This is a genomic window from Pleomorphomonas diazotrophica, assembly GCF_002844595.1.
In the GTDB taxonomy this organism is placed as follows: Bacteria; Pseudomonadota; Alphaproteobacteria; order Rhizobiales; family Pleomorphomonadaceae; genus Pleomorphomonas; species Pleomorphomonas diazotrophica.
Genome location: NZ_PJNW01000005.1, coordinates 113663 through 171333 on the forward strand (window position 1 = coordinate 113663; position 57671 = coordinate 171333).

The 57671-nt window shown below is 66.2% G+C and carries 43 protein-coding genes (2 of these 43 running past the window's edge); 21 read left to right on the forward strand and 22 right to left on the reverse strand.

Going from position 1 to position 57671, the window contains the following annotated elements:
* Both CXZ10_RS08740 and CXZ10_RS08745 read right to left on the reverse strand, forming a co-directional pair.
* Positions 1 to 662, reverse strand: the 5' portion of a protein-coding gene (locus CXZ10_RS08740) for a DUF4432 family protein (RefSeq protein ID WP_101288766.1). Its footprint begins 457 nt before the window's first position; 662 of the gene's 1119 nt are visible here — the first part of the coding sequence; the start codon lies at positions 660 to 662; the stop codon falls past the left edge of the window.
* A 124-nt stretch (positions 663 to 786) separates the two neighbouring features.
* On the reverse strand, positions 787 to 2274 hold the full coding sequence (locus CXZ10_RS08745; RefSeq protein WP_101288767.1) for a helicase HerA domain-containing protein: 1488 nt from the start codon (positions 2272 to 2274) through the stop codon (positions 787 to 789).
* A 147-nt stretch (positions 2275 to 2421) separates the two neighbouring features.
* Here CXZ10_RS08745 and mog point away from each other — a divergent pair, with 147 nt between their 5' ends.
* Both mog and CXZ10_RS08755 read left to right on the forward strand, forming a co-directional pair.
* Positions 2422 to 2943 (forward strand): molybdopterin adenylyltransferase, encoded by a 522-nt coding sequence (mog, locus tag CXZ10_RS08750; protein ID WP_101288768.1) that lies wholly within the window; start codon positions 2422 to 2424, stop codon positions 2941 to 2943.
* 287 nt (positions 2944 to 3230) lie between these two features.
* Positions 3231 to 3440 (forward strand): cold-shock protein, encoded by a 210-nt coding sequence (locus CXZ10_RS08755; RefSeq protein WP_026781928.1) that lies wholly within the window; start codon positions 3231 to 3233, stop codon positions 3438 to 3440.
* 78 nt (positions 3441 to 3518) lie between these two features.
* Here the strand turns inward: CXZ10_RS08755 and CXZ10_RS08760 are convergent, their stop codons facing one another.
* The 4 genes from CXZ10_RS08760 to CXZ10_RS08775 all read right to left on the reverse strand — a co-directional run bounded on the left by CXZ10_RS08760 (position 3519) and on the right by CXZ10_RS08775 (position 8411).
* Positions 3519 to 4016: a cytochrome b gene (locus tag CXZ10_RS08760; protein ID WP_101288769.1), complete on the reverse strand. Its 498-nt coding sequence runs from the start codon at positions 4014 to 4016 to the stop codon at positions 3519 to 3521.
* Positions 4017 to 4136: 120 nt separating this feature from the next.
* A complete protein-coding gene (locus CXZ10_RS08765; protein ID WP_101288770.1) occupies positions 4137 to 6434 on the reverse strand; it encodes a Tex family protein in 2298 nt (765 codons plus the stop codon).
* A gap of 108 nt (positions 6435 to 6542) precedes the next feature.
* The gene (locus CXZ10_RS08770; protein ID WP_101288771.1) at positions 6543 to 6824 is read right to left on the reverse strand and encodes a DUF2934 domain-containing protein; all 282 of its coding nucleotides are present in this window, start codon (positions 6822 to 6824) and stop codon (positions 6543 to 6545) included.
* A gap of 273 nt (positions 6825 to 7097) precedes the next feature.
* Positions 7098 to 8411 carry an amidohydrolase gene (locus tag CXZ10_RS08775; RefSeq protein ID WP_101288772.1) on the reverse strand — a complete coding sequence of 438 codons (1314 nt, stop codon included), beginning with the start codon at positions 8409 to 8411 and terminating at the stop codon, positions 7098 to 7100.
* Positions 8412 to 8522: 111 nt separating this feature from the next.
* Here CXZ10_RS08775 and CXZ10_RS08780 point away from each other — a divergent pair, with 111 nt between their 5' ends.
* The 5 genes from CXZ10_RS08780 to CXZ10_RS08800 all read left to right on the forward strand — a co-directional run bounded on the left by CXZ10_RS08780 (position 8523) and on the right by CXZ10_RS08800 (position 14821).
* Positions 8523 to 8906 (forward strand): cupin domain-containing protein, encoded by a 384-nt coding sequence (locus tag CXZ10_RS08780; RefSeq protein WP_101288773.1) that lies wholly within the window; start codon positions 8523 to 8525, stop codon positions 8904 to 8906.
* A 219-nt stretch (positions 8907 to 9125) separates the two neighbouring features.
* Positions 9126 to 10487: a globin-coupled sensor protein gene (locus tag CXZ10_RS08785; RefSeq protein WP_101288774.1), complete on the forward strand. Its 1362-nt coding sequence runs from the start codon at positions 9126 to 9128 to the stop codon at positions 10485 to 10487.
* A gap of 120 nt (positions 10488 to 10607) precedes the next feature.
* Positions 10608 to 12464 (forward strand): dihydroxy-acid dehydratase, encoded by a 1857-nt coding sequence (gene ilvD, locus CXZ10_RS08790; protein WP_101288775.1) that lies wholly within the window; start codon positions 10608 to 10610, stop codon positions 12462 to 12464.
* A 445-nt stretch (positions 12465 to 12909) separates the two neighbouring features.
* Positions 12910 to 13695, forward strand: coding sequence for a ThuA domain-containing protein (locus tag CXZ10_RS08795; RefSeq protein ID WP_101288776.1), 786 nt, complete (start codon positions 12910 to 12912; stop codon positions 13693 to 13695).
* A 73-nt stretch (positions 13696 to 13768) separates the two neighbouring features.
* Positions 13769 to 14821, forward strand: coding sequence for a Gfo/Idh/MocA family protein (locus CXZ10_RS08800; RefSeq protein WP_101288777.1), 1053 nt, complete (start codon positions 13769 to 13771; stop codon positions 14819 to 14821).
* Positions 14822 to 15035: 214 nt separating this feature from the next.
* On the opposite strand, the gene pta is transcribed toward CXZ10_RS08800, so the two are convergent.
* The 3 genes from pta to CXZ10_RS08815 all read right to left on the reverse strand — a co-directional run bounded on the left by pta (position 15036) and on the right by CXZ10_RS08815 (position 20104).
* A complete protein-coding gene (gene pta / locus CXZ10_RS08805) occupies positions 15036 to 17150 on the reverse strand; it encodes a phosphate acetyltransferase (RefSeq protein WP_101288778.1) in 2115 nt (704 codons plus the stop codon).
* Positions 17151 to 17169: 19 nt separating this feature from the next.
* Positions 17170 to 18381, reverse strand: a complete 1212-nt coding sequence (locus CXZ10_RS08810; RefSeq protein ID WP_101288779.1) for an acetate/propionate family kinase — start codon at positions 18379 to 18381, stop codon at positions 17170 to 17172.
* 346 nt (positions 18382 to 18727) lie between these two features.
* Positions 18728 to 20104, reverse strand: a complete 1377-nt coding sequence (locus CXZ10_RS08815; protein WP_101288780.1) for a leucyl aminopeptidase family protein — start codon at positions 20102 to 20104, stop codon at positions 18728 to 18730.
* A 166-nt stretch (positions 20105 to 20270) separates the two neighbouring features.
* On the opposite strand from CXZ10_RS08815, the gene CXZ10_RS08820 reads away from it, so the two are divergent.
* Together CXZ10_RS08820 and CXZ10_RS08825 are read left to right on the forward strand one after the other, a co-directional pair.
* The gene (locus CXZ10_RS08820) at positions 20271 to 21050 is read left to right on the forward strand and encodes a tetratricopeptide repeat protein (protein ID WP_101288781.1); all 780 of its coding nucleotides are present in this window, start codon (positions 20271 to 20273) and stop codon (positions 21048 to 21050) included.
* A 5-nt stretch (positions 21051 to 21055) separates the two neighbouring features.
* Positions 21056 to 21571, forward strand: coding sequence for a cupin domain-containing protein (locus CXZ10_RS08825; protein ID WP_101288990.1), 516 nt, complete (start codon positions 21056 to 21058; stop codon positions 21569 to 21571).
* A gap of 26 nt (positions 21572 to 21597) precedes the next feature.
* Here the strand turns inward: CXZ10_RS08825 and CXZ10_RS08830 are convergent, their stop codons facing one another.
* The 5 genes from CXZ10_RS08830 to CXZ10_RS08850 all read right to left on the reverse strand — a co-directional run bounded on the left by CXZ10_RS08830 (position 21598) and on the right by CXZ10_RS08850 (position 27224).
* The gene (locus CXZ10_RS08830; protein ID WP_101288782.1) at positions 21598 to 22890 is read right to left on the reverse strand and encodes an amidohydrolase family protein; all 1293 of its coding nucleotides are present in this window, start codon (positions 22888 to 22890) and stop codon (positions 21598 to 21600) included.
* 35 nt (positions 22891 to 22925) lie between these two features.
* Positions 22926 to 23843, reverse strand: coding sequence for a LysR family transcriptional regulator (locus CXZ10_RS08835; RefSeq protein ID WP_101288783.1), 918 nt, complete (start codon positions 23841 to 23843; stop codon positions 22926 to 22928).
* Positions 23844 to 23998: 155 nt separating this feature from the next.
* The gene (locus tag CXZ10_RS08840) at positions 23999 to 24478 is read right to left on the reverse strand and encodes a heme-degrading domain-containing protein (protein WP_101288784.1); all 480 of its coding nucleotides are present in this window, start codon (positions 24476 to 24478) and stop codon (positions 23999 to 24001) included.
* Complete coding sequence (locus tag CXZ10_RS08845; RefSeq protein WP_101288785.1) at positions 24475 to 25923, reverse strand: lipopolysaccharide biosynthesis protein; 1449 nt, start codon at positions 25921 to 25923, stop codon at positions 24475 to 24477. The genes CXZ10_RS08840 and CXZ10_RS08845 overlap by 4 nt, the downstream gene beginning before the upstream one ends.
* Positions 25917 to 27224 carry a VpsF family polysaccharide biosynthesis protein gene (locus tag CXZ10_RS08850; protein ID WP_143741505.1) on the reverse strand — a complete coding sequence of 436 codons (1308 nt, stop codon included), beginning with the start codon at positions 27222 to 27224 and terminating at the stop codon, positions 25917 to 25919. Before CXZ10_RS08850 ends, CXZ10_RS08845 begins: the two co-directional genes overlap by 7 nt.
* Positions 27225 to 27449: 225 nt before the next feature.
* Between CXZ10_RS08850 and CXZ10_RS08855 the strand changes: the two genes are divergently transcribed.
* The 3 genes from CXZ10_RS08855 to CXZ10_RS08865 all read left to right on the forward strand — a co-directional run bounded on the left by CXZ10_RS08855 (position 27450) and on the right by CXZ10_RS08865 (position 32046).
* Positions 27450 to 29666, forward strand: a complete 2217-nt coding sequence (locus CXZ10_RS08855; protein ID WP_180335923.1) for a GumC family protein — start codon at positions 27450 to 27452, stop codon at positions 29664 to 29666.
* 261 nt (positions 29667 to 29927) lie between these two features.
* Entirely contained in the window at positions 29928 to 30794 is an 867-nt protein-coding gene (locus CXZ10_RS08860; RefSeq protein ID WP_244617185.1) for a WecB/TagA/CpsF family glycosyltransferase, read from the forward strand.
* 7 nt (positions 30795 to 30801) lie between these two features.
* Positions 30802 to 32046 (forward strand): glycosyltransferase, encoded by a 1245-nt coding sequence (locus CXZ10_RS08865; protein ID WP_101288788.1) that lies wholly within the window; start codon positions 30802 to 30804, stop codon positions 32044 to 32046.
* Here CXZ10_RS08865 and CXZ10_RS08870 read toward each other — a convergent pair.
* Complete coding sequence (locus CXZ10_RS08870; RefSeq protein ID WP_101288789.1) at positions 32004 to 33065, reverse strand: glycosyltransferase; 1062 nt, start codon at positions 33063 to 33065, stop codon at positions 32004 to 32006. The genes CXZ10_RS08865 and CXZ10_RS08870 overlap by 43 nt on opposite strands.
* A gap of 169 nt (positions 33066 to 33234) precedes the next feature.
* Between CXZ10_RS08870 and CXZ10_RS08875 the strand changes: the two genes are divergently transcribed.
* From CXZ10_RS08875 to hrpB, 3 genes are all read left to right on the forward strand, one after another.
* Positions 33235 to 34140, forward strand: a complete 906-nt coding sequence (locus CXZ10_RS08875) for a DMT family transporter (RefSeq protein WP_244617184.1) — start codon at positions 33235 to 33237, stop codon at positions 34138 to 34140.
* Between the two features lie 69 nt (positions 34141 to 34209).
* Entirely contained in the window at positions 34210 to 35406 is a 1197-nt protein-coding gene (locus CXZ10_RS08880) for a lytic murein transglycosylase (RefSeq protein WP_101288790.1), read from the forward strand.
* Entirely contained in the window at positions 35403 to 37883 is a 2481-nt protein-coding gene (hrpB, locus tag CXZ10_RS08885; RefSeq protein ID WP_244617183.1) for an ATP-dependent helicase HrpB, read from the forward strand. Before CXZ10_RS08880 ends, hrpB begins: the two co-directional genes overlap by 4 nt.
* Here hrpB and CXZ10_RS08890 read toward each other — a convergent pair whose 3' ends face one another.
* From CXZ10_RS08890 to CXZ10_RS08920, 7 genes are all read right to left on the reverse strand, one after another.
* On the reverse strand, positions 37884 to 38267 hold the full coding sequence (locus CXZ10_RS08890) for a hypothetical protein (RefSeq protein WP_101288791.1): 384 nt from the start codon (positions 38265 to 38267) through the stop codon (positions 37884 to 37886).
* A gap of 105 nt (positions 38268 to 38372) precedes the next feature.
* Positions 38373 to 39416, reverse strand: a complete 1044-nt coding sequence (locus CXZ10_RS08895; RefSeq protein WP_101288792.1) for a sulfate/molybdate ABC transporter ATP-binding protein — start codon at positions 39414 to 39416, stop codon at positions 38373 to 38375.
* 10 nt (positions 39417 to 39426) lie between these two features.
* The gene (cysW, locus tag CXZ10_RS08900; protein ID WP_101288994.1) at positions 39427 to 40347 is read right to left on the reverse strand and encodes a sulfate ABC transporter permease subunit CysW; all 921 of its coding nucleotides are present in this window, start codon (positions 40345 to 40347) and stop codon (positions 39427 to 39429) included.
* Entirely contained in the window at positions 40340 to 41182 is an 843-nt protein-coding gene (gene cysT, locus CXZ10_RS08905; RefSeq protein ID WP_101288793.1) for a sulfate ABC transporter permease subunit CysT, read from the reverse strand. The genes cysW and cysT overlap by 8 nt, the downstream gene beginning before the upstream one ends.
* 161 nt (positions 41183 to 41343) lie before the next feature.
* On the reverse strand, positions 41344 to 42363 hold the full coding sequence (locus CXZ10_RS08910; RefSeq protein WP_101288794.1) for a sulfate ABC transporter substrate-binding protein: 1020 nt from the start codon (positions 42361 to 42363) through the stop codon (positions 41344 to 41346).
* Positions 42364 to 42614: 251 nt separating this feature from the next.
* Positions 42615 to 44066 carry a CHAT domain-containing protein gene (locus CXZ10_RS08915; RefSeq protein ID WP_101288795.1) on the reverse strand — a complete coding sequence of 484 codons (1452 nt, stop codon included), beginning with the start codon at positions 44064 to 44066 and terminating at the stop codon, positions 42615 to 42617.
* Positions 44063 to 47932, reverse strand: a complete 3870-nt coding sequence (locus CXZ10_RS08920; protein ID WP_101288796.1) for a tetratricopeptide repeat protein — start codon at positions 47930 to 47932, stop codon at positions 44063 to 44065. The genes CXZ10_RS08915 and CXZ10_RS08920 overlap by 4 nt, the downstream gene beginning before the upstream one ends.
* Before the next feature lie 185 nt (positions 47933 to 48117).
* On the opposite strand from CXZ10_RS08920, the gene CXZ10_RS08925 reads away from it, so the two are divergent.
* The 6 genes from CXZ10_RS08925 to trpS form a co-directional block, all read left to right on the forward strand.
* On the forward strand, positions 48118 to 48948 hold the full coding sequence (locus CXZ10_RS08925) for an LOG family protein (RefSeq protein WP_101288797.1): 831 nt from the start codon (positions 48118 to 48120) through the stop codon (positions 48946 to 48948).
* 61 nt (positions 48949 to 49009) lie between these two features.
* Positions 49010 to 51739 carry a DNA mismatch repair protein MutS gene (gene mutS / locus CXZ10_RS08930; protein WP_101288798.1) on the forward strand — a complete coding sequence of 910 codons (2730 nt, stop codon included), beginning with the start codon at positions 49010 to 49012 and terminating at the stop codon, positions 51737 to 51739.
* A gap of 93 nt (positions 51740 to 51832) precedes the next feature.
* The gene (locus tag CXZ10_RS08935) at positions 51833 to 54604 is read left to right on the forward strand and encodes a [protein-PII] uridylyltransferase (protein ID WP_101288799.1); all 2772 of its coding nucleotides are present in this window, start codon (positions 51833 to 51835) and stop codon (positions 54602 to 54604) included.
* A gap of 15 nt (positions 54605 to 54619) precedes the next feature.
* On the forward strand, positions 54620 to 56188 hold the full coding sequence (gene murJ, locus CXZ10_RS08940) for a murein biosynthesis integral membrane protein MurJ (RefSeq protein WP_101288800.1): 1569 nt from the start codon (positions 54620 to 54622) through the stop codon (positions 56186 to 56188).
* Between the two features lie 89 nt (positions 56189 to 56277).
* Positions 56278 to 57369, forward strand: coding sequence for an acyltransferase family protein (locus tag CXZ10_RS08945; RefSeq protein WP_101288801.1), 1092 nt, complete (start codon positions 56278 to 56280; stop codon positions 57367 to 57369).
* Positions 57370 to 57523: 154 nt separating this feature from the next.
* A protein-coding gene (gene trpS / locus CXZ10_RS08950) for a tryptophan--tRNA ligase (RefSeq protein WP_101288802.1) crosses the window boundary here: on the forward strand, positions 57524 to 57671 show its 5' end (the start). It continues 905 nt past the right edge of the window; only the first 148 of its 1053 coding nucleotides appear in the window; the start codon lies at positions 57524 to 57526; its stop codon lies beyond the right edge, outside the window.

A 57671-nucleotide genomic window follows, 5' to 3' on the forward strand; every position in this document is an offset into this window, starting at 1 on the left:
CGGACGCGCAGGCTCTCGGCCGTCTCGTGCAAGGTGCCGAGCAGACGGCCGCCCTCGCGAGCGCGCCAGTTGAGATGCCCCAGGTAATGGACCGTGAGCGGCGACGATTTCAGGTTGGTGACGGTGATGCCGATGGAGATCCGCGGCCTGCCCTCGTAGAGCTTCAGGGTCGGCACCGCCTCGTAATTGGTGGCGAAGGCAACCGTGTGATTGTACCGGCCGGTGACGGCGATGTAACGGCCGCTCGCATCCTCCCCGAGCAGGATGGCGGCATCGCGATAGGGAGCGTTCGGCAGTTCACCATGCTGCTCGCGGCGTTCCATGGGGCCTGGGGCGCCGATTGCCGTGACGCCGGCATGCTGGAAGTAACCGCCATAGGTCTCGAAGAACTTCTGCGTCGGACGCGGCATGTCGAACATCGACTTCATGCCGACATCGCGGCCACCGAGGCGGGCCGACCACACATGCTGGCCCTGGAACGGCAGAACCACCACCTCATCGGCCCCGTTCGACAGCCTGACGGCGTCGACACCGGAGGCAAAGCGAAAGGCTGCCGCCTTGAGCTGCCCAGCCCGGAAGATCACCCGCTCGGCCTCGGAAAACGCTACGCCGCGAAGATCGACGGCCGCCGTCGCTCCTTCGCCCAACCTCGACAACACCATGCCATCCTCCCACAAACGGCGGCCGGGCTCCTCCCGAGTCGATGGCCGCCGGAGCGCCAGTCTGTCGCGTTTCCCGCGCCACTCCAAGGGGCGAGGACACCGCAATAAAGCGTACTGGCCGGACTTATTCGGCAGCCGCCGCGGCCGTCGCCGAGCCCGGTGCCGTCTGCCAGCCGAGGTCGGGAAGCTGGATCAGCCGCTGGCCGCGCAGGTCGGAGGCGCAGACGAGGAAGCCCCGCTCTTCCATATAGGCGAGCAGCCGCCGTGCGCGGGACGGCGAGCGCGTGCCATAGGCACGGGCGATCTCGGCGTCGGAGGGGCATGGCGCCTTCAGGAGCGCCGCCTTGGCGACCAGCAGGAACACGCCGCGCATGTCTTCCGGCAGCGACGCCGAAATCAGCGTGGCCTGCTGCCAGGCGTCCTCGTCGACCGTCTCGGTTTCGACGCCGGCGCGTGCCAGCGACAGGCGCTGGCGGAAGGACTGGAGGTCGAGACTGTCGCCGGTCACCCGCTTGATGCGGCAGCGGACCAGGAAGTCCTGATAGAGCATCGAGACCGGCTGGAAGGCGGCGTCCGGCTCAGCCATCATCTCCACGAGGATTTCCTCGATCGCCTCGTCGCGGGCAAGACGGCCGAGCAGGTCGGCCTGCGGCGGGTTGTCCTCCGGTGCCGGCGCCAAGGCAGCGCGCGAACGCGACAGCTCGGACAGAATGTCGGCGGTGGACACCGGCGCGGCAGCAACGCGCGGCGCTTCCTCGCCAGCTGTCGGGCGGAAGATCAGCTCGCGGGCTGCCTCGCCGCCCTGCTCGGGCAGCGGCGTCAGCTTGGGACCGCCACCGCGCCCGGTCGTTTCCACCGGCCCGATCCGGACCGGCTCCGGCCGGCGGCCGATGGCCGGGCCGAGCGACACGAACTCGCCGCGCTGAAGGTTGCGGAACATCTCGGCCTGCCGCCGCTCCATGCCGAGAAGGTCGGCGGCGCGGGCCATGTCGATGTCGAGGAAGGTGCGGCCCATCAGGAAGTTGGACGCCTCGGCGGCGACATTCTTGGCGAGCTTGGCAAGGCGCTGGGTGGCGATGACGCCGGCAAGGCCACGCTTGCGGCCACGGCACATCAGGTTGGTCATGGCGCCGAGCGAGGCGCGGCGCGCTTCGCCGTCGGCCTCGCCGGAGGCAGCCGGCGCGAACAGCTGCGCCTCGTCGACCACCACCAGCATCGGGTACCAATGGTCGCGCTCGGCATCGAACAGGCCGTTCAGGAAGGCGGCGGCGGCGCGGACCTGGCCGTCGACGTCGAGCCCCTCGAGGTTGAGCACGACCGAAACGCGGTGCTTGCGGACGCGGGCGGCGATCAGTGCCAGGTCACGCTCGGAACAGTTGGCGTCCACCACGACGTGACCGAAACGATCGGCCAGCGTCACGAAGTCGCCTTCCGGATCGATGACCGCCTGCTGCACCCATTCGGCGCTCTGTTCCAAGAGGCGGCGCAGCAGATGCGACTTGCCGGAGCCTGAGTTGCCCTGGACCAGCAGACGGGTGGCCAGCAACTCCTCAAGGTCGAAGGCGGCGCGCGTGCCGTTCGCCCTGTTGCCGATGTCCACGCTGAAGGTCATCCTGAGGTCTTCGTCCCACGCCACCGATAAACGCAGCGCGCATTCGCGCACCTGTTTCTCTGTCGACCGATTCGGCCGCCTTGGCCAAGGGCGAAGCAAGGTGCTAACGCTGTGTTCTCCCGTGATTCACAGGCTGGAGCTTCGCCAATGGTCCGCATCGCCCTTCTCACCGTCTCCGATCGCGCCGCGCGCGGTGAGTATGAAGACCTCTCGGGGCCGGCGATCGCCGCCTGGCTCGGCCGGGCCGTCACCTCGCCGTATGAAGTGCTAACGCTGATCGTTCCCGACGGCGTGGACAGCGTTGGCGGCGAGTTGGTTCGGCTGTGCGACGAGGAGCGGGTCGACCTCATCCTCACCACCGGTGGCACAGGTCCAAGCCCACGCGATCTCACGACGGAAGCGATGAAGGTGGTGATGGAGAAGGAGTTGCCGGGCTTCGGCGAGCTGATGCGCCGCATAAGCCTCGAAAAGGTGCCGACCGCCATCCTGTCGCGCCAGACGGCCGGCACGCGCGGCTCGACGCTCATCGTCAATCTGCCCGGAAAGCCGTCGTCGATCGCCGTGTGTCTCGACGCGGTATTTCCGGCCATTCCCTATTGCCTCGACCTGATCGGGGCCGGGCGTATCGAAACCGATCCGGCCGTCTGCCAGGCATTCCGGCCGGCCTAGTGAATCCATGGCTTTGGCGATGCCTCCGAGAACTAATGGTTGGATGGCTACGGGAAAATGCGAAGGCCGCCTTTCGGTCGCCCAGCACACAGCCACAGGTTGCTTGCAAGCAGGATGCCTCTCGTAGTATGAGAGATCATCGATTTTGGCCAGACCATCGGCCCTGAACGCCTGGGGTCCATCCCCCGCGACGTGACGACCTTTCCAAACTCGGTAACCACCTGTCACGCGCTCCGTGCGGGCGCGCGGCTTTCTATCAAGCGACTTTCTGAGGAAAGGATCTCATCATGGCTCTAGGTACCGTCAAGTGGTTCAACGCCACCAAGGGCTACGGCTTCATCGCTCCGGACGCCGGTGGCCCGGACGTTTTCGTTCACATCTCCGCTGTTGAGCGCTCGGGTCTCGGCTCGCTCAACGACGGCCAGAAGGTGAACTTCGAAGTCGTGCAGGACCGCCGCTCCGGCAAGTCCTCGGCTGACAACCTGTCGGCCGCCTGATCTCACGATCATCCGGCTCAATGACAAAGCCCCGCGGGAGTCACTTCCCGCGGGGTTTTCATTTGGCAAAACCGGCCGTCAGTGGGTGCCCGGCACCATCATCCGGCGCAAGGTGGCATCCTTCAGGACGAAGTGATGGTAGAGCGCTGCCGCCGCATGGATCAGGATCAGCAGAATGAAGATGGGCTTGCCGGCCTCGTGGACTTCGCCGAACGTGCGCATGTCGACATACTGAGCGAGAAGCCCGGTGATCGGGGTGACGATCAGCATCAGGTAGAAGAGGTAATGCAGCGCCTCGCCGGCCTTCACCTGCAGAGCCGGTCCCGGAACGGACGCCGGAACGCCAAGCCTGAAGCGCAGGCCGAGGCGAAAGAGCGTCAGCGCCAACACGGCAACTCCGACGCCGACGTGCAGATAATAGCCTGTCACGAGGGGAGCGACGTCCTGGCCGGAGCGCAAGACCTCGTTGTAATGCCCCATGTCTTCCCCGAAAATCAGCTGGAAGAACACGAGAAGCACGATCAGCCAGTGGAGCGAGAGCTGAAGAGCGGTGTAGCCAGTGGACTGCTTGGCCATGGCGGGCCTCCCACGACGATTAACGGCGGGGAGCTTACACCAAATCCAACGACCCCCAATCGACAAGATGATGGCCGACCACTGTAAAGTGTAACGATCTGTCTCGGCACGAAGCGCCGGTCACCGCCGCTTCATGGCGGCGGCCAGTGCGGCGGCCATGGCATTGTTGCCGGCCGGCGGCGGAGGAGGTCCGCGCCGGTCCGAACGACCGCCGCCCGGCCCCTTTGGAGCGCCGTCGTCGTCCTTGCGCATGGAAAGGGCGATGCGCTTGCGTTTCACATCCACCTCGACAACCCGAACCTTCACCACGTCGCCGGCCTTCACCACGTCGCGCGGATCCTTGACGAAGCGATCTGCCAGTTGGCTGACGTGAACGAGACCGTCCTGGTGGACGCCGATGTCGACGAAGGCACCGAAGGCGGCAACGTTGGTCACCGTTCCCTCGAGAACCATGCCGGGCTTGAGATCGCCGATGTCCTCGACCCCCTCGGCGAAACTCGCCGTGCGGAACTCGGGGCGCGGATCGCGGCCGGGCTTTTCCAGCTCGGCGAGGATGTCGCGCACCGTCGGCAGGCCGAAGCGCTCGTCGACGAACTTCTGCGGGTCGAGTGTCTTCAGCGCGGCGCTGTCGCCCATCAGCTGGCGAATGTCGCGACCACAGGCCGCGACGATGCGGCGGGCGACGCCATAGGCCTCTGGATGCACCGAGGAGGCGTCGAGCGGTTCTTCGCCGTCGCGGATGCGCAGGAAGCCGGCTGCCTGCTCGAAAGTCTTGGCGCCGAGCCGCGGCACCTCCATCAGGGCCCTGCGGCTGCGGAACGCGCCCGACGCGTCGCGGTGGGCGACGATCGCTTCGGCGAGCGACGGGCCGAGACCGGAGATGCGTGCAAGAAGGGGCGCCGAGGCGGTGTTGAGATCGACGCCGACGGCGTTCACTGCATCCTCGACGACGGCGTCGAGCGCCTTGGCGAGATGCCCCTGGTCGACGTCATGCTGATACTGCCCGACGCCGATGGACTTAGGCTCGATCTTGACCAGCTCCGCCAGCGGGTCCTGAAGACGACGGGCAATGGACACGGCGCCGCGCAGTGACACGTCGAGGCCAGGAAACTCGCGAGCAGCCAGCTCGGAGGCCGAGTAGACCGAGGCACCGGCTTCGCTGACCACCACCTTGGTGGGCTTCGGCGCCGGCAGATCCGATATCAGCGCCGCGGCGAGGCGGTCGGTCTCGCGGCTCGCGGTGCCATTGCCGATGGCGATCAGCTCCACCTTGTGCTTGCGGATGAGCGCCGACAGCGTGGCGAGCGCGCCCGCCACGTCGTTTCTCGGCTGGAAGGGGTAGACGGTCGCCGTGTCCAGAAGCTTGCCGGTGGCGTCGACCACCGCCACCTTGACGCCGGTGCGGATGCCGGGGTCGAGCCCCATGGTGGTGCGGGCACCGGCCGGCGCGGCGAGCAGCAGGTCCTTGAGATTGTCGGCGAAGACGCGGATCGCCTCGGCCTCTGCCTTTTCTCTGAGGGTACCCATCAGGTCGAGGGACAGGGAGAGCTGAAGCTTCACCCGCCAGGTCCAACGGCAGACGTCGAACAGGAAGCCCTCGGCCGGCAGTTTCGCGGGAACGTTGATCGAGAAGGCCTCGGCCACCATGCGCTCCACCGGCTTGACCGGCGCCGGGTCGTCGGCGTCGATCTCCAGTTCCAGGGCGAGCACCTCCTCGTTGCGGCCGCGAAGCATGGCGAGCGCCCGGTGGCTCGGCACCGCCGCCCAACGCTCGCGGTGATCGAAATAGTCGGCGAACTTCTCGCCCGCCGCTTCCTTGCCGGCAATCACCGCCGAACGCAGAACGGCGCGGTCGCGCAGATAGCCACGCAGGCGGCCGACCAACTCCGGTGTCTCCGCGAAGCGCTCGGCGAGGATGTCGCGGGCGCCGTCGAGCGCCGCCTTGATATCGGGCACTGCCTCCGTGACATAGGCAGCGGCGGCCGCCGCCGGTTCCAGTGTCCGGTTGGTGAAGAGAGCGTCGGCCAGCGGTTCGAGCCCCTTCTCCTTGGCAATCTCGCCCTTGGTGCGGCGCTTCGGCTTGAAGGGCGCGTAGAGATCCTCGATCTCGGCCTTGGTGACGGCAGAGGCAATCTTTCCCGCAAGATCGGGCGTCAGCTTGCCCTGGCTGTCGATGGCCGCGAGCACCGCGGCGCGGCGGGTCTCCAGTTCACGGCGATAGGCAAGACGTTCCTCCAGCTTGCGAAGCTGGGTATCGTCGAGCCCTCCGGTGACTTCCTTGCGATAGCGGGCGACGAAAGGCACCGTCGCGCCCTCGTCGAGAAGGCCGACCGCCGCCGCCGCCTGCGCCGGCCGGCAGCCGATCTCGCTGGCGATGGCCTCGACGATGCGGGCTTCGACGGCGGCAGAAAGGGTCATGTCACGGCTCCCATGAAAGAGGCCGCGACATTAGGCATCCCGTCCGAGCGGCGCAACGCCGCCGGCCGGCCTTGTCAACAAGCTGTCCGTTGCGACCGGGCGAAGACCTCAGCCGGAAACGACCTTGAGCGACGGCTTCTTGGTGGTTTCCTTCTTTACGGCCTCTTTCTTGGCGGCTGGCTTCTTGGCAGCCGGTGCGTTGGCTTCGGCCGGTTCTTTCTTGGCGGCAGCGGCGCGCGGCTTGCGGGCGGCCTTGGGCTTTGCCTCCGCTTCGGCGCGAACGATCGCCTCGGCTTCCAGCCAATGCTGATCGGCGCGCCCTTCAGGCTGCCCCTCAGCCAGCCAGAGCTCGCGCGCTTTTTCCCGGATCTTGGCTTCGATATCGGACATGTCGAAATCCTCTTTTGTTCGGAACCCGGCCAGCGGACACTGGAGTGCAGCGTCCCCTCAGGGGCGTTCGGGACAAGAAACTGGACCCTTCGACCCGACGGTCTCATGACGAAACCGCAGCGAGAGTAATGTAGCGCAGCACTCGCCATCTGAGAAGGCAACGGCCGGCCGAAAACCGCGCAGCGGCAAAGACTTTTGCCCCCGACCGCCGGGGAAAGAATGCTTATCGCAGCGAAGCGACGAATGGGCGCCGCGATTTCAGGCCCCGGCGAATCAGACAACCGACGCGGCAATGGCCGGGCGAAGAGCGTCTGCCGCCGCGACAAGTGCGCCGACGTCGGCGGTGAGAAGCCGACCGGCCTCGACGACACGCCGACCGCCGACGAAGACGTCGGTGACGTCACCCCGCCCGGCCGAGTAGACAAGATGGGTGACGGGATCGAACAGCGGCGCGGCGTGCGGCCGGCCGATATCGACGAGGATGAAGTCGGCCGCCTTGCCGGGCTCGATCGATCCCAATCGGTCGGCGGCATTCAGGGCACGCGCGCCGTTCCGCGTCGCCATCGCCAGCGCCTCGGCCGTGGTGACGGCGGCGGCGTTGCCGGTCGCCGCCTTGTGAAGCGTGGCGGCAAGGCGGATGGCGAGCCACATGTCGAGATCGTTGCCGGAAATGGCGCCGTCGGTGCCGAGCGTCACGTTCACGCCCGCCGCCAGCAGGGCCGGCACCGGCGCAAAGCCGGAAGCGAGCTTCAGGTTGGACATTGGGTTGTGGACGACATGCGTGCCGGAGGCAGCGAGCAGATCAATCTCCGCCGTGTCGAGATGGACGCAGTGGGCGAGCACCACGTCGGGACCCAGCAGATCCAGCTCGGCAAGATGGGTGATGACGCGACGGCCGTAGCGCTCAATGATCGTCGCCTGTTCGGCCGCCGTTTCCGCCGCGTGGGTGCACCAGAATCCGCCGCGCGAGCGGGACAGACGGGCGGCGTTCTGAAGATGCTGCGGCGACACCGTATAGGTGCCGTGGGGTAGGCAGCCGGCAAAGATCAGCGGTTCGTCCTCGACCGCGTCGAAGAAGGCCGTGGCGTCGGCAAGCCGCCGGTCGGCGAGATGACCGTCCATGCCTGGCGGGTCGAAGAAAATGCCGCCGGTGGCGACACGAATCCCCAGCGCTTTTGCCGCCCGCACCGTTTCCTCGGGAAACCAGAACATGTCCATGACGGTCGTGACGCCCGAGAGCAGGAGTTCCGCGAGACCGAGCTCGGCGCCGAGCCGGCAGGTGGTTGGACGGAGGATCGCTCGCTCCGCCTTCCACACCGTCTGCAACCACGGTTCGAGCGGCAGGTTCTCGACGAGGCCTCGAAACAGGCTGTCGCCGGCGTGGCAATGCATGTTGATCAGGCCGGGCATCAGGATGCGGCCTTTCGCCTCGATGAGCTCGGCGCCGACAATCGGAATGGCTGCCGCCGGCCCGACGGCGACGATGCGACCGTCACGGGCCGCAACGGCACCATTCTCGATGACGGTCATGGCATCGTCGCAGGTAACGACGTAAGGGGCGCGGATGACGAGATCGGAAGGGGACATGGTCACTCCTGAGTTTCCCATTGATCGCCGACGGGTCGTTCCTCGTAAAGGGAGGGTTGCCGATGCCTGACCGATGACCCAAACTCGCCCGCTGCAACAGGTAAGGCAAGCATGACCCATCCTTTTCATCTGGCCGGTGGAGGTCTCCGGGAGTTCGCGACCTCAGAACGCTGCTTCATCACCGAGCTTCTCAACCACCCGACGCGGCCGGAGGTCTCGCTGGCACGAGCCCGCGTCACACCCGGCGTGACAACCGAGTTGCACGCCCTTGACGTTGAAGAGACCTACGTGATCGAAGCAGGAAGCGGCGTGATGGAGGTGGGCGGCGAGCACTTTCGCGTCGGCCCTGGCGACAGCGTGCGCATTCCCGAGGGTACGCCCCAGCGCATCGAAAACGATGGCAGCGTCGATCTGGTCTTTCTGTGTCTCTGTCGGCCGCGCTTCCGTCCGGAGGGTTATGCCAGCCTCGAGGTCTCCACCACTCATCCACTCTAGTCGTACAGGCGGCAGAGTGACGCCTCGGCGTGTATAATATTGAGTGTGCCTGTCAGGAAAGCGAGTAACCTAGGTAGTATATCGAGGGGTGATCGGCGACAAGTTCTTTGAATGTCGACGGTTTTCCCAAATCATTTACGAAGGGGTAACGTGTCCTGCCCGACATAGGTTGACGTCGGGCGCGTTCCTTGCGCCGGCCCGCATCATAAAGGAACCGGCATGTCCGCTCCCTCGATCAATGCCTCAGACATGCGTCAGCGCCTCGGTTTTCACGCCATCGACGACAGTGTCTCCGCCACGCTCCGCGAACATCGCAGCTATATTTCCGGCATCCTTGCCGAAGGCATCGACGCCTTCTACCGGCATGTGTCCGACTTTCCCGAGACCAGACGCTTCTTCCGCTCACCCGACCACATGACCCATGCCAGGGCGGCGCAACTCAAGCATTGGGAACGGGTGCTGGAGGCTCGTTTCGACGAGGCCTATTTCCAGTCGGTGTCCAAGATCGGCGAGACGCACTATCGGATCGGCCTGTCCCCCACCTGGTACATCGGGGGCTACGACTTCCTGCTCAACACGCTGATCGCCCGCGTCAACAAGGATTATTCCGGCGGTCTGATGAAGGGTGGTCGGGAGCAGACGCGGCTCAAGCTGCTGCAGGCGCTCAGCAAGGCCGTGATGGTCGACATGGATTTCGCCATCTCGGTTTACATCGACGCCGAACGCGCGGCGCGCCACAACCTGATCGACCGCGTCACCGAGGAGTTCGAGTCGTCGGTCGGCGCCATCGCCGACAAGGTTCTGTCGTCGGCCAAGGACATGGCGACCCTGACGCGCGACCTCGACCAGGCGACCGACCGTGCCGCCGAGCGGGCCAGGAGCGTGGCGCGCGGCGCCGAAACGGCCTCGGCCAATGTCGCCACCGTCGCAGCAGCCACCGAGGAACTGACCGGTTCCGTCGCCGAGATCACCCGGCAGGTGGAGGAATCGAGCCGCGTCGCCGCCGAGGCTGCCGCCGACGCCGTCCGGACCTCGACGCAGATCAGGGACCTTTCCGAGGCCGCCAAGAAAATCGGCGACGTCGTGGACCTGATCGACAACATCGCGTCGCAGACCAACCTTCTCGCCCTCAACGCCACCATCGAGGCGGCACGGGCCGGTGAAGCGGGCAAGGGCTTCGCGGTCGTCGCCGCCGAGGTGAAGCAGCTCGCCGACCAGACCGCCAAGGCGACCTCGACCATCGCTGACCAGATCAACGGCATCCAGTCGTCGACCGAACAGTCGGTTGCGGCGATCAATGCCATTTCCGACGTCATCGGCCGGCTCAGCGAGATCTCAAAAGCCATCGCCGCTTCAGTTGAGGAACAGGGTACAGCGACGCTCGACATCTCGCGCAACCTCAACCAGGCGTCGACCAGCACAGCCGAGGTGACCGAACACATCGACGGCGTTTCGCAGGCCAATACGGCGGCCGTTACCGCCACCGAGCGGATGAAGAGCGGCACGGTCGAACTGGACGAAAGCTGCGCCCGTCTCAGGTCCGAGATCAGGGGCTTCCTTGCCAAGGTACGCGCTGCCTGACAGCGCTGCGGGACATCCAAGGGACGGCGGCGAACGCTTTGCGCCGCCGCCGCCCTTGCTTTTTCGGCAAAACGGTCCCATCCGTCAGGCAATACGCCTCCATCGAGATGGACCGAACCCATGCCCGCCTATCGTTCCCGCACCTCCACCCACGGCCGCAACATGGCCGGCGCCCGTGGCCTGTGGCGCGCCACCGGCGTCAAGGAAAGCGATTTCGGCAAGCCGATCATCGCCGTCGTCAACTCCTTCACCCAGTTCGTGCCAGGTCACGTGCACCTCAAGGACCTGGGACAGCTCGTCGCCCGCGAAATCGAGAAGGCGGGCGGCCTCGCCAAGGAGTTCAACACCATCGCCGTCGATGACGGTATCGCCATGGGCCACGACGGCATGCTCTATTCGCTGCCCTCGCGTGATCTCATCGCCGATAGCGTCGAGTACATGGTCAACGCCCATTGCGCCGACGCCATGGTGTGCATTTCCAACTGCGACAAGATCACGCCCGGCATGCTGCTGGCGGCACTACGCCTCAACATTCCCGCCGTCTTCGTGTCCGGCGGCCCGATGGAGGCCGGCAAGGTGCTGCTGTCGACGGGCGTCACCAAGTCCGTCGACCTGATCGACGCGATGGTCGCCGCCGCCGACGACAAGGTGTCGGACGCCGACGTGCGCTCCTACGAGCGGTCGGCCTGCCCGACCTGCGGCTCCTGCTCGGGCATGTTCACCGCCAACTCGATGAACTGCCTCACCGAGGCGCTTGGCCTCAGCCTGCCGGGCAACGGCTCGATGCTGGCGACGCACGCCGACCGCAAGGCGCTGTTCCTCAAGGCCGGCCAACTGATCGTCGATCTCTGCAAGCGCTATTACGAAGGCAACGACGAAAGCGTGCTGCCGCGTTCGATCGCCTCCTTCGCGGCCTTCGAGAACGCCATGACTCTCGACATCTCGATGGGCGGATCGACCAATACGGTGCTGCACCTCCTGGCAGCCGCCCAGGAAGCCGGCGTCGATTTCACCATGGCCGACATCGACCGCTTGAGCCGCCGCGTGCCCTGCCTGTCCAAGGTGGCGCCGGCCGTGGCCGACATCCACATGGAAGACGTGCACCGGGCCGGCGGCATCTTCGGCCTGCTTGGTGAACTCGACCGTGCCGGTCTTCTCAACACCGACGTTCCCACCGTGCATACGCCGACGTTGAAGGCGGCAATCCAGGAGTGGGATGTCGTTCAGTCCAACTCGATCGCCGTGCGCACCTTCTTCGCAGCGGCGCCGGGTGGCGTGCCGTCGCTGGAAGCATTCAGCCAGGATCGGCGCTGGGACGAACTCGACGTCGACCGCAAGAAGGGCGTGATCCGCTCGGTTGACAACGCCTATTCGAAGGATGGTGGCCTCGCCGTACTGTTCGGCAACATCGCCTTGGACGGCTGCATCGTGAAGACGGCCGGCGTCGACGAGTCGATCCTGGTCTTCGAGGGCGAGGTGAAGATCTTTGAAAGCCAGGAAGCGGCGGTCAAGGGTATTCTCAGCGGCGACGTCCAAGCCGGCGACGTGGTGGTTATCCGCTACGAAGGCCCCAAGGGCGGCCCCGGCATGCAGGAAATGCTCTATCCGACGAGCTATCTGAAGTCGAAGGGCCTCGGCAAGGCCTGCGCTCTGTTGACCGACGGCCGCTTCTCCGGCGGCACCTCGGGTCTCTCCATCGGCCACGTGTCGCCGGAAGCGGCCGAGGGCGGCGCCATCGGTCTCGTCGAGGCGGGTGACCGCATCCGCATCGATATTCCGAAACGCACCATCGACCTGCTGGTCTCGGATGAGGCACTCGCCGCCCGGCGCGCCGCCATGGAGGCCAAAGGCAAGGCGGCTTGGAAGCCGGCTGCGCCCCGCCCGCGCAAGGTGTCGGCGGCGTTGCGTGCCTATGCTGCCATGGCCACCTCGGCGGCCAAGGGCGCCGTGCGCGACGTCAGCCAGATCGAGCACTAGGCCAGCGTCTCGATCCGAGGTTCCAAACCACAGAAGGGCGGTCTTCCGCCCTTTTTGGTATCGGCTGCAGGCAAGCCCAACCGAAGCGATGCGCTCGTTGGATCGTTGCTGGAACAGGTCGGCACGTCAGGCGTTATAGACCGCGTGTGCCGTTCAGACTTCGCAGCCGCGAGCATCTCGTGCACATTGACTTGTTTCGATTCATTCAAAGCGCTTTTATTATTTTGTCTTCCAAAATATGAATGAAATAACAACCGATTGCTCAATCTGCCGCCACGCCCGGCCGACTCTTGACAAGCGCCATTAAAAGCGCTTTGAATGCAGGTGACGCAAGACGTTCGTTTCGTCTCGACGCCCTTGAGGAAGGGTTGACGGATCGGAGCTTGCCACGGATCCGGCGGAGTACAAGTCAGCCGCATCGAACCGTTCACCCGGGAGGAACTCCATGACCATCCGCGCTACCGTCTTCGGCGAGAATGTTCACGAACAGACCAGTCAGGTCGTGCGTGACCTCTATCCCAATGGCATGCACAGCACCATCGCCGACGCTCTCAATGTCGATCCGTCCATTGAGGCGAGCTGGGTGACGTTACAGATGCCCGAGCACGGCCTGTCCGCTGAAAAGCTCGCCGCGACTGACGTGCTTCTCTGGTGGGGACACGCCGCCCATGGCGAGGTGAAGGACGAGGTCGTCGAGCGCGTCGCCAAGCGTGTCTGGGAAGGCATGGGGCTGCTGGTCCTGCACTCCGGCCATTTCTCGAAGATCTTCAAGCGACTGATGGGCACCCCCTGCGCCCTCAAGTGGCGCGAGGCGGGCGAGCGGGAACGCCTTTGGGTGATCAATCGCAACCATCCGATCGCCGCCGGCCTGCCCGAGAAGATCGAGCTCGACATGGAAGAGATGTACGGCGAACCCTTCTCGGTACCGGAACCCGATGAAACCGTATTCATCTCCTGGTTCCAGGGGGGCGAGGTCTTCCGCTCGGGCCTCTGCTACAAGCGCGGCGCCGGCAAGATCTTCTACTTCCGCCCCGGTCATGAGGCCTACCCGACCTATCACGACGAGAATGTGCTGACGGTGCTGCGCAATGCCGTCAAATGGGCCTACAACCCGGGCCCGGCCTGGACGGCCGTCACTGATGCGCCCAACGTGCCAGTCGACAAGGCGCTGGAGCCGATCGAGGCGCGCGGCCTGACCATCCACGCCAAGGGCGCTCCCGGCCTTCGCTGAACACCTCCCCGAACGGCCGGCGGCTCTTCCGCCGGCCGCTGTTCTTTCGCCCTCTTCCCATCGGACCCTCAACATGCGTCTCATCATCGTTGGCACCGGCAGCATGGCCCGCCATCACGCCAAGCATTTCGCCAAGATCCGCGGTGTAAAAATCGTCGGCTGCGTCGACATCTTCCCCGAAAATGCCGCTGTTTTCGCGAAGGAATTCAACATTCCCCGCATCTTCGCCACGGTGGAAGACGCCATCGTCTGGGGCAAGTTCGACTCGGCGGCCAACGTTACCACCGACCTCGCCCACTATCCCACGACCATGGCGCTGCTCACCGCCGGCAAGCACGTGCTGTGCGAGAAGCCGCTCGCCACCAACTACGCCCATGCGCTGGAAATGACCGAGACCGCCGAGAAGGAAGGTCTCGTGGGCATGGTGAACCTCAGCTACCGCAACGTTCCTGAGATTCACAAGATGCACGAAATGGTCACGTCGGGCGTCATCGGCGACGTCAAGCACGTGGAGGCGAGCTATCTGCAAAGCTGGCTCACCGGCACCCATTGGGGCGACTGGCGGACCGAGAGCCGCTGGCTGTGGCGCCTGTCCGAAAATCACGGCTCGAAGGGCGTCATCGGCGACGTCGGCATCCACATTCTCGACTTTGCGTCCTTCGGCGCCGGTACCGACGTGACGCGTCTGTTCGGCCGCCTCAAGACGTTCCACAAGGCGCCCGACGACAAGATCGGCGAGTACACGCTCGATGCCAACGACAGCTTCGCCGGCACGATGGAGTTCGAGAATGGCGCCATCGGCGTCATCCACGCCTCGCGTTTTGCCACCGGCTATGCCAACACGTTGCGAGTCCGCGTATTCGGCGACAAGGGCGCCCTTGAGATCCAGAATGGTTCCGACGGTACTTGGCTGCGCGTCTGCAAGGGCGCCAAGGACATCAACAGCCAGACCTGGCGCCCAGTGACCGCCAAGCCGGTGCCGATGAACTACAAGCGCTTCGTCGACGCGGTGAAAGCCCGCCAGACCCTGGAGCCCAGTTTCCGGCGGGCTGCCAACCTGCAACGCATCCTCGACGCCTCCTTCGAATCGGAGCGGCTCAGGTCCGAGCTGGCTGTTGCCGACTGAACCTGTCCGCATCTGTCGTTCAAAGCCGCCGGGTCGTTTCTCGGCGGCTTTTGTTTGGACAGTCCCGAAACGGCCGGCATGAAATTAGCCGGCTTACTATATGCCGGCAATCGACTGAATAAGCTCCTCTCGCACACTACGGCCATCGTCCTGGCAACAAAAAGCCGGCGCCCCCGAGGCCGCCGGCTTTGCTGTTCCGTTCGTTTCCGACGCCTTACTCGGCGGCGGCCCGTGCCGGCTGCTCGTTCTGACCGACCTGAATGGCGGTGAGCGCGATGGTGTAGACGATGTCATCGACCAGAGCTCCGCGCGACAGGTCGTTCACCGGCTTCCGGAGGCCCTGCAGCATGGGACCAACCGAGACGACGTTGGCCGAGCGCTGCACCGCCTTGTAGGTGGTGTTGCCGGTGTTGAGGTCGGGGAAGACGAAGACGTTGGCATGGCCGGCCACCGGCGAGCCCGGCGCCTTCTGCTTGCCGACGCTCTCGACCGAGGCGGCGTCATATTGGATCGGACCATCGACCAGAAGATCGGGTCGACGCTCCATGACCTTCAGCGTGGCCTCGCGCACCTTGTCCACGTCCGTACCCGAGCCGGACGTGCCGGTCGAGTAGGAGATCATGGCAACGCGCGGATCGATGCCGAAGGAACGGGCACTGTCGGCCGACTGGCAGGCGATCTCGGCCAGCTCATCCGCCGACGGGTCGGGATTGATGGCGCAGTCGCCGTAGACCAGCACCTGGTCGGGCATCAGCATGAAGAAGACGCTGGAGACGATCGAGTTGCCGGGCGCCGTCTTGATGAGTTGCAAGGCCGGACGGACCGTGGATGCGGTGGTGTGAACGGCACCAGAGACGAGGCCGTCGACATGGCCCAGGGCCAGCATCATGGTGGCGAGCACCACGTTGTCCTCGAGCTGCGCCTCGGCTTGCGGCGGAGTCAGGCCCTTCGCCTTGCGGAGCTCGACCATCGGGGCGACGTAACTGCCTCGCACCTTCACCGGGTCGAGGATTTCCAGCTCCGGCGGCAGTTCGATGCCATGCATGGTGGCGACGTCCTGGATCGCCTTTGGGTCGCCGACCAGCACACAGCGGGCAATGCGCTTCTGCGTGCAAATGACGGCGGCCTTGATGGTGCGCGGCTCGTCACCCTCCGGCAGCACGATGCGGCGGTTGGCGGCGCGCGCCTCCTGGATCATGCGATGGCGGAACATCGGCGGCGTCATCAGGCCGCCGTTGGAACGCGCCGTCGCCGGAGCCAGCGGGGCAAGGTTGATGTGGTCGGCGACGTGCTCGAGCAGCTTTTCCATGCGCTCGGCATCCTCATGACGGACGCGGCGGTCCATCGAGTTGAGGCGCACGGCGACGTCATAGGTCTGGAGCTCGGTGGTCAGCACCGGCAGGTCGCCGAAACGCGGCGACAGGAACTCGGAGATGGACGGCGCCATCGGCTCGTCGCAGGTCAGCAGCAGTCCGGCGATCGGCATGCCCGAGGAGCGGGCCAGCGTCGTGGTGATGATGATGTCGGAGCGGTCGCCAGGGGTGACCACCAGCGTTCCGGGCTTCAGCGCCTTCACCACCTTGTCGGGGCTGCGGGCGCCGATGACGATCTCGCCGACGCGCGCCTTCTTGATGTCGCCGGGCCGAAGAATACCGAAGCCGAGGTCGGAGGCCACGTCGATGAGGCGAGGCGCGTTGAGGGCCGGCTCGTCGGAGGTGACGGCGAGCACCGGCACGCCGATCTTGGCCGCTTCGAGCGCCTTGGCGAACTCTTCCGCCTTGGCGTCGCCACCGCGGGCGCGGCCGACGATCAGGCCGGCGAAGGGGCGCCCCTCGGCAAGGAAGCGATGCTGGGCGTCGGCAAGATCGCCGACGATGGACTTCACCGTGGCGTCGAGACCGGGCACCACCGGGATGATCTCGGCCGACAGCGAGCGGCCCATGGCGATGTCGAGATCGATGGTCAGAGGATGGGTGGTCGAGGGCAGAAGGCCCTCGACGATGACCATGGAGCGATTGCCGCGCGCCTCTTCGACCAGTTCGACGATCTCCTCAAGGAGCGTGAACAGGTTGCCGGTACGGATCATTTCCTCGGCGCGTTCGGCCGGGATCGGATCGGGGGTGTTGAGACCAAGCAGCGTGCGGGCGAAATGCACCGAGCGGTCGAGCCCGTCGGGGTAGGCCTCGGGATCGGCCACCGGCTTGGCGAAACCGACGTCGTAGCCTTCGCGCTGGAAGGCGCGGACGAGGCCGAGCGCCACCGAGGAAATGCCCTGCTGGCTGGACGTCGGCGCCAGGAAGAACGTGCGGTAAGAGGGTTTCGGAGTCATGGCCTTCGTCCCTTTCGCATCAAGCTTTGGCAGGCAGGAGACCGGCGAGGCGGGCCGTATCCTCGGCGATCACGCGCTCTTCATCGGTCGGCACGACAATGGCCACCGGCTTCCTCGACCGCGAGACGATGCCGCTCTTGCCGCCGAAGATGGTGGCATTGGCTTCCTCGTCAAGGTCGAGACCGAGGGCGGAGAGACGCTTCAGCGTCTTGGCCCGGATATAGGCGGAGTTCTCGCCGATACCGCCGGTGAAGGCGACGGCGTCGAGACGCGGCAGGGCGGCAGTCAGCGCTCCAATGTAGCGGCAGAGGCGGAAGACGAACACGTCCAGCGTCTCCTCGGCCTGATGGTTGCCAGCCTGGGCCGCCTCGGTCAGCGTGCGGCAGTCGTTGGAGAGTTCCGACAGGCCGAGGAGGCCGCTCTCGCGGTTGGCCATCTTCTCGAGGCCATCGACATCGAGGCCGGTCTTCTTGGCGATATAGGCGAGCGCACCGTAGTCGACGTCACCGGTGCGGGTGCCCATGACGAGACCCTCCAGCGGGGTGAGGCCCATCGAGGTATCGACGCACTTGCCGTTGAGAACGGCAGTGGCCGACGAGCCGTTGCCGAGATGGCAGACGACGACGCCGCTGTCGTTCGGGTCGAGGCCGAGCAGGCGGATCGTCTCACCGGAAACATAGCGGTGCGAGGTACCGTGGGCGCCGTAGCGACGGACGCCGAGATCGCGATAATACTTGCGCGGCAGGGCGTAGAGGTAGGCCTCCGGCTTCATCGTCTGGTGGAAGGCGGTGTCGAACACCGCCACCTGCTTCAGCGCGGGGAAGGCATGGACGGCGGCACGCATGCCGATCGCGTGCGCCGGGTTGTGCAGCGGAGCAAAGGGGCAGGTGCCGATTTCCTCGATCATGGCGTCGTCAGTGACGATGCAGCTTTCCGTGAAGCGCTCGCCGCCGTTGACGACGCGATGGCCGACAGCCGCCACGCGCTCGAACCAGCCGCGTTCCTTGAGGAAAGCCATCAGCGCGTCCACGGCGCCCTGGTGATTGGTGGGCGTCAACGGGTTCTTGTTCTTGGTGCCGTCGACATCGATGCGGATCGAGGCATCGCTCTGGCCGAGGCGCTCGGCGAGACCCGAGGCCAGCGGCTGGCGTTCGCCGACCGGGTAGATGGCGAACTTCAGCGACGACGAGCCGCTGTTGATGACCAGGATCAGGGGGGAGGATGTCGGCATCGGCGATACTCTATCGACTCTCGTTGGATTGACCGAGGATACGGCGAGCGGCGGCGCCCCCGTCATACCTAATCTCGTGGATTTGCGGCGAATATCCGAGATCGGGTGGATTTGGTATGCGGCCCACCCCGTACCGAAATCGCGACCGCCAACGTCGAGGGAACGCTGCCGATCCTAAGGCGATCCGATTTATATTTTCTTTTCATGACTTTAACAAAAACTGTCGTCCGCGTTTCCGGAATGGCTCAGGCAAGAGCATTGCGCAAGACGCAGACGAGCCGCCCGGCAACGGCATAAGTGCGCGCCGCCGAACAGCTTTTTGTCGCGAGAGATTGTCAGTTCGCGCTCAGGCCCGACCGAAACGATCCTTCAGGTAGCGATAGAGCGCACGGATCGCCTGTGCCTCGCCCCCCTCCGGCTGGCCGGGCCGCGCCGCGGGCACCCAGGCGAATATGTCGGCGTGCATCCAGGTCTTCGCCCTCTCGACAAAGCGGCCAAGGAACAGGGCGGCGGTGATCGAGCCGGCGAACCCGCCCGGCGCCACGTTGTTGAGGTCGGCGATCTTCGATTTCAGCCCTTCCTCATAGGGCGCCCACAGGGGCAGGCGCCACAGCGGGTCGCCGGCGGCAAGGCTGGCCGCCGACAGGTCGGCCGCGAAGGCATCGTCGCGGGTGTAGAAGGGAGGAATGTCCGGCCCCAGAGCGACACGGGCGGCGCCGGTGAGCGTGGCAAGATCGACGAGGAGATCGGGAGCCTCGTCGTCGGCGAAAGCCAGGGCGTCTGCAAGGATCAGGCGTCCCTCGGCATCGGTGTCGCCGATCTGCACGGTGAGCCCCTTGCGCGACGGGAAAACATCGCCCGGCCGATAGCTGGTGCCGGACACGGCATTCTCGACGATCGGCAGCACGACACGCAGGCGCAGGTCGAGGCCGGCCTCCATGATCAGTCGCGCCAGACCGAGCACATTGGCCGCGCCGCCCATGTCCTTCTTCATCAGCAGCATGTAGCTGCCACCCTTGATGTCGAGACCGCCGGTGTCGAAGACGACGCCCTTGCCGACTAGCGACACCTTGGGTGCGTCGGCGCGCCCCCAGGTGAAGGTGATGAGCCGCGCCGGGCGGCTGGAGCCGCGCCCCACCGCTTCGACCAACGGGAACTCGCGGGCAAGCAGATCGTCGCCGAGATACTCCTCGAACACCGCGCCATGAGCCGCCGCCAGTTCACGGGCGGCAGTGGCCAGCTCGGCCGGGCCGAGGTCGTTGGCCGGCGTATTGACGAGGTCGCGCACCATGTAGACGGCGGCGGCAATCCGGTCGGCTTCCGTTCCTTCCTCACCTTCCGGCAGGACGAGACGCGGCACGCCGGTCTTGGGCTTCAGATAGCGCTCGAAACGGTAAGACCCGAGCGCGAAGGCCAACGCCGCTTCGCTGGCATCGCCCGGCCAGCCTTCGAGACGATAGGTGCCGGCCGGCAGCGCGGTCGCCAGCTTGCCGGCGAGCAGTGGCGGCCGGCTGCCGCTCTCGCGGCCGAGACCGAACAGAACGGACGCCACACCGCCCTCGCCGTTCGGCAGCAACAGGACGGTCCCCTCGTCGGCCGAGAAGGCATTGGTCTTCGCCCAGGCGGCGGCACCGAGCTCGGAAAGCTTCGCCTCAAGCCCTTCGGCGGTGACGGCATAGACGGGAATGGCGGCTTCATCGGCGGCGGCAAAGGCGGACAGCAAGGCGGCAAACTCCGGTTGGCATTTCCCCGAATGTAAAGAGACGAGCGAGCGGCGGCAAGGCAAACGGGCCGGTTGAAACGTGCCGGATTAACCGGGTGTTAGGGTTAACAGATTACCAAAGATGTGACCCGAGGCGGCCGCGCCGCCCCTCATCACGGTGAGATCGATGTTGCTTTCCGTTCGACGTTCCGCGCTTCTCGCCCTGTTGCTTGCACTCGCTACCGCCGGCTGCGCCAATAACAGGCCGGTGCTCACCACCCGCGGCGACGTCTCGGTAACCGGGTCGGTGGACCGGATGACCGACGCCCAGCTTGCCGGGGCGGCCACCGCCTGGGGCCAGCGCTACGACGCCGATCCCAAGAACCGCACCAACATCCTCAACTACGCCGCCGCCCTTCGCCTCGGCGGTCGCACCGACCAAGCCGTCGCCGTACTCGAAAAGGGCATGGTCGCGTCCCAGAACGATCCGGAAATGAGCGCCGCCTACGGCAAGGCCCTCGCTGCCAACGGCAACTTCGACCAGGCGCTCAGGGTCATCCGCCAGACCCAGCGGCCCGACCGGCCTGACTGGAAGCTCTATTCGGCCGAAGGCGCCATTCTCGATCAGCAGGGCAACCCCGCCGAGGCCCGCGCCGCCTACCAGAAGGCGCTGCAGATCGCGCCGAGCGAGGCCTCGGTCTACAACAATCTTGCGCTGTCCTACCTTCTCACCGGCGACGTCGCCAATGCCGAGAAAACGCTGCGGCAGGCCGTGGCCTTGCCGGGCACAACTAGCCGCATTCGCCAGAATCTGGCGCTGGTGCTGGGGTTGCAGGGCAAGTTCAAGGAAGCCGACGCCATCGCCCGGCAGGAACTCGACCCGGCACAGGCGGAAACCAACGTCGCCTATCTCAAGTCGATGCTGAGCCAGACCAACACCTGGAAGGAAGCCCGCAAGCAGGGGTGATGGAGATGGTGCCGCCCAGGATCCTCAATCTCGCCGAGGTCGCCTTCGACCCGGCGGACGATCTCGACCGGACGGCGCCGGATGGGTACGACGCACGATTTGCCGCCATCGGAGAGCGGCTCGGTGCCCGGATGCTCGGCTACTTATTGGTAGAGACCATGCCGGGATGCCGTGCAGCGCCGCTGCACAACCACCGCTGCAACGAGGAAATGTTCCTGATCCTCGAAGGAGAAGGCACCATCCGCGTCGGCTCGGAGCGGTATCCCGTTCGCGCCGGCGACGTCATCGCCTGCCCGCCCGGCGGCCCGGAAACCGCCCACCAGATCGAGAACACCTCAGACAGGCCGCTCCGCTACCTTGCCGTATCGACCATGGTGGAACCGGATGTCATCGACTATCCCGATTCCGGCAAGTTCCTGGTGAAGGGCCGGCTGCCGACCGGCGACGGCACGCGCAACGAACGCTTCCGCTTCATCGGCCGGCAAGAAACCAGTTTGAACTACTGGGACGGCGAGGAATAGACGGCTGGGCCCGACTCTCCGACAGCCTATTCCCCGCGCGGCGGCGCATAGGCGGCCGTGTCAACCATCTCGGGGCGGCCCGGCAGGTCGAGACGGGCCACCCTCGGCGCCGTCTCGGCGATTACCTTGCCATTGCGGATCACGGCGAGGCGCGTCGGCTTCAGGCGGATCGCCTCCACCGTGTCGCGGGCCTGCAGGATCACGAGGTTGGCGGCCTTGCCAACGTCGAGACCATAGCCCTCAAGGCCGATGGCCTTGGCCGCCCTGTCGGTGACGCAGTGGAAGGCGGTATCGATCGCGTCGAGCGCCGTCATCTGGCCGACGTGCACGGCCATCGAAGCGACTTCCAGCATGTCGCCCGAACCCATGGAGTACCAGGGATCCATGACGCAGTCGTGGCCGAAGGCGACGTTGACGCCAGCCTTCAGGAGTTCGGGCACCCGCGTCATGCCGCGCCGCTTGGGATAGGTGTCGTGGCGGCCCTGCAGGGTGATGTTGATCAAAGGATTGGCGACGGCATGCACGCCGGCCTCGCGCATCAGCGGGATCAGCTTGGAAACGTAATAGTTGTCCATGGAATGCATGGACGTGAGGTGGCTGCCCACCACCCTGCCCTGCAATCCCACGCGGATCGTCTCGGCGGCCAGCGTCTCGATGTGGCGGGAGAGCGGATCGTCGCTTTCGTCGCAGTGGAGATCGACCATCAGTCCGCGCTCGGCGGCGATTTCGCAGAGGCGGCGCACCGACGCCGTTCCGTCGGCCATGGTGCGCTCGAAATGCGGGATGCCGCCGACGACATCGACGCCCATGTCGAGTGCCCTGAGGAGATTGCGCTCGGCCGTCGGCGAACGATAAAAACCGTCCTGCGGAAAGGCGACGAGTTGCAGATCGATATAGGGGGCGACGCGCTTCTTCACCTCAAGGAGCGCCTCGACCGCCAGCAGTCGATCGTCGCAGACGTCGACATGGCTGCGGATTGCAAGCAGACCCTGGCTGACGGCGAGGTCGCAATAGCGAAGCGCCCGCTCCACCACCGCCTCCTGGGTCAGCAGCGGCTTCAGCTCGCCCCAGAGCGCGATGCCTTCCAACAGCGTGCCCGAGCGGTTCATGCGCGGCAGGCCGAGCGACAATGTCGCGTCCATGTGAAAATGCGGGTCGACGAAGGGCGGCGTCACCAGCCGTCCCGTCGCATTGATGGTCGTGCGAGCCGGCTTGCCGATGGCCGGTCGGATGTCCACGATGCGACCATCGCCGACGGCGATGTCGACGCCGGTACGGCCGTCGGCGAGGTTGGCATTCTCAATGAGCAGGTCGAGCATGGGCGAACCTCGGTTTGGCGAGCGGAACGAGGGGTTCAGGCGGTCGGGGCCGCGTCGGTATGATCCTTGAGATAGGTCCACAGCCGCTCGACGCGGGCGCGCACCTTGTCCATGTTGCGGTAGATGCGGATGCGCATGTCGATCACCGCCTCCGGGTCGACGACCACCAGCTTGCCCGCCTCGATCTCGGCGCGGATGGTGTTGGCCGGAAGCCAGGCCATGCCGCGACCGGTGATCGCCATCGTCTTGATCGCCTCGGCCATCGGGTTCTCGTAGATCTTGGCGAGGTTGAGCGCCTCGCCGCGTTCGGCGAGCAGCACCGAGACCAGTCGGCCGAGGAAGGTCTCAGGCGCGTAGGCGAGATAGGGAACCGGCTTGTCGGTTCCGCCGGGCAGCGGGAACAGCGGGGCGCCGGTATCGTCAGGCGCCGAGACCGGCATCACCCTGTCGCCTCCGAGATCGAGCGAGGGAAAGCGTTCGGGATCCAACAGTACCGGCACGCGCGGATGTTCGTAGGTGAGCAGGAAGTCGCAGTCGCCTTCGGCAAACATGCGGATACTGTCGTGGAAGTTTTCGGTGATCAGCCGGGCGTTGATCGGCCCGAAGCCGGCCTCGACGTCCTTCAGCCACCAGGGGAAGAAGGAAATCGACAGCGAGTGCAGCGTCGAGAAGGTAAGGATGCCCTGCCCCTGCGCCCGGCCCGAGCGCAGCTCGGCGCGTTCGAGCAGGATGAGACGCAAAACCTCCTCGGCGGTTTCGCGGAAGCGGCGGCCCTCCGCCGTCAGAGTGGTCGGATAAGTGGACCGATCGACCAGGGGCACGCCGAGCCATTGCTCAAGCTGCTGAATGCGACGGCTGAAGGCGGACTGGGTAACGCGGCGCTCCACCGCAGAGCGCGAAAAGCTGCGCGTATTGGCGAGGCTCACGAAATCCTCGAGCCACTTGATTTCCACGAACTGGTACTCCCATGCGAGGCTCTTCGCCTCCGGCGCTCAACGGCGCGCCCGGAAAAAGGTCACGCCCGTTATGTACGCAGACGGAAGGCAAAGTCGAGCCCCGCGCGAAGGCAATCACCCGAAAGCCCGCCGCTATCGTTTGGGCATTATCGTCAGGCTTGCTTGGCAAGGAAGGTCTCGATCGCCTCGACGGCGAGGGCGTGGTCCTCGTGCTGCGGCAATCCCGACACCGTGACGGTGCCGACGAGGCCGGTGCCGACCACCTTGATCGGGAAGGCGCCGCCATGGGCGGCGTACTCCAGCGGATCGACCAGCATCGCCTCGTGGAAGGGGACGTCCTTCAAGGCCGCTCGGCGCCCCATGTAGTAGGAAGAATGGCCGAAGCGCATGACGACGGCATTCTTGCGTACGATCCACTGGTCGTTATCGGCGCTGGTGCCGGCAAGCGCGGCGTGGAAGAGCTGCTGGCCGGCGCGCGTCACATCGACGGTGATCGGCAAGTTGCGGGCGCGGCCGAGTTCCATCAGAAGAAGGCCGAGCGCGATCGCCATGTCGTTGTCGAAGGCGGGAAACTGCAGGCGCTCCTCTTGCGCCAGGAGGTCGTCGAGAAGTTCCTGCGAAATGAAGGTCATGGTCGCGTCCCCGCGAATTTTCCGGTGATGAGGCCGACCAGCGGCGGCAGATGCCTATAATAGACGGCTGCGAGCGCCGCGACATAGGAAAGGCCGCCAGCCAGTGTCGCACCCACAAGACCAAGGGCGGTATGCGGCCAGTCGACCGCCTGGACGACCAGCGCCATGACGAGGGCGGCCAGCGCGATGCGGGCGGTGTCGGCGCCGGGGAAGCGGAAGCCACAGAGCCGGACCGCAATGGCGGCCGAAAGCGCCAGGGTCAGGCAGGAAGCGACCAGCGCGCCGCCGACCACGCCGACGAGATAGTTGGAGGAAAAGCCAATGACGGCGAGACCGGCGGTGGCAACGATCTCGAACAGGCCGACGACGACGAGCAGGCCATAGCGGCGATCGAGTGTCAGCATCTGGCCGGTGACGTGGGCATGATAGGCACGCACCATGCCGCCGAATGCGGCGAGGCCGATGATGGAGCGGGTCACGTCGCGATAGGTCTCGGCGACGGCCAGATCGACGAGAATGTCGGTGACGAGCCAGAGGCCCACCACAGACGGAAGCAGCACGGCTGTGAGCAGGGCGGCGTTGGTCTTGAGCTGATCGAGGGCCGCGTCGCGGTCGCCTGCGTTGATCAATCGCGCCGCGATCGGGAAGGCGGCCACGGCCACCAGCATGGATGCGACGGAGGCCAGGCGGCGGCCAAGCCCCCAGCCGACCGCCATCAGTCCGAAGGCGGCGGAACCGCCGACATGATCGACCACATAACGAATGCCGTTCTCGCCGAACCAGCCGATGCCGTTGACCACCAGCATCGGCCCGCCGTTCAGAACAGCGTCCTTGAAGATGGCGAGATCGAGACGCGCCGTCCGAAGACTAGCACCGATCATCGGAAGCGCGACGGCACTGCCGAGCGCCTGCATTGCCGCATAGGCAATCAGCAGCTCACCGGCAGAAGCGCCGAAGAGTTCGGTTGCCACGATGCCGGCAACGAGACCACCCACCGGCCCCGAGGTCAGAAGCAGCGTATAGGCGAGGATCTTGTCCTGCGCCCGCGCCCGTTCGCCGAAATGGTTGTTGAGGCCGCGTGTGACGTAATAGGCGGCAATGATCAGGAAGATGACCAGCGGGTCGCCTCGTCCATCGAAGAAATGCATGGAGAAGGCGGCCGCGGCGAGTTCCGGCAGCGTCATCAGGACCAGCAGCGTCGTCTCCGTTTCAAGGTAACGGCGACGGCCAGCGGTGTCCTCGGGCGGCGGCAGGAAGCGCAATGTGTAGAAGGAGAACCACGAGCGGCTCACCATGTAGGCGAGTTCCTGGGTCGATGTGACAAGCACGAAGGTGGACATCTCGGCCGGCGACAACCACCAGGTCCAGATCATCACCGACAGGAACTGGGCGACCGGCGACAGGAACTGTGCCGGCAGGTAGAGGATGGTCTGACGGATCAGCATGGCGACGACCTTTCCGGGGGCTGCGGGCGACAGGCAAAGGCCGTGATGATGAGCGTCGTCAGGAGAGCAAGCTCAAGCGACTTGGTGGAGAAGGAAGATACCGCCGTCGAAATCAGGAAGTAGATACCGAGCGGCAGGAGAACGGGGGCGCCGAAGCGTCGGACCAGTTCGGCGAAAAAGGCGGCGAGCCCCATCAGGAAGAACAACGTGACGAAGCCGCCGTAATAGGCGACGAAGCCGATGTAGGCGCTTTCGATGGCGACCGGCGTGCCGATCCTCGGCAACATCGCCTTGACGGCGAGAACATCCGGCCCGAAGACCACTTCGGGCCAGGACATGTCGCGGAAGATCGACAGCATGGCGACGCGTGCCATGGCGCTGCCGTCGTCGTTGATGAAGCGGCCGATGAGGCGGTCAACCAAGCCGCCGTCGACGACGAGTATGGATCCGATGACCAGAAGCGTGGCCGCGAGAATGGCTGCGGCGGCCACCGGGAGAGGGAAACGACGCCCAAGCAGCAGGCGGGCGCCCGTGACGGCGGCTATGGCGAACAGGGCGGCGGCCGACAGAACGATGGCCGTACGGCCGCCGAAAAAGAACAGCGCGCCGAAGTGGAACACCACCAGAGCCAAGCGTGGACCCGTCCGGAACGGCCCGGCGCCCAAGGCCAGCGACACGAGGCAAAGCGCTGTGGTCATGGCGTTCATCAGGGGATGGCCGAGCAGCGCCGTCGCCCGCCACTCCCAGGACAGCAGCTCTCCATTGACGTAAAGCGGCGTCAATCGGAAGCCGCTGAGCCCCTCCGCGTAGCCCAAGAGACTGTTGAGCGCCAGAATGCCCTGCACGAGCAGCGCAACCAAGCGCAGCTCGCCCGGGTTGAGGCGAAGGAGCCCGGCGAACAGACAGGCGGTCAACACGAAGTTGTCGGTCACCTGGGAGATCGGCGTCTTCTGCACGAAAATCACCTGGAAGGCGAGAAGGCCGATGGCGAGGAAAAGGACCATCAGGCCGGGACTGTCACGCCAGCTGCGGCCAAGGAAGGCGCCAAGTCCGCCGTCGACCACGACCCAGGCCATCAACGCCAGTACTGACAGATAGCTTGCCGGGTGGATCTTGAAGAGCGGGCTGCCGCCGGTCGCGTCGTAGGGAATGCCCAGGAGATTGAGCATCTGGCCGGACAGCAGGAAGAGAGCGAGCACGGACAGGACCGTCAGGCCGACGGCGAACGGCCGAACGTCGATCGCGAAGCCGGTACTGTCGACGCGATAAGAAACGGGTAGCTGAAACGCCCGCGAGGCCATGCCCAGATCGATCCCCAGACCAAAAACCTGTCCAAACCTGACAGGAATGGTCATGACTGCGCAGTTAACCCGCAGTCCTCGCGGAAAGGACCATTGCCTCTATTTCGACCAACAGCGTTCACGTTTCCTTAAGCGCGCCGTCTTATGGTTAACAAGCTGCAAACACGGGCGGAAAGCAAGTTGAACAGCCTCCTCATATCCGACGACAAACGCATCGTTAGGTCCATGACCGACGACGCACGCCGCCCGGGCGAGGTCGACATCGGCCTGCTTGTTTCCATCCTGTTTCGGCAGTGGCGGCTGATCCTGGTCGTCACGCTGCTGTTCGTCGCCGCCGGCCTTGCCTATGCCACCCTCGCCCCGAAGGTGTGGCAGTCGACAGCCAGGGTGTTGCTCGATCCGCGCGACAAGCAGGTGGTGGCCGGCCCCGGTCTGTCCCAGCCGATGCAAGGCGTCGATGCCGTCTGGATCGATACCCAGGCCAACATCGTCACCTCCGCCTCGATCCTGTCGTCGGTCATCGACCGATTGGGGCTTCAAAGCGATCCCGAGTTCGGCGGCGACCGTGACAAGACGCTGAGGACACTCGTCAAGGCGATCAAGGTGGAGCGCGCCGATCAGACCTATGTGCTCGACATCTCTGTCAACAGCGACTCGGCCGATCGGTCGGCCCGCATCGCTCAGGAGCTCGCCGAGGCTTTTGTCGCCAATCAGGTCGAGGTGAAACGGGCGGCCGTCCGCGAGGCGAGCAACCTCATCAACCGGCAGCTCGATGACCTTCGGGCAAAGGCCCGCGCCGCCCAGGAAAAGCTTGAAGCCTACCGCCGCAACCATGGTCTTCTGACGGCCAACGGCCGCTCGGTCGACGAGGACACACTGCGCCAGCTCAACGACGCCTACGTGGCGTCCCGTCTGCGCACACAGGATGCAAAGGCTCGCCGCGACAAGATCGCCGCCGCTCGTGCCGGCGGATCGGACGCCGCCCTCGCCGGCATCGACTCCACGGTCCTCAGCCGCCTGAAGATCGAACGTGCCCTCGCCGCCCGTACCGTTGGCGAACTCGGTCAAGATCTCGGCCCCAGCCATCCGCGCATGGTGGCGGCGCGCGCCGACCTCACCCGCGCCGAAGCCCAGATCGAGGCCGAACTGAAAACGCTGTCGGTCAGCGCCGATGCCGAGTACCAAGTGGCGGCCGCCGCCGAAACGGCAGCAAGGAAGGCGCTCGACGACGCCAGCGCAGTGGTGACCGACACCGGCGAGCGAACCATCGAGCTGCGCGAGCTCGAGAACGAAGCCGCGCTGCGCGCCGACATGTACAAGACCTATGTGGCGCGCACGGAGGAGATCACCTTGCAGGCCAACACGCAGGTGTCCGACGCACGCGTCATCGCCCCTGCCAACGTGCCGCTGTCTCCCTACGCGCCGCGCAAGACGATCATCCTTGCCCTGGCGGGCATTGCCGGTCTCGGTCTGGGGCTGACCATGGCCGTCTATCGCGGCCGTCGCTACTTGCCGGAGTTCCAGGAACCGGAAGCCGAAGAAGAGCCTTTCGTCCAGCCCGTGCGAACACCCGCGGTTGATGCTCAGGAGAACGAGGAGCTGTCGATCGTGGCAGCCCTCCCCGGAGAACTGCCCCCCACCCCGGCGCAGCATGGGAAAGAGGCCCTGACCGAAGCCCCGTCGGACAGTGACGCTCAGACGGTGCCGCCCGTTCTGGCCGAGTTCTCGGTGGCCATCCGTCCGATGGCGCGCGACCGCAGGGGACAACCTGCCGGTCGGTCACCGCGCGCCATCCTCACCAGCGCCCTCACCGATTCCGAAGGCATGCCGCAGCGGACCGCCCTTGAGGCGTTCGAGGCGCTTGCACACCGCATCACTGCCGCCGCCGGCGCATCCCGGCTGGTACTGGTGCTCGGCGCCGACGACGGACCGGCTGCCGCAACCGTCGCCTTCGGTCTCGCTCACGTGCCGATCAGGGACGGCGTTCTGCTCATAGATGCCTCCTGGGACGATCTGCCGCTCCATCGCGCCTATGTTGACGAGGCGATGCCCGGGGTGATCGATGTCATCGCCGGCACGGCCGACGCGGCGAGCATCGCGATCTGCGAGGGTGGCCCCGACGTCACCCTGATCGGGGTCGGTCGGCCGAATGCTGCCGACGAGATCGCGGCCAATGTCGGCCGCGTCGCCGATTTCGTCGACAAGCTGTCCCGGGACTTTGGCCGCATCATCCTGCATTGCGGGCACCGCCATCCGCCTGAACTGTTCGAGGCACTCCTTCGCCGGGCCGACGCCGTGCTGATCGTCGCCGATGCAATCGTCGAGCAGGACGATGAGACAGCGGCGATGGTGCGCGACCTCGCCGCCGCCCTGCCGGCTTTTGCGGGCCTCGTGCTGGTGCGGGAGCGGACCGAGCGCTTCGCCGTCGTCGAACGGGCCTGACCCGGCAGCGCAAGGCGATAGGGCTGGCGAGCCGAGCGAGGCCCGGCGCTCGAAACAAATCGGCATTTCATTACAATTTGAGGGATCGGGTAAATCCGGGCTGAACGGCGGCCGGACTAGGGTGGCGTCGAAGGAAGGGCCATGTCGACAGCTTGGCCCTTGCCGGAAATCGCAATTCGCTGGGAGGCGGGGATGGGGCCTTGATGGTCCGTCGCGCGCCTCCGGCGTCGGGATGGCGCTTCACGCGCCGGAGAGTCGCCAATGTCAGGTCTGTTCCACGATCGTCCGGTTACGACCGAAGCCGCCAAGTCCGCCGAAGCCGGCCGCGCGCCCGATCCGATCGCCATGATCGATACGATACGCGTCAACATCGGCAAGCAGGCGGATCTCGTCCACCTCGTCACCTTTGACGCTCTGACCGGCCGCGGCGGCACGGTCTTCACGCTGAACCTCGATCACCTGGTCAAGCTGGAGAATGATCCAGCCTTCCGTGCTGCCTATGCTCAGGCGACCTATGTGTCGGCCGATGGCGCGCCCGTGGTGGCCATGGCGCGCCGGCAGGGGGCGAACCTCGTGCGCGTCACCGGCGCCGATCTTGTGCGCCCGCTCTGTGGCGCGGCGGCTCTCGCGCGCATTCCCGTGCACTTCTTCGGTACGAGCCCCGAAACACTTGCCACAAGCGTGGCCGTACTCCGTTGCGAGTATCCGCGTCTCGTCGTCGCCGACTTTGAAAGCCCGCCCTACGGTTTCAGTCCCTTCGGGATCGATGCCCGTGCCGCCGCCGAGCGCATTGCGGCGAGCGGCGCTCGCATCTGTTTCGTGGCACTCGGCGCCCCCAAGCAGGAGATCTTTGCCGAGTTTGCCCGCCGTTGGGCTCCCGGCGTCACCTTCGTTTGCATCGGCGCGGCACTCGACTTCATCGGCGGCCGCCAGAGCCGGGCGCCGCAGGCACTCCAGGCGGCCGGTCTCGAGTGGGTGTGGCGGCTCGTTCACGATCCGCGCCGCCTTGGAAAGCGCTATGCGCTGTCGGCGCTCTATCTCATGCGCTACAACGTGCGTGAACTGGCCGGCCGGCTTTCATGGCGACGGCCCGCTCTGACCTCCGGCAATGCGACCGACAAGGAGTAAGCAGCCGATGGTCCATCGCATAACGCTCCTTCATTCGATCGATCCGCGCGGCGGCAAGGTGGGCGGCGTCGAAACGCATGTTCGGCTGATGCTGTCGCGCCATCCCGACACCGTGTCGGTTCTGCTGGTGGGCATCGACGAGCGCGGCGATCTTGAGATCGGCAAGCCCGTAGAGATCGAGTTCGATGGTCGCCGTATCGACTTCCTTCCGGTGGTTCATGTGCCGGGCGAGACGATGCGTGCGGCAGCCAAGACGATCAGCCAGTCGGTGACGTTGCGTTTCACGCTCGGCGTCATGCGCCATCTCCTGACCATTCGCCGTCTTTCCGCCGGGGATACCGCCTCGACCGAAATCGAGCGCTTCGAGCAGGCGATTCCCGCCCGCCTGATCGGCCATCCGGTGGTGCAACTCGTGCACAACGAGGAGAGCAAGGGCGACAAGATGGACAGCCTCATCGGGCGCTACTGGTGGATTCACCGCCTCAATGAGAGGATCGCCCTGGCCCTTGCCAGTCGCGTCGTCGGCGTCAATCCCAACATCGTCGCCCGCTATGAGCGGGAAATGCCAAGGGTTGCCCGCAAGTCGGAGTTCATGACCGTTTCGGTGGACACCGAACGCTTCCCGGTCGCCCCCTTCCCGCCGAGCGACGTGTTTCGCGTGGTATTCGCCGGTCGGCTCGACGCCTTCAAGGACCCGCCGCTGATGTTCGAGACGTTGAGGCGCCTCCATGCCAAGCTCGGCGGCAAGCTGGAATTTCACTACATCGGCACATCCGATCCGCACCGCGACACGGAGTTCGCGGCCATCGAGCCCTTCACCATCCGCCACGGCTTCCAGACGGGCGACGGCGTGTCGGCCATCATGCGAAACTGTCACGCCGGCATCCTCACGTCCTTCTTCGAGGGTATGCCCTGCTATCTTCTGGAGACGTTTTCGAGCGGTCGTCCCTTGGGGGCCATCCGCCTGCCGCAGTATGACCCGCTGATCGAGGAAGGCGTGTCGGGCTTCCTCATCGAGCGCCCGGAAGACCGCGAAGCCGCCGCCGAGACGATGGCCGACCACTTCGTGCGGCTGGCGGCGGACATCGCGGCGGGGCGGCTCGACCCGGAAGCCATCCGCGCCAAGGTGACGCCCTATTCCGTCGCCGTGCAGATGCCGAGGCTGTTCGAGCGGCATATCGCGCTCGGCCGCGCCGGCGCCCGCGCCCCTCAGTCCGGTATCGCCAGCCCGGCGAACAGCCGCTCCCACTGATCGATGCCGGCCTCGGCCGAAAACTCTCTCGCCCGGGCGACGCCCGGCATCGGATCGGGCGGCATCGCCAATGCCCGATCGATCGCCGCCGCCAGCTGAGCGGCGTCACCTGTAGGCACCAGTTCGCCGTAGCGGTCGGCCAGAATCTCCGCCGATCCCTCGCAACGCGTCGCGACGACCCGGAGGCCGGCGGAGAGCGCCTCGACGGTGGTCATGCCGAAAGCCTCGGTGCGCGAGGGTACCGCCGCGACACGCGACAGGCCGTAGACCTCGGCGGCCGACGAAACCCGCCCCAGGAAGCGTACCCGATCGCCAATGCCGAGATCGGCCGCTTGCTGGATGAGACGCTGCCGCTCCGGCCCGTCGCCACCTATGAGAAGGCTGGCACCAGGCGTTTCCAGACGGGCGAAGGCATCGACCAGCACGTCCATGCCCTTTTCAGGCGAGAGACGACCGACGGCACCGACGATGGGCGGCCGGGCTACGATCTCCTCGGCTGTGGCAGAGGTGAGGAGCGGCACCGGATTGTAGATGCGCTCCGTTCGGGCCGCAGGAGCACTCCAGCGTTCGACGAGCGCACGGACAATACCGTCAGACACCCCGACGAAGCGACTGACCAAAGGAGCGAGCGCCGGCAAGGCATAATAGCCGACGGCCGAGAGGCGACCCGTCTTGTACTCCTCGAACCCGTGATAGGAGAAAACGAGCGGAACCCGTGACAGGGCAAGCGCCTTGGCGAACGCCAGCTTGACGCAGGACACCGACACGGCACCGGCGATCACGTCGAAGCGGCGCCTGCGCAGCAGGCGGGCGAGCCGCAGCACCGCCTTAGGGTGGCTCTTGCCGACCTCGATCGCGTCGACGGACGGATCGACGCCGTCATCGACCAGCTTCTCGTCATAGACGAAGGTGACGCGATGACCGCGTACCGCGAGACCGTTGGCAAGGATCGCCCAGACACGCTCGGCACCTCCACCGCCCGAAGCGCGGGTGTAGAGAAGAATATCAAGCTTCCGCATATCGTCTCCAGAGAGGCGAGTAGAGGCGCGAGGTTAGCCTTGTCACGTTCGGGCGGCCAAGCAAGAAATAAGCGGCAGGCTATGTCCGAAACTGGCCTTGGCCTTCTCGCCAAGGCAGGCAGGATCGGCTATCGAGGTGCGACTTCTGTCGACCTCCCCGGAGTTTCCGTTGTCCGACCAGTTCCTCACGCGCCGCGTCGCCGGCTCCACGGTCGGGCTCGGCATTTTCATGATGTTCTTTGGCGACTTCATGTTCGCCGTCAACGACATCATGGGCAAGTGGCTGGCCGGCAGTTTCTCGGCCGGACAGATCGTGCTGATGCGATCGCTCGCCGCTCTGGTCGTGCTCGTCCCCATGCTCTTGAAAGGCACGGTGCCGGATCTCGTTCGGTTGGAGCGGCCGGGATTGCAAATGTCCCGCGTCGGACTGGCAACGGCGGAGATCGTGTTCTTCTACATGGCGATCCGCTTCCTGCCGCTCGCCGATGTCATGACCTTCTATCTCGCCGGACCGATCTATGTCGCGGCCGTGTCGCCCTGGCTGCTTGGCGAACGCGTGAGCGGACGTCAGTGGCTGGCGATCGCCATTGGCTTTGCCGGCGTCGTCTTCGTGCTGCGACCGGGTTCGGACAGCCTCTCATGGCCGGCGCTGATCTCCATTGCCGGTTCTCTCTGCTATGCCATGATGGTGGTGCAAAGCCGCCAGCTCCGTGGCACGCCCGACCGGGTTCTGGTGTTCTGGCAGACGATCGGTGCGCTCATCGTCGGCGCCATCCTCGCGCCCTTCGGCTGGGTGTCGCCGAGTCTTGCCGACCTTGCCATGCTCTCGGCCCTCGGCGTCATCTCGATGACCGCCCATCTCTGCATCGCCCGCTCGGTCAAGCTGGCGCCGGCCGCCGTGGTGGCGCCGATCCAGTATTCGCTGCTGCTCTGGGCGATCCTGTTCGGCTGGCTGGTGTTCGGCGACCGGCCGCACCCCTCGATGCTGGTGGGCGCCGCAGTGATCGTCGCCGCAGGGTTGATGGTGGTGAGAGGACGTGGCGGTTCGGACACGGCGACGGAAGCTCCTGACTGATACCCTGTCGATTGCTGGCGAATGCCGCTATGATCCGTTTCAAATCATCATCTTGAGGAGGATGTCTTCATGCGGTCTTCGATCCCCGTTCTGACAGCGCTTGCTGTCGGACTGCCGGCCCTCGCCACGCCCGGTCTTGCGGCCACCTGCAGCGCCAAGGGCGACGGTTTCGGCCCGTGGCTTTCAGGCTACGCGAAGACGCTGGTCGAGGCCGGCATTCCGGCGAACACGGTGCAATCGGCGCTGTCCGGCATCGCCTTCGATCCGGCGGTGATCAAGAAGGATCGCGGACAGGGCGTCTTCTCGCAAACCTTCGCCGAGTTCGCCGGCCGCATGGTCAACAAGAACCGCCTGACGGTGGGTGCGCAGAAAATCAAGACGAATGCCGACCTCTTCGGCCGCATCCAGGCGCAATATGGCGTACCGCCCCAGGTGATCGTCGCCGTCTGGGGGCTTGAGAGCGACTTTGGCGCCAACACCGGCGACTTCCCGACTCTCCAGTCGCTGGCGACCTTGGCCTATGACTGTCGGCGCCCTGTCATGTTCCAGAACGAACTGCTCGATGCCGTTCAGATCGTGGCGCGTGGCGATCTCAGCCCATCCGAGATGAAGGGGGCCTGGGCCGGCGAACTCGGTCAGACCCAGTTCCTGCCCTCCAACTATTTGCGCTACGCCGTCGACTTCGATGGCGACGGCCGCCGCAACCTCATCAAGAGCGCGCCCGACGTGCTGGCCTCCACCGCCAACTACCTCCATTCGCTCGGCTGGACGCCTGGCCAGCCCTGGCTGGTCGAAGTCGACATTCCCGCCGAGCTGCCGTGGGACCAGGCGGACCTGCCCATCAAGAAGCCGGTCGGCGAGTGGCAGGCGATGGGCGTGCGCGCCGCCAACGGTTCCATTCCCGAGGGCGCCGCCGCCCTCTACCTGCCGATGGGCCGCTTCGGGCCGGCTTTCCTCGCCTATCATAACTTCGACGTCTACCTTGGCTGGAACGAGTCGCTGGTCTATTCGACGACGGCTGCCTATTTCGCCACACGACTCGCCGGCGCGCCGCCGGTCGGCGCCGGCAACGGCAAGGTGGAGGCGCTCGGCGCTTCCGACATCGCCTTCATCCAGGCGGCACTGACGGCGCAGGGCTTCGACGCCGGCCCCAAGGACGGCAAGCTCGGTCAGCGGACGCGCGAGGCCGTGCGCGGCTTCCAGATGAAAGCCGGCCTGCCCGCCGACGGCTGGCCGGATTCGGCGCTGCTCCGGGCTCTCAGGTGATCTTGGTTCCGGATCGCTTTTCGCCGCCGCTTCCCATCGACGCGGTGCTGGACGATGTCAGAACGTCGCTTGAAGCCAACCCGCGCCTCGTTCTTGTCGCCGCCCCCGGCGCCGGCAAGACGACACGGGTGCCGCTGGCGCTGCTCGACGCCCCCTGGCGGCGGGGCAAGCTGCTCGTCGTGGAGCCGCGCCGCATCGCCGCCCGCGCCGCAGCGGCGCGCATGGCCGAAAGCCTCGGCGAGAGCGTAGGTCAGACTGTCGGCTATCGCGTCCGCATGGACTCCAAGATCTCGGCAAAAACGGTGATCGAAGTGATCACCGAAGGCGTTTTCACGCGCATGATCGTCGACGATCCGCTGCTGGACAGCGTGTCGGCGGTGCTGTTCGACGAGTTTCATGAGCGTTCGCTCGATGGTGATCTCGGCCTCGCGCTTGCCCTCGACGGGGCGGCGCTGAGGGATGATCTTCGGATCGCCGTGATGAGCGCCACGCTCGATGGCGGCCGCGTGGCAAGTCTTCTCGGCGGCGCGCCGGTGATCGAGAGTGCCGGCCGCGCCTTTCCGGTTGAAACGCGCCACGTCGACCGCGACCCGCTCCTCCGTTTCGAGGATCAGGTGGCCGAGGTGACGCTGCGGGCGTTGCGTGAGGATGAGGGCTCGGCCCTGGTCTTCCTGCCGGGCCAGGCAGAAATCCGTCGCGTCGCCGAACGGCTCGAGGGTCGTCTGCCGGCCGGCATCCGTCTAGCGCCGCTCTATGGTGCGTTGACCGGCGCCGAACAGGACTTCGCCATTCGTCCTTGCCGGCCGCCGGAGCGCAAGGTGGTGCTTGCCACCGCCATTGCCGAAACGTCGCTGACCATCGACGGCGTACGCCTCGTCATCGACGGCGGCCTCGCCCGCGTGCCGAAGTACGAGCCCGATACCGGTCTCACCCGTCTTGAAACGGTGCGCGTGTCCCGCGCCTCGGCCGATCAGCGGCGCGGCCGTGCCGGCCGCACCGAGCCGGGCGTCTGCTGGCGTCTGTGGAACGAGGGGCAGACGGCGGCGCTGCAGCCCTACTCGACACCGGAAATCCTGGAAGCCGACCTCAGTCAACTGGCACTCGACCTTGCCGCCGTCGGCATTCGCGACCCCGGCGCCCTCGCCTTTCTCGATCCCCCACCCCGGCCGGCTTGGCGCGAAGCAGTGGACCTGCTGCGCGGCCTCGACGCGCTCGATGACGACGGCCGGATCACGACCGAGGGCAAGGCACTGGCCCGCCTGCCATTGTCGCCGCGCCTCGCGCACATGATCCACCGCGCGGCGGATTTCGGCGCAGCGCGACCGGCCGCCGACATTGCCGCGATCCTCACCGAACAGGGCCTCGGTGGCGAGGCGACCGACCTTGCCGACCGTCTCCAGCGCTTCCGCTCCGATCGAGGGCAGCGGGCCTCTGACGCGCGAGCCATGGCGGCGAAATGGGCGAAGCTTGCCGCAGGGGACAACGCTTCGGACGCGCCGGCCGCTCCGCTATCCCTTGGTGGCGTTCTCGCGCTCGCCTATCCAGACCGCGTCGCCGAGGCACGGGGGCAGGCGGGTGCCTTTCGCCTGGCCAGTGGTCGCGGCGGCATGCTGGAGGACCATGACCGGTTGGCCAGGGATGCCTATATTGTCGTCGCCGATCTCGCCGGCAAGGCCGAACGGGCGCGCATCCGGCTTGCCGCCGCCATATCCCGCGACGAGATCGAGACGCTTTTCCCGGCCCGGATCGTCGTGGAAACCGCCGTTGTGTTCGACCCGGCAGCCCGCGCCGTCCGTGCCCGCCGCATCCGTCGGTTCGGCGCGGTGAAACTCGCCGAAGAGCCGATGGCGGCGCCGACAGGCGCGGAAACGAGTGCCGCGCTTTTGTCCGGCATCCGCCGAACAGGCGTCGATCGTCTCGGCTGGTCGAAGGACCAGCGACGGCTCAGGGAGCGCGCCGGCTTCCTCAATCGCACGGTGGGCGAACCCTGGCCGGACCTCTCCGACGCCGTCCTCGCCGACACGCTCGAAGACTGGCTCGGCCCGTTCGTCGACGGGGTGACACGGCTCGACGACGTCGACGCGGCGCTTCTCGGTGCCGCGCTCGACCGGCTCCTCCCTTTCGCCCTCAGGCAGGACATGGACCGGTTGATGCCGAGCCATTTCGAGGCGCCGACCGGCAGCCGCGTGCCCATCGACTACGGGGCCGACGGCGGACCGGCGGTTGAAATCCGGGTGCAGGAACTGTTCGGCCTCGATCGCCACCCTGCGGTGGCCGGCGGGCGTCTGCCCTTGACGCTGGTGCTGACCTCGCCGGCCCACCGGCCGATCCAGACGACCAGGGACCTGCCCGGCTTCTGGCGTGGCTCGTGGAGGGACGTCGCCAAGGATCTCAAGGGCCGCTACCCGAAACATCCCTGGCCTGACGATCCCCTTGCCGCAGAGCCGACCCGACGCGCCAAGCCGCGCGGCACCTAATCAATGGACGTTCAGCGTGACGTCATAGGTGGTGTAGCTATACTGCATGCCGGAGCTATCGATCGGGTATCCGAGACTCACCGACAGACGATCGGTGCCGCGGAAGCCCTTGGCCGCGGTGTAGGACAACCTCGTGCCGACGAACTTGCGCCCATCGCAGGGTGGAACCATGTTGACGAAGGTCTCCGAGCGGATGACCAGCTTGCCGTGCGCCGGCTGCTTCAGAACCTTGGTCCGGTATTGGCCATAGGCAACGCAGTTTTCCAGGCGGATATACATCAGTTCCGACACGGTCTGACCGGACTTGAGGTCGTAGGTCAGGTTTTCGGCATAGGCTGACGTGATCACCTGCAATAGAACGGCTGCGGCAATAAGGGAACGCATTACAAACCTCGATGCAATTCCGGCGCGCGGACGCACGCCGGGGATATTTCCAATTGCAACTGTTACCAAGGGTTGCGAAGTTTGCAAGCGACCCTTGAACGCAACTCAACCGGAGAACAAGCCCGCCGCGCGAATTTCCAGCGCGGCACGATCGCCGATGCGGGGTGGTTCGCGGTCGGCCGGCGTCAGCGCCTCGATCACCACGTCGGTGCCATCGGCGCGGAAACCGATCCGGCGCGACGATCCCGATCGATGCAGCGAAACCACCGTTGCCCAGAGGCCTTCGCCGTCTCGGCGGAAGGCGACATGCTCAGGGCGAACGTAGAGCTTCGCCGGACCGTCGAAGAGCAGCGGTGGCAGCTTCGGGATCGACACCTCCTGTTGGCCGACGAAGGGGCGCCCCTTGTCGACACGGATGTCGAGACGGACCGACTCGCCGATGAAGTCGAAGACGAAGGGCGTCGCCGGGCGGTCGTATATGTCCTCGGGCGAGCCTTCCTGCTCGATCCGTCCCTCACTCATCACCACCACGCGGTCGGCAAGATCGAGCGCCTCTTCCTGATCGTGCGTCACGAACAGGGTGGTGTGGCCGGTGCGGTCGTGGAACTCCCTGAGCCACAGGCGCAGCTCCTTGCGCACCTTCGCGTCGAGGGCGCCGAACGGCTCATCAAGCAGCAGGACGCGCGGCTCGACGGCGAGCGCGCGGGCGAGCGCCACCCGCTGGCGCTGTCCGCCGGATAACTGGCTCGGATAGCGGCCGCCATAGCCCGGCAACTGGATCAGGGAGAGGAGTTCTTCGACCTTGTCCCTGATGACCGCCGCGGACGGCCGCGACCGGCGCGGGCGCACCCTCAGCCCGTAGGAGATGTTGTCGGCGATGGTGAGATGCTTGAAGAGAGCGTAGTGCTGGAACACGAAGCCGATCTGTCGTTCCTGCACGCTTTTCAGACTGGCATCCTCGCCGCCGAACAGGATCTGGCCGCCAGAGGGGATTTCGAGGCCGGCAACGCAGCGCAGCAGCGTCGTCTTGCCCGACCCGGACGGACCGAGCAGCGCCAGAAGCTCGCCCGAGGCGACTTTGAGGTCGACGCCGTGCAAGGCCGCCGTGCTGCCGAAGGTCTTCGTCAGGTTGCGAATATCGAGTTCCATTGGGACTCCGTCAGTGGCGGTGGCCGGCGGCGAGATCGCTGGCATAGCGATGCTCCAGCCAGGACTTGATTCCGAGCGTCACCAGCGCCAGAGCGGCGAGCAGCGAGGCAACGGCGAAGGCGGCGACGAACTGGTATTCGTTGTAGAGGATCTCGATATGCAGCGGCATGGTGTTGGTGTAGCCGCGGATGTGCCCGGAGACCACCGACACCGCCCCGAACTCGCCCATGGCGCGGGCGTTGCAAAGCAGCACGCCGTAGAGCAGCGCCCATTTGACGTTGGGCAGCGTCACCGTCCAGAACATGCGCCAACCGGAGGCGCCGAGCGTCAGCGCCGCCTCTTCGTCGGTGTTGCCGAGTTCCTCCATCAACGGAATCAGCTCGCGGGCGATGAAGGGGAAGGTGACGAAGATCGTCGCCAAGACGATGCCCGGCAGGGCGAAGATGATCTGGATGCCGGCTGACTGCAACAGGCCGCCGAAGAGGCCATGATTGGCGTAGAGCAGCACGTAGACGAGGCCAGCCACCACAGGCGACACCGAGAAAGGCAGGTCGATCAGCGTCACCAGGAAGGCCTTGCCGCGAAACTCGAACTTGGCGATGGCCCAGGCAGCGGCAATGCCGAAGACGAGATTGGCCGGCACGGCGATGACCGCAACCGCCAATGTCAAAATGATGGCATCGAGTGCGGCCGGATCGGCGAAGGCTTCCATGAAGGCGCCCCCGCCCTTGCGGAAGGCTTCCATGAACACGGTGATCAGCGGCAGCAGCAGAAACAGGGCCAGAAAGCCTACCGCCAGCGCGATCAGTAGGCGCCTGACCCAGGGAGCCTCCTCGGTCGGCAGGCGACGGCGCGGCGGACGCGCGACGACCGATCCGGCGGCGGGCTCTTCCTCCAGCGACACGGCGAGCGCGACGGAACTGTCAGACATGGCCATACCTCGCGCGCGCCCGAGCCTGGATCAGGTTGATGAGAAGAAGCGTGCCGAAGCTGACCAGCAGCATGATGGCGGCAACGGCCGTGGCGCCGGCATAGTCAAACTCTTCGAGCTTGATGACGATGAGCAGCGGCGCGATCTCCGAAACATAAGGAATGTTGCCGGCGATGAAGATCACCGATCCGTATTCGCCGACGGCACGGGCGAAGGCCAGCGCGAAGCCGGTCAGGATGGCCGGGCTGAGCACCGGCAGCACCACCGAGGCGATGGTTCTGAGCCGACCTGCGCCGAGCGTCGCGGCCGCCTCCTCAAGCTCGCGGTCGACCTCGGCAAGCACCGGCTGCACCGTACGGACGATGAAGGGCAGGCCGACGAAGACCAGCGCCAGGAAGACACCGATCGGCGTGAAGGCGATCTTGAGACCGAAGAGGCCGGCCACCGAACCGATCCAGCCTTTCGGCGCGTAGAGCGCGGTCAGAGCAATGCCGGCCACGGCCGTCGGCAAGGCAAACGGCAGGTCGATGATCGCATCGAAAAAGCGACGCCCCGGAAAATCGTAACGCACCAGCACCCAGGCGATCAGAAGACCGAAGGGCACATTGAAGGCGGCGGCAGCGAAGCTGGTGACAAAAGACAGCTTGAGCGCCGACAGCGTACGGCCGTCGAGCGCCAAAGCGACAATCTCATGCACCCCCAGCGAAGAAGCCCGGAAGAGCAGGGCGCCAAGCGGAAGGAGCACGATCGCCGTCAGGTAGAGGATCGTGAAGGCGATGGTCAGGCGGAAGCCCGGCAGGACGCTCGGCTTGACGAAAGGCGCGTTGAGGATCATGGGCCTCGCTTTCGGAGGAAGCCGGCCGATCGGGGTCACCCGGTCCGCCGGCGGCAAGGTCTCGTTCGGTCAGCGGAAAGAGAAACCCGGGCGGCGCCGTCGCGATCCACACGGCATTCCCTCCATTCGGTCCGCCGGCGGCGCACCGCCGGCGGTTCCGGTCATTGTCCGGGCTTGTAGATCTGGTCGAACACGCCGCCATCGCCGAAATGGTAGGGCTGCGCCTTGGCCCAGCCGCCGAACAGCGGATCGTCGATGCTGACCAGCTTCAACTGGGGGATGGCCTTCAGAAGCTCGGGATCGACCAGCTTCGGTTCCGCCGGGCGATAATGGAACTTGGCGGCCAGCGTTTGCCCCTCCGCCGAATAGAGATACTCGAGATAGGCGCGAGCCTGTTTCTCGGCGCCGTTGGCCTTGGCGTTCGCCTCGACGACGGCGACCGGCGGTTCCGCCAGGATCGACTGCGGCGGTACGACGATGTCGAACTTGTCGGCGCCGAACTCGTCGAGCGCCAGGAAAGCCTCGTTCTCCCAAGCGAGCAGAACGTCGCCAAGCTCGCGTTGAGCAAAGGTGACCGTCGAGCCGCGGGCACCGGTATCGAGCACCGGCACGTGCTTGTAGAGCGTGGCGACGAAGTCGCGGATCTTCGCTTCGTCGCCGCCATATTGGCCGGCCGCCCAGGCCCAGGCCGCAAGGTAGTTCCAGCGGGCGCCGCCGGACGTCTTGGGGTTGGGCGTGATCACCTCGATGCCGTCCTTGACGAGATCGCCCCAGTCGTGGATGCCCTTGGGATTGTTCTTGCGGACCAGGAAGACGATGGTCGAGGTGTAGGGCGCAGAGTTGTGCGGCAGCTTGCCACGCCAGTCGGCGGGAATCTTGCCCGTTCTCTCGGCGATGGCGTTGATGTCGCTTTCGAGCGCCAGCGTCACCACGTCGGCCGGCAGACCGTCGATGACGGCACGGGCCTGCTTGCCGGATCCGCCATGTGAGGCGCGAACGGAAATATCCTCGCCGGTTTCCGCCTTCCAGTGAGCGATGAAGGCCTCGTTGTAGGCTTCGTAGAACTCACGCGTCGGATCGTAGGAAACGTTGGTCAGCGTCACCGCTGCGGCGGGAGCGACAAGGGCAAACGATGCCGCGACCGCGGCGGCAACCAGTCCCAAGCGTTTCGAGCCCTTCATGCTTTCAGTCTCCAGCCTTAGGCGATGCCGCGCATCGCGCCTGTCCGGGAGCACCTGGCTGCCTCTCGGGCTTCCTGGTGCCTCCCGACAGGCTGAAATCCTAAAAGGACGACATCAATTCGCAAGAGATACCATTCCCCAGGGAATGGCCGGTTTGTAAAATATCATTCCGTTATTGTCGCTGATTACGCGACGCGAGGCAACGTGCTTCCCGGAATGCAAAGGTTTCCGGTGGGATTTTCCCTTGAAGATCAAGAGCGCAGAACTTCGCGGACGCGCTGGAGGGCCACGGGCAGCAAGGCCGAAAGCCCCCCGATGGCATCTTGCCTCAGCAGCGACAGCGACGGGTAGGCTGACGTCCTGTCGCCTTCTAGTTTCCAGAGCCAGTTGGCGGCAGCCGGAAGAAGAGCGACGCCCGGCCGCCCAAGCAGACCGGCGAGGCGAAGCGGCAGACTGTCGACCGCGACGACCGCATCGAGCCGGCTGAGAAGCGCCGCGCAATCGACCCGGGCGTCGACGCCAGCCTCATAGTCGGGGCCGGGGTGCTCAACACGCACCGGTGTGCCGGTGACCTCCCAGCCCGACGGTGCCGACGAGCGGGCGAGCATGGTCGACGGCAACCGCTCGAGGGCAACGAAGCGCAGGTCGCCGATCCCGGCGAGCGGCGCGAGATCGGCAAGCCCGAGGCCACCGCCCCACTGCAAGCCGATGGCCGGCCGCCCCCGGCCGAGATCGAGCCGGGCGCCCCAGCGGTCGACCAGCATGGGTTCCGCAGTGAGCAGTGGCTTCGCCGAGGCGAAACTGCCGGCGGTGAGACCGAGGCGATGCGGCAAGCCGACAAGCGGTGCCGCGGCACCGGCTACCTCGACCCAGTCGGCCAGATCGTCGGTGTCGGCGACGACGTGGCCGACGCCGGCCAGTGCAGAGGCCAAGCGGACGAATGGCCTCGGCGTCACCAGAACCAAGTCGGCAACCAGCGACCGGGCGAGCGGCAGGGCGGGCGCCAAAGCGACGAGGTCCAGGAGATCGGCACCCGTCCAGACCACGAGCGGACGGTCGAGCGGGTAGCCGTCCCAGGCCGGCAGCCGGGCTGTCCAGGTCGGAGGCGTGGCGATGGCGTCGAGATCGGCAAAACCGCCGGCCATGTCCCCGAGGACCAGCAACGCCGCCGCGCGATCCGCGCGTGGGCCGGAATCGCCCGTCCGGCGGAAAGCTTCGACCGCTTCCAGAGGGCGACCGGCCGCGGCGAGCGCCGAGCCGAGACCGTCGAGGACTTTCGGTTCGGCCGGATCGAGCCGCAGCGCCGTTTCAAAGGCCGATACCGCGCCGGCGGCGTCGCCTGCCGCAAGACGCGCCCTACCAAGACGGGCCGCCAGTCCCGCGTCGAGCGGCCTGACGGCGCGAGCCCGCTCAAAAGCAGCGGCGGCCTCCGCCAAACGCGACGTGGCGGCAAGCGCCTCGCCGAGAGCCAGGGCAATGTCGGCACGACCCGGCTCGGTGCGATCGGCGCGCATCAGGAACACGACAGCGCGGGCATGATCCCCGTTGGCACGCGCGGCTGCGGCAGCGCCCAGCATGGCCGGCACGTGATCCGGCGACCGCACCAGCGCCACTTCGTAGAGGGCTACAGCCTCGATCCATTTGTGGGATGCCTCTGCGACGGCGGCGCGGGCCATCAGCTGGTCGACAACCGTTTCGGTCATGGCGCCGACCTTTCGGAACCGAGGCGACCCAAAAGGTCCACTAGATTCTCGCCCCGCCGAAGGATGCGGGCGTCGGGATACCAAGGCGTTCCGCCCTCACTGCCCCAAAGCCAATCGGCCGCCGAAGGGGCGATCACCACCGTCGGCCGACCGAGCGTGGCTGCCAGATGGGCGGTGGCCGACACGGGTGCGATGACTGCGCCAAGCGCGGCCATGGCCGCCGCCGTCTCGACGAAGCCGCCCAAGCGGTCACCAAGCGATTCGACGACGAGCCCCCTGGGCAATGCGGCGGGCGACGCCCTGCCGGCGCGACGGTCGAGAGCGAACAGACGGATGCCCTTGAGATCGGCAAGCGGCGCGAGAGACGCGGCATCCGCGGCGTTTCGCCAATAAAGGCCAACGGCGAACCGGTCGTCTGCGCTGACGAACCGCCGCCAGGCATCGATGCGCAAGGGGTCGGGCCGGAAATGGGCAGGCGGCGGCAGGCCGGTGCGTTCGGTTCCGAACACGTGCGGAAGACTTCTGAGCGGCACCTCCAAGTCATGCGGCGGCAGACGCCGTCCCTGCTCCACCACGGTCACCTCGCCGCCAAGATCGAGCCGGCGAAACAGATCTGTGAGTGCCGGTCGAACTTCGATGACCAGGCGTGGCCCTTGGACCGCAAGCTGAGGAAGGAAGCGCGCAAAGGCGATATCGAGGCCCGGATCCCGCTCGCCATGAACGAGCAGCGTCCGACCGCGAATGTCCTCACCGACCCAGCGGGGCGCCGAAAAGCGACGCGGCAGCAGTTCGGGGGCCTGCCAGCGAACCTCGGCGCGAGCAAAGCCGCGCCTGTAGTCGCCGGCAATCAGCAGCGCCTCCGCTTCGTCCATTAGGAGTTCGGGATCATCAGGCGCCAGCGCCACGGCGCGGCCGTAGGCAGCAAGCGCCTCGCCGGCGCGGCCGAGTGCCACCAGAGACTTGCCCATGGCGCGGTGAGCGCGCGACAACTCGGGCCTGAGTTCGGCCGCTCGTTCGGCATGGGCGAGCGCGTCCTCGAAATGGTCGGTCAGACGGGCAGCGTCCGAGAGTTCAACGAGCCGGTCGGGGGTGGGCGCCTCGGCCACCAGCGCCGCAAGGAGGCGTCGGGCCCTGTCACGTTCGCCGATCCGCATCAGCGCTGCCGCGAGCTTCTCGCGCACGTCCGGATCGCCGGCGCCAGCGGCAACAGCGTCGCCCAGCAATAGAACGGCGCGATGGTCGTCGCGGCTTTTGAAGGCGGCTATACCGGCGTGCGCCAGCGCGGCACCCGGCCGAAGCGACATGTCGTTCGCATCACGAGACACATCGCGCACCGGCGGAGGATCGGCACGAAAAGGAACGGCGCGGTCGCCAGCCGCAAACTCGGCAAGCGCCACGATGACACGCGATAACGGGGCATCGTTGCTCTCGCCGAGACGGCGACGGAAAAGGCGCGTGGCGGGGAACCAAGGGGTACGGCCGTCCTTTTCCAGCCATAACCAGTCGTCGCGATCTGGCCCCGTGACGAAGGCGGGCCGGCCGGCAGCACCGGCCAGTGCAGCGACGGGGCTCGATGCCGAGGCGACTACGGCGTCGAGATTGGGCAGAATGGCGGCAACGCTTTCGAGGCCGCCCCTGTGGGCGGCAAGCGGCGAGGCCGTCGGAAAGCGGGTCATCGCCCCAGCGTCGAGAGCAATGAATGCCACGCCGGACAGGCTCGCGAGCGAAGCAACATCGATCGAAGCCTGCAGATCGTCCAATGCGAGGCCGACCCGGAAGCCGTCGAGATGGGCGATGGTCCGCGCCGCGTCCGTCACGGCGGCCGGATCGGCGGTGACATAGCGGCGCGGCGACGGCAGGCCATCGGCTGCAAGGCCGAGCAGGGCCGGGAGACTCATCACCGGCAGGACGAGATCGCCCTCCCCCGCTTCCGCGATGCCGTCGAGCCCGTCGACGGCGGCCAGCACAGGCGCGAGGTCATCGCCCCCCGTGACGCGAACGCTGGCCGCACCGGCCGCCTTCAGCGCCGGGACGAAGCGCAGGAAGCGGATCAACACCCCGGCGTCGCCCTCGGCAGAAAGCACCACATCCCGTCCGGCGAGGTCGGAGATATCTGGAAACTCCGGCGGCTCGCCGCGCCGCCACTCGAACTCGGCAAGCCCGGCTTCAAAGTCGCCCGTCGCCAGCAGCAGTTCGCCCAGGAAAGCCCGGGCGACGGGAACCGGATGGCGAACGACGAACCGGCGCAGCACGCCGATCGCCTCGCGGGTGCGTCCGGCGGCGAAGAGAACGCGCGCAAACTCCATCGCCGCCTCGGCGTGACCGTCGTCGCGCGCCACGGCCGTCCCCAGGAAATGCAGGGCGAGCGCGGTTTCACCAGATTCAGCCGCCAGTCGTCCGAGCCCAAGGCGCGCATCGGCATCATCGGCGGCGATGACAGCCCGCTCGAAGGCGCGGGAAGCGCCGCGAACATCGCCGAGCTTTCGCAGCGCTTCGCCCCAGGCCACCAGCAGATCAGCCCGGTGCGGTGCGGCCTGCACCGCCTGTCGAAGGGCGAGTTCCGCCCTGGCCGATTCGCCGAGCGCGCCGAGCGCGGCGGCGCGCATCCTCAGCGCCTCGACGGAGACTGGACTGACGGCCAGCACCTGGTCGGCGTGGTGAAGCGCCGAGGCAGGCTTGCCTCGGGCAAGGTCGCGGTTGGCGGCAAGCAGTGACAGCGACGCATGGCGCCGACCAACGGAGAGCCCCGCGTCGAGCACCCGGTCGGCGTCGGCCGTTTCGCCAAGCCGGACCAGCAACCCGGCAAGCCTCGACCAAGCCTCCGGATCGGAAGGGCCGAGCGCCACCAGACGGGCTGCAAAGGGCAATGCGGCACGAGCCGCCGACGCCCCCTCCAAGCCTTCCACTGCCCTTGTGAGCCGGTCGAGGGCCGCAGCATCCGACAGGCCCGGCTTGGCGAGCGCCTCGGCTTCCGCGCGGAGCGCTGCGGCAACGCCCTGCCAGCCGGGTCCGCTGGCACGAAACAGACGCGCGGTGGGATACCAGCGACTGAACAGTCCCTCCCGTCCCCACATCCAGTGCGGAGCCTCATCGAGCAGCAACCATAGCGGCGCGCCGACGACACCGGCGGCATGCGCTATGGGGCCATCGGCCGCAACGACGAGGTCGAGATCGGCGAGAAGGTGAGGCGTTGCCTCGGCCGCCTCGCCGTCGAGCCTCCTGGCGGCCACCGAGTCGAGCGCCACCAACCGGAAACGAGGGAAGGCGCGCCGAAGCGTCGTGACGATGTCATCGGGAACCGCCTCGGTCGCGGAACTCCACGGCGAAGGCGCCATTGCGACGCCGATCGTCGCCTCACGCCGCAGCGTCCGCGCAGGCAGGCGCGGCGGCGGCACATCATCCGGAGAAAGGCCGAGAGCGGCCAGTGCCGACGCCAGCGGCAGGATGACGTCGTGCGGCGGCAAGGCGGTGACGTCGACGATCGGCGACCCGCCGAAGACCGCCGCGAAAGACGCAAGACGGGCCAGTTGCCCAGCCGGCGCGGCGAGCGTCAACGACAGAACGCGGGTCGCCATATCCGGCAGGAAGCGGGCGAAGGCGAGCGTGTCGCATTCTTCCTCCTCGGTCACCACGACGAGGCGGGCGGCCGGCGAGCGCGCGCCACTCCAGCGCGGCCGGTCGGAGGGAGAGGCGAAGGCGCGGCGCTCGAAGTCGGCAAAGCCCGACGCCCAGTTTCCCTCAGCAAGCATCAGGCGCGCCCCATCGAGGCGGTCGGACGCGGCGGCATCCGACGCCTGGGTAGGACGGTCGTCATCGATCGTCAGGTCTTCGTCCAGTTTCAGCTCCAGCCGCCGCCATTGATCCACTCCCTTCCATGGAACGAGCGGCCTGATTCGGAAATGATTATATCCGCGCCCGGTCGTCCCAAGCGGCTTGGCGGGCGCTGAGCGGCACCTTCCTGCCACAGTGCGGCCGTGTTTCAGCGTTCCTTAAGAGGCCGATCCCTATCCTCGTCATCGCCGCTTCTGGCCGGATTCCTGGACCAACCCGTATGACCGACATCGCCGACAATACCGCCCAGAAGACCTCGAAGGCCTTCATACTGCCCGCTGCCGACAGCGATTTCCTGTTGTCGGATTCGATGCGCGGCGTTCGCTTCATGCTCGAGTACTCCAAGGCCGAGCAGACGCTGAAGGCCTGGGGCATCCGCTCGACGCTGGTGGTCTTCGGCTCGGCCCGCGTTCACGAGAACGGCAATCCGCTGCATAACCGCTGGTATGGCACGGCGCGCGAGTTCGGCCGCATCGCCTCCGAGCGCGGCGGCGCCGTCAACCGCACCGACGGCTTCTTCGACAACGTCATCGCCACCGGCGGCGGTCCCGGCATCATGGAGGCGGCCAACCGCGGCGCCCGCGACGCCGGCGCACCGACCATCGGCTTCAACATCACCCTGCCGCACGAGCAGGAGCCCAACGCCTATACGACACCGCAGCTCACCTTCCGCTTCCACTATTTCGCCATGCGCAAGATGCATCTCGCCATGCGCGCCAACGCGCTGGTGGTGTTCCCCGGCGGGTTCGGCACCTTCGACGAGCTGTTCGAACTCCTGACGCTGACCCAGACCCACAAGGGCACCCGCATTCCCGTGGTGCTGGTCGACGGCGAATACTGGCACAAGGTCATCAACTTCGACGCGCTGGCCGACTACGGCATGATCAACCGAGAGGACATTGGTCTCGTTCACTTTGCCGAAACGGCCGAGGACATCTGGAGGTATCTCGCCTCGGAGAACCTCGGTTCGCACCGCAACCGCGACAAGGCCCGCTATGGCGAGGGCGTGCTGACGCGTCCGTCGCCCGTGCCGGAATCAGGGGCTGGATAACCGGAACATCCGGGCATTTGCCGGGTGAAAAGCGGTGCGGGCTTTGTTAGCTTCCGCCCCCATGACCGATGTGCAAGCTCTCCCCGACGACCGAACCGCCGACGTGGCGACACCCGCCATGGCGCAGTTCATCGAGATCAAGGCGGCCAATCCCGACTGCCTGCTGTTCTATCGGATGGGCGATTTCTACGAGATGTTCTTCGAGGATGCCGAGGTGGCCTCACGGGCTCTCGGCATCACGCTCACCAAGCGCGGCAAGTATCGCGGCGAGGACATCCCGCTCTGCGGCGTGCCGGTGCATGCCGCCGACGACTACCTGCAACGCCTCATCGCCCTCGGCCATCGCGTCGCTGTCTGCGAGCAGATGGAGGATCCGGCGGAGGCCAAGAAGCGCGGTTCGAAATCGGTCGTCAGGCGCGACGTCGTCCGCCTCGTCACGCCCGGCACGCTCACCGAGGACAATCTTCTCGACGCTCGCCGCTCGAACTATCTGGCCGCCGTTGCCCGCCAGAAGGGCGCCGAGAGTGCCGCCGACTGTTTCGCCGTCGCCTGGGCCGACATGTCGACCGGCGCCTTCCGCCTCGCCGAAACCGGCGCTGCCGCCCTGCCGGCGCTGCTCGCCCGCATCGAGCCGCGCGAGCTGCTGGCTGCCGACGGCCTGTTCGACGACGACGAACTCCGTCGCACCTTCAAGGCGGCGAGCCCGGCCGTGGTGCCGTTGCCGCGCGCCTTCTTCGACGCCGCCACCGCCGAGCATCGGCTCGCCGATTTCTTCTCCGTTGCCTCGCTCGACGCCTTCGGCAGCTTCACGCGCCTGGAGCTGACGGCTGCCGCCGCCATCGTCGCCTATGTCGACAAGACGCAGGTCGGCAACCGACCGCCGCTCGATCCACCGGCTCGAGAAAGTCTGGGTGGCGCGCTGGCCATCGACGCGGCGAGCCGGGCCAACCTCGAACTCTCCCGTACCCTATCCGGGGAGCGGCGCGGTTCCCTGCTGCATGCCATCGACCGCACGGTGTCCGGCGCCGGGGCCCGTCTTCTCGCCGACCGGCTTGCGGCGCCGCTTGCCGACCCCGACGCCATCCGCGACCGGCTCGACGCCGTCGATTTCTTCCTGGCCGAAACGACCCTCAGGGCGCGACTGCGCCGGGATCTCGCCGGCGCGCCGGATATGGCCCGTGCGCTCACCCGCGTCAGCCTCGACCGTGGCGGCCCGCGCGATCTCGCCGCCATCGCCGGCGGTCTCAAAGCCGCCGCGCAATTGGCCGCAGATCTCAGGGATGCCGGCGGCGCAGGATTCGAGATCGACCGTATCGCCCAAGGCCTCGAAGCGGCGCCCGCCGAGCTTGCCGATCGGCTCATCGCAGCCCTCGACGACGAGCTGCCGCTTCTGAAGCGCGACGGCGGCTTCGTGCGGCTGGGTTTCCGCTCCGACCTCGACGAGTCGCGTGCCCTGCGCGACCAGAGCCGACAGGTGATCGCCGCGCTGCAGCAAACTTATGCCGAGACCACCGGCATCAAGTCGCTGAAGGTGAAACACAACGGCGTGCTTGGCTATTTTATCGAGGTGGCGCCGAACTATGCCCAGGCGATGACCAGCGAGCCGCTCAACCGGCTGTTCATCCATCGGCAGACGCTGGCTGGTGCCATGCGCTTCTCGACCACCGAACTCTCGGAGCTTGAAGGGCGCATCGCCTCGGCGGCCGAGCGGGCGCTGGCCATCGAGCTTTCCGTCTTTGCCGAGCTGGCGCGGACGGCGATGGAGGCCGGCGGCGCCATCAAGCGGGCGGCCGACATGCTGGCCGCACTCGACGTCGCCACCGCCCTTGCGGAACTTGCCGCTGCCGAAGGCTATGTCCGGCCACGCGTCGACGACAGCCTGACCTTCCGCGTCGATGGCGGCCGCCATCCGGTGGTCGAACAGATGCTGCGCGAGGAAGGGGGATCCTTCGTCGCCAACGGCTGCGACGTCGGGGGCGAAGCGGCCGGCAAGCTCTGGCTGGTCACCGGGCCCAACATGGCGGGTAAGTCGACCTTCCTGCGGCAGAACGCGCTGATTGCCGTGCTCGCCCAGATCGGCTCCTTCGTTCCGGCCAGGTCGGCCCATATCGGCGTCGTCGACAGGTTGTTCTCGCGCGTCGGCGCCGCCGACGATCTCGCGCGCGGGCGCTCCACCTTCATGGTGGAAATGATCGAGACGGCGGCCATCCTCAACCAGGCGGGACCGCGTTCCTTCGTCATTCTCGACGAGATCGGCCGTGGCACCGCCACCTATGACGGCCTCTCCATCGCCTGGGCGACCATCGAGCACCTGCATGAGGCGAACCGCTGCCGGACGCTGTTCGCGACGCATTATCACGAGCTGACGGCCCTCAGCGAGCGGCTGCCGCGCGTGGTCAACGCCACCGTCAAGGTCAAGGAATGGCGCGGCGACGTGGTATTCCTGCACGAGATCGTGCCGGGCTCGGCCGATCGCTCCTACGGCATTCAGGTGGCCAAGCTCGCCGGCCTGCCGCGCCCGGTGATCGAGCGGGCGCGCGCCGTCCTCTCGGAACTCGAGAAATCCGGCGGCAACAATGCGGCGTCGATGCTCGACGACCTGCCGCTGTTCTCGCTCGCCCGCCAGCCGGCGGCGGTGGCGCTGGTGGAGACGGCGCCCGACCCGGCGGAAGCGGAACTGCTGGCGGCGATCGACGCATTGGCGCCCGATGAGCTCAGCCCGCGCGAGGCGCTTGAGGCAGTCTACCGGTTGAAGGCTCTCCGGGCGGGAATCGGACGCGCGAATGGTTGATTGTTCGGGTTCCGCCGACTATTCGGTTTTGTTGCCGGCTGCGGACTCGTACGGACCTGCCGCGCCTCTCTCGCCCGAAGGTGATTGCCGCCGATGACCAAGCTGCCGGAAACGACCACCTTGATCGACGAGGCGGCGCTCGCTGCCGAGATGGCCGCCATCGCCGACCGGGCGACGGCGGCCGGCGCCGATCCCAGGCCGGAACTGCTCGCCGCGCTGAAACGGGCGAACCTGGAGGGACGGGCGTCGGCCCGCGACATCCTGATCCGCGACCGGGACGGCGTCGCCTGCGCCCGCCGGCTGTCGGCCCTGGTGGATGCGCTGATCCACGTCATCTACGAGCACACGGTAACCCGCGTCTTTCCCGGTGGCCGCGATGAGAAGATCGCCATCGTCGCCGTCGGCGGCTATGGCCGCGCCACGCTGGCACCGTCGTCGGACGTCGATCTTCTGTTTCTGCTGCCGCCCAAGTCGCAGCCGCTCGCCGACAAGGTTCTCGAGCACATCCTCTATTTTCTCTGGGACATCGGCTTCAAGGTCGGCCATTCGACGCGGCGCGTCGAGGATTGCATCAAGCTCGGCCGTGCCGACATGACCATCCGAACGGCGCTCTTGGAAGCGCGCTGGATCCTCGGCGACAAGGCGCTTTATGCCGAGATGGTCACCCGCTTCGACAATGAAGTGGTCAAGGGCACCGGCCCCGAGTTCATCCAGGCCAAGCTCGCCGAGCGCGACGAGCGGCACCGGCGGGCCGGCACCTCGCGCTACCTCGTCGAACCCAACGTCAAGGACGGCAAGGGGGGGCTTCGCGACCTTCACACGCTGTTCTGGATTGCCAAATATTTCTACCGCGCCTCGACGGCCGAGGAACTGGTCAAGCAGGGTGTGTTTTCGCGCAAGGAACTGACGCGCTTCCACAAATGCGAGGAGTTCCTGTGGGCGGTGCGCTGCAATCTGCACTTCGTCACCAACCGCGCCGACGACCGGCTCGGCTTCGAGAACCAGCGGGAGATCGCCGAGCTTCTGGGCTACCAGCTTCACCCCGGCCTCGAGCCGGTCGAGCGCTTCATGAAGCACTACTTCCTGGTGGCCAAGGACGTCGGCGACCTCACGCGCATCTTCTGCGCCGCGCTTGAGGAGACGCACGCCAAGCCCAAGCCGATGCTCGACCGGGTGCTGCATCACACCTTCCGGCGGCGCAAGAAGTCGCTGCCTGGCACACCGCAGTTCATCATCGACAACGACCGCCTGTCGGTGACCGACGACGGGGTGTTCGAGCGCGACCCGGTCAACCTCTTGCGCATCTTCGCCGTCGCTGCCCGCAACGATCTCGACTTTCACCCCGACGCGCTGAAGCTAATCACCCGCTCTCTGCGCCTGATCGACGCCGACCTGCGCGACAATGAGGAAGCCAACCGCATCTTCCTCGACGTGCTGACCTCGAAGCGGCATGCCGAGGCGGTGCTGAGGGCGATGAACGAAACCGGCGTGCTCGGACGCTTCATCAACGAGTTCGGCCGCGTCGTGGCGATGATGCAGTTCAACATGTATCATCACTACACCGTCGACGAGCACACGCTCCGGGCCATCGGCCTGCTGGCCCAGATCGAGCGTGGCGAGGAGCAGGGCGACCATCCGCTGGCCACGGAACTGTTCCCGGCGATCGCCAACCGCAACGTGCTCTATCTCGCGCTGTTCCTGCACGACATTGCCAAGGGGCGCGTCGAGGACCATTCGATCGCCGGCGCCAAGATCGCCCGTCGGCTCGGGCCGCGCTTCGGTTTTACGCCGGCTGAAACCGACCAACTGGCCTGGCTCGTCGAGAACCACCTGGTGATGTCGATCATCGCCCAGTCCCGCGACCTCTCCGACCGCCAGACCATTCGGGACTTCGCCGCCGTGGTACAGACGGTGGAACGGCTGCGCATGCTGCTGATGCTGACCGTCGCCGACATCAAGGCCGTCGGCCCCGGTGTCTGGAACGGCTGGAAGGGGCAACTCCTCAGGACGCTCTATTACGAGACCGAGCCCTATCTCTTGGGCGGCCACTCCAAGCTGTCGCGCGACCAGCGCGTCGCCGCCGCCAAGGCCGAACTCGCCGCCGAGCTCACCGACTGGAGCGAAGCGGAGCTCTCCGACTATGGCCGCCGCCATTTCGCGCCCTACTGGCTGCGCGTCGACCTGCCCGAGAAGGTGATGCACGCCCGCCTTCTGAAGTCCATGGAAGGGACTGGCCGGCGGCTCGCCACCGCCTATTCCACCAAGAAGTTCGAGGCGATCACCGAACTGGTGGTGGTGGCCCCCGACCATCCGCGCCTTCTCTCCACCATCACCGGCGCCTGCGCGGCGGCCGGCGTCAACATCGCCGACGCCCAGATCTACACCACCACCGACGGCCTCGCCCTCGACACCATCCTGATCAACCGCGAGTTCCCCGAGGATGCCGATGAGTTCCGCCGCGCCGACCGCGTGCTGAAAATGATCGAGGCGACGCTCGAAGGGCGCGAAAGGCTGCCGGAGATCGTCGCCCGCCGCGTCGGTCAACGCAAGGCGACCAAGGCTTTCCGCGTGCCGACCGACATCAAGTTCGACAACGCACTGTCGGAGACGCTTTCGGTGCTCGAGGTGTCCTGTCTCGACCGGCCAGGCCTTCTCTATGACGTGACGACGGCGCTGAGCGACCTCAACCTCAACATCGCCTCGGCGCACATTGCCACCTTCGGCGAGCGGGTGGTCGACGTGTTCTATATCACCGACCTCACCAAGCTGAAGATCCAGTCCGGCGCCAAGCAGGCGGCGATCCGCCGACGCATCCTCGCCGCCGTCACCGGCGAGGAGCCGCATCCGCCCAAGAAGGCGGCCTGAGGAAGGCAACCGGCCATGAGTCTCGTCAAAAACTTCGTGACGGTGGGGGGCGCCACGCTGTCCTCGCGCCTACTCGGCTTCGTGCGCGACGTGTTCATGGCCAACATGCTGGGGTCGGGCCCGATCGCCGACGCCTTCTTCGTGGCCTTCCGCCTGCCCAATCTGTTCCGCCGCCTGTTCGCCGAAGGGGCCTTCTCCTCGGCCTTCGTGCCGCTGTTCGCCCGGGCGTTGGCCGAGGGGGGCAAGACGTCGGCACGTGCTCTCGCCGAGGATATCCTCGCCGTCTTCCTGCTGACGCTCGTCATCGTCACGGCACTGGCCGAGATCGGTGCGCCCTGGCTGGTCGGCGTACTGGCACCCGGCTTCATCGACGAGCCGCAGAAGTTCGCGGCCGCCGAGTTCATGACGCGGGTGATGTTCCCCTATCTCGCCTGCATGTCGCTGACCGCCATGGCGGCCGGCATGCTGCAATCCTTCGGGCGCTTCGCGGTCGCCGCCTTTGCGCCGTCGCTGCTCAATGTCGTTCTGGTCGCCGCCCTCGTTCTCATCTGGTGGGAGAACTGGGCCGGCACGCCGGAGGCGGCCTACACGCTCTCCTGGGCCGTCTGCATCTCCGGCGTCGCCCAACTCATCGCCGTCGGCGGTTCGCTGTGGTGGATCGGCTTCCCCGTGTCGCTGACGCGGCCGCGCTACAACGACAACGTTCGCCGCTTCGTCAAGCTTGGCATTCCCGGGGTGATCTCCGGCGGCATCACCCAGATCAACATCGTGGTCGGCACCATCATCGCCTCCATGCAGGCGAGCGCCGTGTCGTGGCTCTACTTCGCCGACCGCATCTATCAGCTTCCACTCGGGGTGATCGGCGTCGCCATCGGCGTGGTGCTGCTGCCGGATCTCACCCGCCGCGTCCGGACGGAAAGCGCGGAGAGCATCTTTCACACCCAGAACCGGGCGCTGGAGTTCGCCATGGCGCTGACGCTGCCGGCGACCGTTGCCCTCTGCGCCATCCCCTATTCGATCATGCACGTGTTGTTCGAGCGTGGGGCCTTCACCGCCGCCGACACCGTGGCGACGGCCGACGCGCTGATCGCCTTCGCAGCCGGGCTGCCGGCGTTCGTCGCCATCAAGGTGTTCCAGCCCTCCTTCTACGCCCGCGAAGACACCCGTACGCCGACCGTGCAGGGCGGCATTTCCGTCGCGATCAATGTCGCCGCCTCGCTGGCGCTGTTCCCGTTCATCGGCCATGTCGGGATCGCCGCGGCGACCTCTCTCGCCGCCTGGGTCAATGCGCTGATGCTGGTCATCGAGCTTCACCGGCGCGGTCATTTCCGGGCCGATGTGCTACTCGTCCGGCGTCTGGTGCTCCTCGCCGTCGCGAGCCTCCTGATGGGGGCGGCGCTGCTGCTCGGCGAAAGCCTTGTCGACGCCCATCTCCGAAGCGATCGCGAGCTGATCCAGGGTCTATGGCTTCTCGGTCTCTGCCTCTTCGGCATGGCGGTCTATGGGCTGGCGACCGTTCTGACCGGCGCCGTCGACATCCGCCGTTACCTCAAGGCGATCGTCACTCGCGGCAAGGTTGGCTGAACGCGCCACCGACCGGGCACAACAACTCCTTCAGCAATTGCTGCTAAGACCTCGACCCACATTTGCGTTTTTGTGATCGGGAGGCAGGAATGCAGATCGAGGCAAGGCCCAGACTTCTGGGGCTGGAGTTCGGACGCTTCCTGGCAGCGCTCCTCGTTTGCTGTTTTCATTTCACCATCGCGTTCGAGAACCTGCGCCAAGACCAGGTGTTCGACTTCGCCTTTCGAGCCGGGCACGCCGGGGTCGACTACTTTTTCGTCTTGAGCGGCTTCATCATCTACTGGGTCCACCGCCCAGACATCGGCCGCCCCTCCGCCGTGACGAGCTTCGCCGCCAAGCGGATCATCCGAATCTATCCGCTCTATCTCGCCATCTTCGCCGCGATGCTCGTGGTGTTCTTCTTGGTGCCGTCGTTGCGCGGGGCGCGGGAGTTCACGTTCTGGAATGGCATTCTCGATGCTTTGCTGCTGCCGCTCTCCGGAGACACTGTGGTTCCTCAGGCATGGAGCCTGCGCCACGAAATGGTGTTCTATGCGCTGTTCGCGCTGATGATCCTCAACGTCCGCGTCGGCATCGTGGCACTTGTGGGATGGCAGGCTCTCAGTCTGATCGTCGGCATGATGCATCCTTATGATCTTGCGCCATCGATCAAGCCGTTCTTCTACATCTACAATCTGGGGTTTGGCCTGGGTGTTGTCTGCGCATGGATGGTGACCCGCATCTCGTTGCCGAAACCCGGCCTCATCGCCGGCCTCGGCGGCCTTGGCTTCATCGCCGCAATGACCGCCGAGTGGTACCTCGGCCGGGACTTGCCGGAAGAGTTTCTGCCACTCGGGGGCATAACCAGCCCGTTGATCTACATGAGCTGCGCCGCCGCACTCATCTTGTCAGTCTCGCAAATCGAGATGAGGAAGCCGTTGCCATTCGGCCGGCCGATGGCAATCCTGGGCGGCAGTTCCTATTGCATCTACCTGATCCACGCTCCGCTCGGGTCGGTCCTCATCCGCTTGTTCGGGGTGGGGCCGTTGGCCGGGCTGCCCAACCGGATCGTGTTCGTTGCCATGGTCCTCATCACCATAGGCGTATCGGTGGCCGTACACCTGATGATCGAGAAGCCAATGATGCAATGGCTGCGTCGACCGGGCCGTCGTCCTCAACCCGCCGGGAGCGTCCCGGCGTAGGGCCACCGGCCGACGAGCAGCTCGATCGGACACATCGCGCCACGTCTCGCGCGCCACTCTGTTTCACTTGCGGTCGTCGCTTGGCGGGTCCATAAGTCCGCCCGCCCGGTTTCACCACCGGTGCGCATATCACTCCATCCTCGGGTCCAAACCGATGCCTTTCAAGCCTCTTGTCTTCTCCGGCGTTCAACCGACCGGCAATCTCCATCTCGGCAACTATCTCGGCGCCATCAAGCGCTTCGTGGAAATGCAGGCGACGCACGACTGCATCTATTGCGTCGTCGACGAGCACGCCATCACCG

Bases quoted from the DNA above. Each gene is read 5' to 3' on its own strand.
- CXZ10_RS08745 (WP_101288767.1), bottom strand. From the start codon at position 2,274: ATGACCTTCAGCGTGGACATCGGCAACAGGGCGAACGGCACGCGCGCC.
- mog (WP_101288768.1), top strand. From the start codon at position 2,422: ATGGTCCGCATCGCCCTTCTCACCGTCTCCGATCGCGCCGCGCGCGGT.
- CXZ10_RS08755 (WP_026781928.1), top strand. From the start codon at position 3,231: ATGGCTCTAGGTACCGTCAAGTGGTTCAACGCCACCAAGGGCTACGGC.
- CXZ10_RS08760 (WP_101288769.1), bottom strand. From the start codon at position 4,016: ATGGCCAAGCAGTCCACTGGCTACACCGCTCTTCAGCTCTCGCTCCAC.
- CXZ10_RS08765 (WP_101288770.1), bottom strand. From the start codon at position 6,434: ATGACCCTTTCTGCCGCCGTCGAAGCCCGCATCGTCGAGGCCATCGCC.
- CXZ10_RS08770 (WP_101288771.1), bottom strand. From the start codon at position 6,824: ATGTCCGATATCGAAGCCAAGATCCGGGAAAAAGCGCGCGAGCTCTGG.
- CXZ10_RS08775 (WP_101288772.1), bottom strand. From the start codon at position 8,411: ATGTCCCCTTCCGATCTCGTCATCCGCGCCCCTTACGTCGTTACCTGC.
- CXZ10_RS08780 (WP_101288773.1), top strand. From the start codon at position 8,523: ATGACCCATCCTTTTCATCTGGCCGGTGGAGGTCTCCGGGAGTTCGCG.
- CXZ10_RS08785 (WP_101288774.1), top strand. From the start codon at position 9,126: ATGTCCGCTCCCTCGATCAATGCCTCAGACATGCGTCAGCGCCTCGGT.
- ilvD (WP_101288775.1), top strand. From the start codon at position 10,608: ATGCCCGCCTATCGTTCCCGCACCTCCACCCACGGCCGCAACATGGCC.
- CXZ10_RS08795 (WP_101288776.1), top strand. From the start codon at position 12,910: ATGACCATCCGCGCTACCGTCTTCGGCGAGAATGTTCACGAACAGACC.
- CXZ10_RS08800 (WP_101288777.1), top strand. From the start codon at position 13,769: ATGCGTCTCATCATCGTTGGCACCGGCAGCATGGCCCGCCATCACGCC.
- pta (WP_101288778.1), bottom strand. From the start codon at position 17,150: ATGACTCCGAAACCCTCTTACCGCACGTTCTTCCTGGCGCCGACGTCC.
- CXZ10_RS08810 (WP_101288779.1), bottom strand. From the start codon at position 18,381: ATGCCGACATCCTCCCCCCTGATCCTGGTCATCAACAGCGGCTCGTCG.
- CXZ10_RS08820 (WP_101288781.1), top strand. From the start codon at position 20,271: ATGTTGCTTTCCGTTCGACGTTCCGCGCTTCTCGCCCTGTTGCTTGCA.
- CXZ10_RS08825 (WP_101288990.1), top strand. From the start codon at position 21,056: ATGGTGCCGCCCAGGATCCTCAATCTCGCCGAGGTCGCCTTCGACCCG.
- CXZ10_RS08830 (WP_101288782.1), bottom strand. From the start codon at position 22,890: ATGCTCGACCTGCTCATTGAGAATGCCAACCTCGCCGACGGCCGTACC.
- CXZ10_RS08840 (WP_101288784.1), bottom strand. From the start codon at position 24,478: ATGACCTTCATTTCGCAGGAACTTCTCGACGACCTCCTGGCGCAAGAG.
- CXZ10_RS08845 (WP_101288785.1), bottom strand. From the start codon at position 25,923: ATGCTGATCCGTCAGACCATCCTCTACCTGCCGGCACAGTTCCTGTCG.
- CXZ10_RS08850 (WP_143741505.1), bottom strand. From the start codon at position 27,224: ATGGCCTCGCGGGCGTTTCAGCTACCCGTTTCTTATCGCGTCGACAGT.
- CXZ10_RS08855 (WP_180335923.1), top strand. From the start codon at position 27,450: ATGACCGACGACGCACGCCGCCCGGGCGAGGTCGACATCGGCCTGCTT.
- CXZ10_RS08860 (WP_244617185.1), top strand. From the start codon at position 29,928: ATGTCAGGTCTGTTCCACGATCGTCCGGTTACGACCGAAGCCGCCAAG.
- CXZ10_RS08865 (WP_101288788.1), top strand. From the start codon at position 30,802: ATGGTCCATCGCATAACGCTCCTTCATTCGATCGATCCGCGCGGCGGC.
- CXZ10_RS08870 (WP_101288789.1), bottom strand. From the start codon at position 33,065: ATGCGGAAGCTTGATATTCTTCTCTACACCCGCGCTTCGGGCGGTGGA.
- CXZ10_RS08880 (WP_101288790.1), top strand. From the start codon at position 34,210: ATGCGGTCTTCGATCCCCGTTCTGACAGCGCTTGCTGTCGGACTGCCG.
- CXZ10_RS08890 (WP_101288791.1), bottom strand. From the start codon at position 38,267: ATGCGTTCCCTTATTGCCGCAGCCGTTCTATTGCAGGTGATCACGTCA.
- CXZ10_RS08895 (WP_101288792.1), bottom strand. From the start codon at position 39,416: ATGGAACTCGATATTCGCAACCTGACGAAGACCTTCGGCAGCACGGCG.
- cysW (WP_101288994.1), bottom strand. From the start codon at position 40,347: ATGTCTGACAGTTCCGTCGCGCTCGCCGTGTCGCTGGAGGAAGAGCCC.
- cysT (WP_101288793.1), bottom strand. From the start codon at position 41,182: ATGATCCTCAACGCGCCTTTCGTCAAGCCGAGCGTCCTGCCGGGCTTC.
- CXZ10_RS08910 (WP_101288794.1), bottom strand. From the start codon at position 42,363: ATGAAGGGCTCGAAACGCTTGGGACTGGTTGCCGCCGCGGTCGCGGCA.
- CXZ10_RS08915 (WP_101288795.1), bottom strand. From the start codon at position 44,066: ATGACCGAAACGGTTGTCGACCAGCTGATGGCCCGCGCCGCCGTCGCA.
- CXZ10_RS08925 (WP_101288797.1), top strand. From the start codon at position 48,118: ATGACCGACATCGCCGACAATACCGCCCAGAAGACCTCGAAGGCCTTC.
- mutS (WP_101288798.1), top strand. From the start codon at position 49,010: ATGACCGATGTGCAAGCTCTCCCCGACGACCGAACCGCCGACGTGGCG.
- CXZ10_RS08935 (WP_101288799.1), top strand. From the start codon at position 51,833: ATGACCAAGCTGCCGGAAACGACCACCTTGATCGACGAGGCGGCGCTC.
- murJ (WP_101288800.1), top strand. From the start codon at position 54,620: ATGAGTCTCGTCAAAAACTTCGTGACGGTGGGGGGCGCCACGCTGTCC.
- CXZ10_RS08945 (WP_101288801.1), top strand. From the start codon at position 56,278: ATGCAGATCGAGGCAAGGCCCAGACTTCTGGGGCTGGAGTTCGGACGC.